Source organism: Rhodococcus sp. P4_F3_2, from assembly GCF_056401335.1.
Window position 1 is genome coordinate 1 of the sequence record NZ_JBFUJN010000058.1, and the last position, 48767, is coordinate 48767.

At 63.0% G+C, this 48767-nt stretch carries 40 protein-coding genes, 1 tRNA gene and 1 pseudogene; 15 read left to right on the forward strand and 27 right to left on the reverse strand.

The features are described 5' to 3' along the window. From AC1DWA_RS31395 to argS, 11 genes are all read right to left on the reverse strand, one after another. Positions 1-1249, reverse strand: a 1249-nt coding sequence (locus AC1DWA_RS31395) for a serine hydroxymethyltransferase (protein ID WP_477917481.1), incomplete at its 3' end; no start/stop codon positions are given. Positions 1250-1251: 2 nt separating this feature from the next. Further along, the gene (locus AC1DWA_RS31400; RefSeq protein ID WP_003941345.1) at positions 1252-1914 is read right to left on the reverse strand and encodes an L-threonylcarbamoyladenylate synthase; all 663 of its coding nucleotides are present in this window, start codon (positions 1912-1914) and stop codon (positions 1252-1254) included. Continuing rightward, complete coding sequence (prmC, locus tag AC1DWA_RS31405; protein ID WP_477917483.1) at positions 1911-2843, reverse strand: peptide chain release factor N(5)-glutamine methyltransferase; 933 nt, start codon at positions 2841-2843, stop codon at positions 1911-1913. The genes AC1DWA_RS31400 and prmC overlap by 4 nt, the downstream gene beginning before the upstream one ends. A gap of 77 nt (positions 2844-2920) precedes the next feature. Beyond that, positions 2921-4000: a peptide chain release factor 1 gene (gene prfA / locus AC1DWA_RS31410; RefSeq protein WP_003941341.1), complete on the reverse strand. Its 1080-nt coding sequence runs from the start codon at positions 3998-4000 to the stop codon at positions 2921-2923. Between the two features lie 27 nt (positions 4001-4027). After that, positions 4028-4294: a 50S ribosomal protein L31 gene (gene rpmE, locus AC1DWA_RS31415; protein ID WP_477917485.1), complete on the reverse strand. Its 267-nt coding sequence runs from the start codon at positions 4292-4294 to the stop codon at positions 4028-4030. A 225-nt stretch (positions 4295-4519) separates the two neighbouring features. Beyond that, positions 4520-6667 carry a transcription termination factor Rho gene (rho, locus tag AC1DWA_RS31420; protein WP_477846157.1) on the reverse strand — a complete coding sequence of 716 codons (2148 nt, stop codon included), beginning with the start codon at positions 6665-6667 and terminating at the stop codon, positions 4520-4522. 503 nt (positions 6668-7170) lie between these two features. Further along, the gene (thrB, locus tag AC1DWA_RS31425; RefSeq protein WP_477846156.1) at positions 7171-8115 is read right to left on the reverse strand and encodes a homoserine kinase; all 945 of its coding nucleotides are present in this window, start codon (positions 8113-8115) and stop codon (positions 7171-7173) included. 44 nt (positions 8116-8159) lie between these two features. Next, the gene (gene thrC / locus AC1DWA_RS31430; protein WP_477917487.1) at positions 8160-9242 is read right to left on the reverse strand and encodes a threonine synthase; all 1083 of its coding nucleotides are present in this window, start codon (positions 9240-9242) and stop codon (positions 8160-8162) included. After that, positions 9239-10552 carry a homoserine dehydrogenase gene (locus AC1DWA_RS31435; RefSeq protein WP_007726192.1) on the reverse strand — a complete coding sequence of 438 codons (1314 nt, stop codon included), beginning with the start codon at positions 10550-10552 and terminating at the stop codon, positions 9239-9241. Before AC1DWA_RS31435 ends, thrC begins: the two co-directional genes overlap by 4 nt. Continuing rightward, positions 10549-11970 (reverse strand): diaminopimelate decarboxylase, encoded by a 1422-nt coding sequence (gene lysA, locus AC1DWA_RS31440; protein WP_019749182.1) that lies wholly within the window; start codon positions 11968-11970, stop codon positions 10549-10551. The genes AC1DWA_RS31435 and lysA overlap by 4 nt, the downstream gene beginning before the upstream one ends. Further along, on the reverse strand, positions 11967-13619 hold the full coding sequence (gene argS, locus AC1DWA_RS31445) for an arginine--tRNA ligase (RefSeq protein WP_477917489.1): 1653 nt from the start codon (positions 13617-13619) through the stop codon (positions 11967-11969). The genes lysA and argS overlap by 4 nt, the downstream gene beginning before the upstream one ends. Before the next feature lie 216 nt (positions 13620-13835). On the opposite strand from argS, the gene AC1DWA_RS31450 reads away from it, so the two are divergent. After that, positions 13836-14663 carry a DUF3105 domain-containing protein gene (locus tag AC1DWA_RS31450; RefSeq protein ID WP_021334274.1) on the forward strand — a complete coding sequence of 276 codons (828 nt, stop codon included), beginning with the start codon at positions 13836-13838 and terminating at the stop codon, positions 14661-14663. A 4-nt stretch (positions 14664-14667) separates the two neighbouring features. Continuing rightward, positions 14668-15387 carry a DUF305 domain-containing protein gene (locus AC1DWA_RS31455; RefSeq protein WP_019749185.1) on the forward strand — a complete coding sequence of 240 codons (720 nt, stop codon included), beginning with the start codon at positions 14668-14670 and terminating at the stop codon, positions 15385-15387. Between the two features lie 38 nt (positions 15388-15425). Here the strand turns inward: AC1DWA_RS31455 and AC1DWA_RS31460 are convergent. Beyond that, positions 15426-17724 (reverse strand): annotated as a pseudogene (locus AC1DWA_RS31460) (phosphoketolase family protein). A 243-nt stretch (positions 17725-17967) separates the two neighbouring features. On the opposite strand from AC1DWA_RS31460, the gene AC1DWA_RS31465 reads away from it, so the two are divergent. From AC1DWA_RS31465 to AC1DWA_RS31480, 4 genes are all read left to right on the forward strand, one after another. After that, positions 17968-18043 (forward strand) — tRNA-Arg (locus AC1DWA_RS31465). A gap of 89 nt (positions 18044-18132) precedes the next feature. Next, positions 18133-19059 carry a LysR family transcriptional regulator gene (locus tag AC1DWA_RS31470; protein ID WP_019749187.1) on the forward strand — a complete coding sequence of 309 codons (927 nt, stop codon included), beginning with the start codon at positions 18133-18135 and terminating at the stop codon, positions 19057-19059. Between the two features lie 128 nt (positions 19060-19187). Further along, entirely contained in the window at positions 19188-20516 is a 1329-nt protein-coding gene (locus AC1DWA_RS31475) for an MFS transporter (protein ID WP_416315512.1), read from the forward strand. Positions 20517-20518: 2 nt separating this feature from the next. Then, positions 20519-22411, forward strand: coding sequence for an FAD-dependent monooxygenase (locus AC1DWA_RS31480; RefSeq protein ID WP_477846159.1), 1893 nt, complete (start codon positions 20519-20521; stop codon positions 22409-22411). A 73-nt stretch (positions 22412-22484) separates the two neighbouring features. Here AC1DWA_RS31480 and AC1DWA_RS31485 read toward each other — a convergent pair whose 3' ends face one another. Next, complete coding sequence (locus AC1DWA_RS31485; RefSeq protein WP_477846153.1) at positions 22485-24014, reverse strand: MFS transporter; 1530 nt, start codon at positions 24012-24014, stop codon at positions 22485-22487. An 85-nt stretch (positions 24015-24099) separates the two neighbouring features. On the opposite strand from AC1DWA_RS31485, the gene AC1DWA_RS31490 reads away from it, so the two are divergent. After that, complete coding sequence (locus AC1DWA_RS31490; RefSeq protein WP_019749191.1) at positions 24100-24477, forward strand: MarR family winged helix-turn-helix transcriptional regulator; 378 nt, start codon at positions 24100-24102, stop codon at positions 24475-24477. 233 nt (positions 24478-24710) lie between these two features. Next, positions 24711-25862 carry a N(5)-(carboxyethyl)ornithine synthase gene (locus AC1DWA_RS31495; protein WP_477917491.1) on the forward strand — a complete coding sequence of 384 codons (1152 nt, stop codon included), beginning with the start codon at positions 24711-24713 and terminating at the stop codon, positions 25860-25862. A 9-nt stretch (positions 25863-25871) separates the two neighbouring features. On the opposite strand, the gene AC1DWA_RS31500 is transcribed toward AC1DWA_RS31495, so the two are convergent. The 5 genes from AC1DWA_RS31500 to AC1DWA_RS31520 form a co-directional block, all read right to left on the reverse strand. Beyond that, positions 25872-26243, reverse strand: coding sequence for a nuclear transport factor 2 family protein (locus tag AC1DWA_RS31500; protein WP_477846152.1), 372 nt, complete (start codon positions 26241-26243; stop codon positions 25872-25874). Beyond that, positions 26240-27394, reverse strand: coding sequence for a 3'(2'),5'-bisphosphate nucleotidase CysQ (locus AC1DWA_RS31505; RefSeq protein WP_019749193.1), 1155 nt, complete (start codon positions 27392-27394; stop codon positions 26240-26242). Before AC1DWA_RS31505 ends, AC1DWA_RS31500 begins: the two co-directional genes overlap by 4 nt. Beyond that, complete coding sequence (cysC, locus tag AC1DWA_RS31510; protein ID WP_019749194.1) at positions 27391-29235, reverse strand: adenylyl-sulfate kinase; 1845 nt, start codon at positions 29233-29235, stop codon at positions 27391-27393. Before cysC ends, AC1DWA_RS31505 begins: the two co-directional genes overlap by 4 nt. Further along, positions 29235-30161: a sulfate adenylyltransferase subunit CysD gene (gene cysD, locus AC1DWA_RS31515; RefSeq protein ID WP_477846151.1), complete on the reverse strand. Its 927-nt coding sequence runs from the start codon at positions 30159-30161 to the stop codon at positions 29235-29237. Before cysD ends, cysC begins: the two co-directional genes overlap by 1 nt. 143 nt (positions 30162-30304) lie before the next feature. Continuing rightward, positions 30305-31240 (reverse strand): helix-turn-helix domain-containing protein, encoded by a 936-nt coding sequence (locus AC1DWA_RS31520; protein ID WP_133729325.1) that lies wholly within the window; start codon positions 31238-31240, stop codon positions 30305-30307. 116 nt (positions 31241-31356) lie between these two features. Between AC1DWA_RS31520 and AC1DWA_RS31525 the strand changes: the two genes are divergently transcribed. The 3 genes from AC1DWA_RS31525 to AC1DWA_RS31535 are packed head-to-tail and all read left to right on the forward strand — an operon-like array spanning position 31357 to position 34455. Then, on the forward strand, positions 31357-32523 hold the full coding sequence (locus tag AC1DWA_RS31525) for a hypothetical protein (protein WP_477846150.1): 1167 nt from the start codon (positions 31357-31359) through the stop codon (positions 32521-32523). Positions 32524-32525: 2 nt separating this feature from the next. After that, a complete protein-coding gene (locus tag AC1DWA_RS31530) occupies positions 32526-33308 on the forward strand; it encodes an SDR family oxidoreductase (RefSeq protein WP_007726165.1) in 783 nt (260 codons plus the stop codon). A gap of 7 nt (positions 33309-33315) precedes the next feature. Next, positions 33316-34455 carry a sulfotransferase family protein gene (locus tag AC1DWA_RS31535; protein WP_020908307.1) on the forward strand — a complete coding sequence of 380 codons (1140 nt, stop codon included), beginning with the start codon at positions 33316-33318 and terminating at the stop codon, positions 34453-34455. Between the two features lie 69 nt (positions 34456-34524). Here the strand turns inward: AC1DWA_RS31535 and AC1DWA_RS31540 are convergent, their stop codons facing one another. Both AC1DWA_RS31540 and AC1DWA_RS31545 read right to left on the reverse strand, forming a co-directional pair. After that, entirely contained in the window at positions 34525-35319 is a 795-nt protein-coding gene (locus AC1DWA_RS31540) for an alpha/beta fold hydrolase (protein WP_477917493.1), read from the reverse strand. Next, positions 35316-37106 (reverse strand): N-acyl-D-amino-acid deacylase family protein, encoded by a 1791-nt coding sequence (locus AC1DWA_RS31545; protein ID WP_477846148.1) that lies wholly within the window; start codon positions 37104-37106, stop codon positions 35316-35318. The genes AC1DWA_RS31540 and AC1DWA_RS31545 overlap by 4 nt, the downstream gene beginning before the upstream one ends. A 97-nt stretch (positions 37107-37203) precedes the next feature. Here AC1DWA_RS31545 and AC1DWA_RS31550 point away from each other — a divergent pair, with 97 nt between their 5' ends. Then, positions 37204-37851 carry a TetR/AcrR family transcriptional regulator gene (locus AC1DWA_RS31550; RefSeq protein ID WP_019749202.1) on the forward strand — a complete coding sequence of 216 codons (648 nt, stop codon included), beginning with the start codon at positions 37204-37206 and terminating at the stop codon, positions 37849-37851. Between the two features lie 394 nt (positions 37852-38245). Continuing rightward, complete coding sequence (locus AC1DWA_RS31555) at positions 38246-38371, forward strand: hypothetical protein (protein WP_255246884.1); 126 nt, start codon at positions 38246-38248, stop codon at positions 38369-38371. A 70-nt stretch (positions 38372-38441) separates the two neighbouring features. On the opposite strand, the gene dcm is transcribed toward AC1DWA_RS31555, so the two are convergent. Then, positions 38442-39737 (reverse strand): DNA cytosine methyltransferase, encoded by a 1296-nt coding sequence (dcm, locus tag AC1DWA_RS31560; RefSeq protein WP_019749203.1) that lies wholly within the window; start codon positions 39735-39737, stop codon positions 38442-38444. Between the two features lie 364 nt (positions 39738-40101). Between dcm and AC1DWA_RS31565 the strand changes: the two genes are divergently transcribed. Then, the gene (locus AC1DWA_RS31565) at positions 40102-41406 is read left to right on the forward strand and encodes a multidrug effflux MFS transporter (protein ID WP_477846147.1); all 1305 of its coding nucleotides are present in this window, start codon (positions 40102-40104) and stop codon (positions 41404-41406) included. Here the strand turns inward: AC1DWA_RS31565 and mraY are convergent. Beyond that, on the reverse strand, positions 41403-42479 hold the full coding sequence (mraY, locus tag AC1DWA_RS31570) for a phospho-N-acetylmuramoyl-pentapeptide-transferase (RefSeq protein ID WP_003941316.1): 1077 nt from the start codon (positions 42477-42479) through the stop codon (positions 41403-41405). The two genes, AC1DWA_RS31565 and mraY, sit on opposite strands and share 4 nt — an antisense overlap. 85 nt (positions 42480-42564) lie before the next feature. On the opposite strand from mraY, the gene AC1DWA_RS31575 reads away from it, so the two are divergent. Then, positions 42565-43098 carry a MarR family winged helix-turn-helix transcriptional regulator gene (locus AC1DWA_RS31575; RefSeq protein ID WP_020970065.1) on the forward strand — a complete coding sequence of 178 codons (534 nt, stop codon included), beginning with the start codon at positions 42565-42567 and terminating at the stop codon, positions 43096-43098. 93 nt (positions 43099-43191) lie between these two features. On the opposite strand, the gene AC1DWA_RS31580 is transcribed toward AC1DWA_RS31575, so the two are convergent. Genes AC1DWA_RS31580 through AC1DWA_RS31600 form a run of 5 tightly spaced genes read right to left on the reverse strand, consistent with a single transcriptional unit; the run spans position 43192 to position 48632 of the window. Next, complete coding sequence (locus AC1DWA_RS31580) at positions 43192-43968, reverse strand: enoyl-CoA hydratase (RefSeq protein ID WP_003941374.1); 777 nt, start codon at positions 43966-43968, stop codon at positions 43192-43194. Continuing rightward, complete coding sequence (gene mmsB, locus AC1DWA_RS31585; RefSeq protein ID WP_182262379.1) at positions 43968-44861, reverse strand: 3-hydroxyisobutyrate dehydrogenase; 894 nt, start codon at positions 44859-44861, stop codon at positions 43968-43970. The genes AC1DWA_RS31580 and mmsB overlap by 1 nt, the downstream gene beginning before the upstream one ends. A gap of 23 nt (positions 44862-44884) precedes the next feature. Next, positions 44885-45943 (reverse strand): enoyl-CoA hydratase/isomerase family protein, encoded by a 1059-nt coding sequence (locus tag AC1DWA_RS31590; RefSeq protein WP_019749206.1) that lies wholly within the window; start codon positions 45941-45943, stop codon positions 44885-44887. After that, positions 45940-47100, reverse strand: coding sequence for an isobutyryl-CoA dehydrogenase (locus AC1DWA_RS31595; protein WP_007726145.1), 1161 nt, complete (start codon positions 47098-47100; stop codon positions 45940-45942). Before AC1DWA_RS31595 ends, AC1DWA_RS31590 begins: the two co-directional genes overlap by 4 nt. Before the next feature lie 14 nt (positions 47101-47114). Further along, a complete protein-coding gene (locus AC1DWA_RS31600; RefSeq protein ID WP_477846146.1) occupies positions 47115-48632 on the reverse strand; it encodes a CoA-acylating methylmalonate-semialdehyde dehydrogenase in 1518 nt (505 codons plus the stop codon). Between the last annotated feature and the right edge of the window lie 135 nt (positions 48633-48767).

The window sequence follows — 48767 nt, forward strand, 5'->3', positions numbered from 1 at the left end:
ATGCCAACTCGGCCTCCCCTGACGTGGTGGCTGGATCCGCTACGACTGCACGCGCGATCAACTCCCCCAYGACGCTCATGTCGGACGTGTTGAATCCCTGGGTCGTCACGGCCGCGGATCCGACGCGGATTCCGGACGTGACGGCCGGCGACTGCGGATCGAACGGAATCGCGTTCTTGTTGAGCGTGATCGAAGCCAGTCCGCACCTACGCTCGGCGTCGACGCCGGTGACACCGCTTGCGCGCAGATCGAGAAGCGCCAGATGCGTGTCGGTTCCACCGGAAACGGTGCGCAGGCCGCGAGCTTCCAACGACTGCGCGAGCGCCGACGCATTGACAACCACTTCCTGTGCATACCAACGATATTCCGGCGTCGACGCTTCTTTGAAGGCAACCGCCTTCGCAGCGATCGCATGCATCATCGGGCCGCCTTGAATGAAGGGGAACACCGCGCGATCGACAGCAGAGGCATGCTCGCTGCGGCACAAGATCATTCCGCCGCGCGGGCCTCTGAGGACCTTGTGCGTCGTCGCGGAGACCACGTCGGCATACGGAACACACGACGGTATCGCCCGGCCTGCCACGAGTCCGATGAAGTGGGCGGCATCGACCCACAGGATCGCACCGACCTCGTCCGCGATCGACCGGAAGGCTGCGAAGTCGATGGTTCGGGAGTACGCGGTCGCGCCGGCGACGATGATTTTCGGCTTGTGCGCCAGAGCCAGGGTGCGAACCTCGTCGTAGTCGATCAATTCGGTGGCCGAATCGACGTGATAGGGAACGGTGGTGAACCACTGCCCCGAAAAGCTGACCCGAGACCCGTGAGTCAGATGCCCACCGTGCGGCAAACTCATCGCCAATACGGTGTCGCCTGGCTTGGCGAATGCGGCGTACACCGCGAGATTCGCGGTGGCACCCGAATGCGGCTGGACGTTGACGTGCTCGGCGCCGAACAGTGCCTTTGCCCGGTCGATCGCCAGATTCTCGGCTACGTCGACGTACTCGCACCCGCCGTAGTAACGCCGACCCGGATAGCCCTCGGCGTACTTGTTGCTCAGGGTCGAACCCAAGGCAGCCAGTACCGAGGGGCTGGTGAAGTTCTCGCTCGCGATGAGTTGAAGCCCGCCGCGCTGACGCTCGAGTTCGGCCAGCGCAACAGCCGCGATCTCGGGGTCCGCCGTGGCAAGCTCACCGAAATCCGGTCCCCAATACGTGGATTCCCCCGCGCGCTCGCCGCCGGCGCCGACCATCGTTACGAAACTCCCTCTACGAGGCTTTCCGGACTGGTGCCCAATACCTCGGCGATGGATTCTGCCGAGACGGCACCCACTCGCAAGATACGCGGTGAATTGCCGGTCAGGTCGACGATCGTGGAAGCAACGGCGTGTTCGGCCTTGCCCCCGTCGAGGTACACGCTGGCAGATCCGCCGAGCTGATCTCGGGCTTCCTCGACGGTAGTTGCCGGCGGACGCCCCGAAATGTTGGCGCTCGAGACGGCAAGCGGTCCGACATCGCGCAACAGTTCGAGGGCAACCGGGTGCAGCGGCATGCGGAGCATGACGGTTCCGCGGGTATCACCGAGGTCCCAGGCAAGTGAAGGCGCCTGCTCGACGACCAAGCTCAGTCCGCCGGGCCAGAACGCGCGGATCAGATCCCGGGCCTGGGGGCGCACGCTGTAGACGAGCCCGTCGATGGTGTTCCACGATCCGACCAGTACCGGGACGGGCATGTCTCGCCCGCGTCCCTTGGCACGCAACAGACTCGTGACAGCTTCGCTGTCGAACGCGTCCGCGGCGAGTCCGTAAAGGGTGTCGGTAGGGAGAACTACGAGTCGGCCGGCCTTGAGCGCGTTCTTCGCGGCGGCCAAGCCTGCGGTTCGGGAATCTGTCTGACTGCAGTCGTACACGGTGCTCACTCAGCCATCCTTTCACTCTGCACTTCGGGCGTTCGATTCCGCTGCGCTTCGACGTCGGTGGCGACACGTCTGGCGACGACGAAACGCGGACGACCGGCAAGATCGGGATGCTGTGCAACGTCGCCGAACACCCGGCGCGCCGAGAACAGSGCAGCGACGCCGTCGCCGTTGGTGTCGTCGTGCTCGATGCCTGCCGCGCCGCCGATTCGAAGCCACCTCGCGATGTTGCTGATCATGGGTTTGATGACGGACAGACCGTCGGCGCCACCGAACAACGCGGTGTGCGGGTCGTAATCCATGACCTCAGGCTGCAATWGCGCGCCTTCGGGGATGTACGGCGGATTGGACACGACCAGATCGACGCCGCCCTCGAGCCCTGGCAACAGGTTCCGATCGGTGACATCACCCTGATGCAGATGGATCGGTGTATCACCGGCGGCCTCGCGGTCGGCAGCATTACGACGCGCCCACGCCAACGCGGCGGGCTCTTTCTCCACGGCGTGAACGACGGCGTCTGGACGGGCCTCGGCGATGGACAGCGCGAGTACACCCGATCCCGTGCACAGGTCCAGAACTACCGGCGGCTTACTTCCGCAACCTTCGAGGAACGAGAGCGCCCAACCCATGAGCAATTCGGTTTCGGGCCGCGGAATGAAGACACCCGGACCGACAGCGACGTCGATGTTGCCCATCGATGCGACTCCGATGATGTGCTGCAACGGAATCCGCTTCACGCGTTGCGCAACCAACTCGTCGAACGCCGCGATGACCTCAGGATCGACCAACGGAATCAGCCCAAGACGCGTGCGTTCGACGCCGAGCAGGTGGGATGCCAACAACTCGGCGTCGGTGCGTGGGCTGGGCACACCTGCGGCGTCGAGCTGTTTTGCAGCTTCGATCAGCGCCAAACGAAGTGGAAGTCGACTCACGGGTACAGCCTGCCACGCTCAACCGACACGCGGTTCACCGAGTTCCCGGCGGGACGGAGGTCAGTCATGGTCTGCATCTACTCGGCCGCGAGACGTGCCTCTCGGTCCGCCTTGCCCAATGCGTCGAGAAGTGCATCGAGCTCACCGTCGAGCACTGCGTCGAGGTTGTGCGACTTGAATCCGATGCGGTGATCGGTGATGCGGTTCTCAGGGAAGTTGTAGGTGCGGATGCGCTCCGAACGGTCCACCGTCCGAACCTGACTCTGGCGACCTGCCGACGCTTCTGCGTCCGCGGCTTCCTCGGCGACTACCTGCAAACGGGCTGCAAGCACCTGCATGGCACGCGCCTTGTTCTGGAGCTGCGAGCGCTCGTTCTGGCAGGTGACGACGATGCCGGTCGGAAGGTGCGTGATTCGAACCGCGGAGTCGGTGGTGTTGACGCCCTGACCGCCCTTGCCGGACGAACGGTAGACGTCGATACGCAGGTCACTCTCGTCGATCTGGACTTGCTCGACCTCTTCGGGCTCCGGGTAGACCAGAACGCCGGCGGCCGAAGTGTGAACGCGTCCCTGGGATTCGGTGACGGGCACTCGCTGGACGCGGTGAACCCCGCCCTCGAACTTCAGCCGCGCCCACACTCCGTCCGGGGTGTCTGACTTGCTCTTGATCGACAGCGTTGCTTCCTTGTATCCGCCGAGATCGGAGACCGTCGCGTCGAGGATCTCGACGCGCCAGCCGTGCCGTTCCGCGTAGCGGACGTACATGCGGGCCAGGTCCGAGGCGAAGAGCGCGGATTCTTCGCCGCCCTCACCGGACTTCACTTCGAGGACGATGTCGTCGCCGTCATGCGGATCACGCGGCGCCAACTGATCGGTCAGCGTCTGCTCGAGCTGCGCGACCTCGGCTTCGAGATCGGGGATCTCGGCGGCGAAGCTGGAATCGTCGGCGGCGAGTTCGCGCGCAGCTTCCAGATCGTCCTGCGCAGCCGTGAGCTTGTTGTACGTCGACATGATCGGCGAGAGCTCGGAGAACCGCTTACCGACGCGCCTGGCAGCGGCAGGGTCGTTGTGCAGCGCCGGATCGGACATCTGCGCTTCGAGACCGGCGTGCTCCGCCAAGATGTCGTCGATGGCCGAGGGCTGGGTTGCGCCTGCCATGGTTCGCTCCGCTCTGAGTTTCGATTCCTACGGTGCGCGCTTGAAGGTATTTCGACGCCGGGACCCGGGAAACGCGCAAACCGAGTGCAGGCACAAAAAAGCCGACGCCCGATCTGCGCATGGCCGTCCACCGGTGTCGAGAATCTTCTGCTTGCCCGTGTAGAACGGGTGGCACTGCGAGCAAACCTCGACGTTGATGCGTCCGGACTCCTTGGTGCTGTGGGTCTCGAACGTGTTACCGCAACCGCAGACGACGGTGGTCGCTACGTAGGTTGGGTGGATTCCTGCCTTCATGGTGTCCCTTTCAATGGTCGCCGGGTCGACGTCGCCAATCGACATCGTGAACCGGAACCGGACTCGGCCGTTCAGTATGCCAGATGCGGTACCTCACCAGATAATCCGCGTCTCGCACGCCTCGGGGTGGCTGTACGAAGTTGTCAACGCACTGCCCCTCGGTTTTGTTCCGCCCACGCAAAAGGCCCACAACCAGCTGGTTGTGGGCCTTTGACGTCGAGTCGATCAGTCGTCGATCGCACCCGGTGCGGTCTTGGAGACCTGCATCAGGAACTCGAGGTTGTTCTTGCTCTTCTTCAGTCGATCGATCAGCAGATCGATGGCCTGATGCGAGTCCAGTCCGGACAGGACGCGGCGGAGCTTGTGCAGCACAGCAGCTTCGTCCGGGCTCAGGAGCAGCTCGTCCTTACGCGTGCTGGACGGGTTGACGTCCACGGCCGGGAACACGCGGCGTTCGGCGATCTTGCGATCGAGCTTGAGCTCGGCGTTGCCGGTGCCCTTGAACTCTTCGAAGATCACGGTGTCGCCGGTGGATCCGGTCTCGACCATCGCGGTGGCGATGATGGTGAGCGATCCGCCGTTCTCGATGTTGCGGGCAGCGCCGAGGAAACGCTTCGGCGGGTAGAGCGCCGTCGAGTCGACACCACCGGAGAGGATGCGTCCGGACGCCGGCGAGGAGTTGTTGTACGCACGACCCAGACGCGTGATGGAGTCGAGGAGTACGACGACGTCCTTACCCATCTCGACCAGGCGCTTCGCACGCTCGATTGCCAGCTCGGCAACTGCGGTGTGATCTCCCGGCGGGCGGTCGAAGGTGGAGGAAATGACCTCACCCTTCACGCTGCGCTGCATGTCGGTCACTTCCTCGGGACGCTCGTCCACGAGGATGACCATCAGGTAGCACTCAGGATTGTTGGTGGCGACGGCATTCGCGATCGCCTGCAACACGCTGGTCTTACCGGCCTTGGGCGGGCTCACGATGAGGGCGCGCTGGCCCTTACCGATGGGCATCACCAGGTCGATGACACGCGTGGTGAGAATGTGCTGCTCGGTCTCGAGGCGCAGACGCTGGTTCGGGTACAGCGGCGTGAGCTTGTTGAACTCGGGGCGCTTCTTCGCGGCCTCGACGTCGCCGCCGTTGACCGTGTCGATGCGGACCAGCGGGTTGAACTTCTGACGCTGGCTGCCCTGCTCACCGTCACGCGAGACGCGGACGGCACCGGTGATGGCGTCGCCACGGCGAAGGCCGTTCTTGCGGATCAGGTTCATGGAGACGTAGACGTCGTTGGGACCGGCGAGGTACCCGGACGTACGCACGAAGGCGTAATTGTCGAGGACGTCGAGGATGCCGGCGACCGGCTGAAGGACGTCGTCCTCGCGGATTTCGGTCTCGCGCGAATCGTTGGGTGCGCCACCCTCACCGCGGTCGCGACCACGGCCACGGCGCTCGCGGAAACGGCGTCCGCGGCGTCCGCGTCCACCCTCTTCGTCGTCGTCCGGTCCGTTGTTGCGGTTGTCCGTACGCGGACCGGCGTTGTTCTGGCCAGCGTTGTTCTGGTTGCCGCGATCCTGACGGTCCTGCCGATCCTGGTTGCCCCGGTTGCCCTGGTTCTCGCGCTGGCCCTGGTTCTCGCGCTGGCCCTGGTTGTCTCGCTGGCCCTGATTGTCCCGGTTGCGCTCGCGGCGGGGACGCTCGTTGCCCTGCTCGGCGGGAGCCTGATCAGCGTCGGACTTGCCCTCGGTGCGCGCAGGACGCTCGGCCGGAGCCTCAGCCTTGGCGGTCTCGGCGACCTTCGAGGTATCGGCGGCCTTCGAGGTGTCCGCATCGGACTTTGCCGAAGGAGTGTCCTGCTCGATGCTCAGTTCACCCTGGTCGGGTGAACCTGCACGACGAGCGGCGCCGCGACGCTGACGTCCACGACGGGGTGCGCTTTGATCGGAATCCTCGGCGGATTCGGTACGCGCAGGCGCTGCCTCGGCAGGAGCGGATTCTGCCGCGGGAGCCGTTTCGGCTGCGGGGGCTTCGGTGCGTGCGGCGCGGGTGCTCTTGGCACGAGTGCGCGCAACGGGTGCGTCGTCGAGAGTGAGTTCGCTCTGTGCGGGTGCAGCCTTTGCGCTGCCGCCCTGGCGCTCCTTGATGGCTGCGATCAGGTCGCCCTTGCGCATGCCGGAAGTGCCTTTGATGCCCAGTTCACCCGCAAGAGTGCGGAGTTCGGTGAGCACCATGCCGGAGAGTCCGGCACCACGGCGCGTTTCGGCACGCTTCGTGGAGGTCGCCACCGCACCGTTCGATGCTGAAGATGACGCCTGAGAATTGTCGCCTGATTCCGACCCGGCGGGTGCAGAAGTGGCGATGAGGTCCGTATCGGTCACGGAGGTCCTTTCCTTCCCTCACTCGCACTGCGCAAAGTCGAGGGTTCGTCCCGCAGTTCGATTGAATACCGAACTCGGTGGTGCCGTACGTGGTTGCTGTCCAGAACTGCCGGCTTGTCCGCCGTCACATGATTGTCGGAAACTCTCGCCTCAAACTTTTCATGCGCTCGCAAACCTGCCCAACGCGCCTTCGTCGACGATTCACTCCCCCGTGTGTTGAACCCCAGAGATATGGAACCTCTGAGTGTTCGATCCGCGGAGGATTCAAACCTTCGGAGAAGGTACAAGCGTGAGAATCATGCCTGCGAGAATCATGCCAAGGACTGTGGACCCCGATTGGGAAGGAGTTTTGCCCCCTGGTGATGCACCGGCGACTGACGCGCACGATGTACGGACATAGCCCAGGATAGCGTCCAAACCTGCGTCCGGCAAGAATTTGGACGACTGGGTGTGTCAGTTCACTACCGATCGGTAGTGGGCGATCACCAGGACCAAGGCAGTAATCAGACCGTCGTCGTGGATACTTCGACGCCGTCGGCGATGTCCAATTCGAGCACACGTAGTCCGTCTGCCCGCGCCGCTTCGGCGAGCTCGACGGGGAAAGGCTCTGTGCTGAGCGCCAACACGGTGGGGCCTGCTCCCGAAACGGTCGCGGCAATGCCCGCCTTGCGCAGGATTCCGATCCATCGCGTCGTGAGCGGCAGCGCGGGTGCACGCTGTGCCTGATGCAGGCGATCCTCGGTGGCTGCCATCAACAGATCGGGCCGAGTAGTGAGCGCAACGACGGCCAGCGCGCTGCGGCTCGCGTTGAACGAGGCATCCTGGTGCGGAACCAATTCGGGCAGGAGGCCGCGAGTGTGTGCGGTGGACGACCGCTCCTCGGGAACCAGTGCCACAGCACGGATGTCGGGATGGACATCGAGTTTCGCCGCGGAGTAGATCGGCTCGTCGCCTTCGACGGCCGGTGGGCAACTCCACGAGACGACTGCGCCACCGAGAACACTGGCAGACGCATTGTCCGGGTGACCTTCGAACTCGGACGAGAGTTGAACCAGCTGCTCTTCCGTCAAGCCGATCTCGGCATCGAGTGCGCGCGCAAGACCGTTGGCTGCTGCCAGTCCGCCGACAGCCGCAGAAGCCGAGGATCCCAACCCTCGCGAGTGCGGGATCGCGTTGCGGCACAACACGTCCAGGCCACTGGCCCACACCCCGGCCGCTTCGAGACCGCGCTCGATAGCGCGAACTACGAGATGCGAAGGACCCCAAGGTACGTCGGCAGCGCCTTCACCTTCGACGCGAATCTGAAGGCCCGAATCCGTTGTGGTGACCACGATTTCGTCGTACAACCCCAACGCCAGACCGAGGGTGTCGAACCCCGGCCCCAAGTTTGCACTCGAGGCCGGGACGCGAGCAGTCACCGAAAGGCCGATAGGCAGGGTTATAGTCATGTCAGACACCGGATTCCGCGGAGTGGTCGATGAATCCACGGACACTATGCAAGCTCGAGGGCAGCCGCGACGGCAACGGGATCGACACCGATCGGCTCGACGTTCGGCATACCCTTCAAAGCCGTGTCAGGATCCTTGAGACCGTTACCGGTCACCGTGCACACGACGGTCAGGCCCGGCTCGAGCCAGCCCTCTGCACGTGCGGCGAGCAGGCCGGCGACACTGGCTGCCGACRCCGGTTCGACGAAGACGCCCTCGGTGGCGGCGATCAGACGGTAAGCCTCGAGGATCTTCTCGTCGGTGGCGGCACGGAATGCACCGTTCGACTCTTCCTTCGCGGCGACAGCGCCGTTCCAGGAAGCGGGGGAACCGATTCGGATTGCGGTAGCGATGGTTTCGGGGTCCTTGACGGGTGCGCCGTTGACCAGCGGAGCCGCACCGGCTGCCTGGACGCCGAGCATGCGGGGCTTGACCGTGGTCAGACCGTCGGCGTAGTACTCGGAGTATCCGCGCCAGTACGCGGTGATGTTTCCTGCGTTTCCGACCGGGAGAGCGTGCACGTCGGGAGCCTTGCCGAGCACGTCCATGATCTCGAATGCCGCGGTCTTCTGACCTTCGATGCGCACCGGGTTGACGGAGTTGACCAGACCGATGGTGGGGAATTCCGCCGTGGTCTTGCGTGCCAGTTCGAGGCAGTCGTCGAAGTTGCCCTGGACCTGAATGATCTTGGCGCCGTGCATGACTGCCTGCGCAAGCTTGCCCATGGCGATCTTGCCCTGCGGGATGAGCACGGCGCAGGTCATGCCTGCCTTGGCTGCATACGCAGCGGCCGAGGCGGAGGTGTTGCCGGTGGACGCGCACAGAACTGCGCGCTGGCCCCGGGCCAAGGCGTCGGTGACGGCCATCGTCATGCCGCGGTCCTTGAAGGAACCGGTGGGGTTGAGACCCTCGACCTTGAGGTAGACGTCGCAGCCGGTGATCTCGGAGAGGTGGCCGGCCGGCAGGAGCGGGGTGCCGCCTTCGCGCAGGGTGACGGTCTTCCAGTTGTCACCGATCGCGAGACGGTCCCGGTATGCCTCGATGAGACCCGGCCATGCCTTGTGGACGGGGTTGACGATGCCGGTCATTGTTCAGTGCCTTCCAGTCGCAGCACGCTGGTCACAGCGGTGACGAATTCGAGTTCGTTGAGGGCCGCCACGGTCTCGGAGAGAGCCGCGTCGGTTGCTACATGAGTGACGACCACCAGACGCGCGCCGGCGCCGGCGCCCTCCTGGCGGACGACGGAGATGCTCACGCCGTGCTTGGCGAACTCGGCGGCGACTGCGGACAGCACACCTTCCTTGTCCGCGACCTCCATGTTCACGTAGTAGCGCGTGAGGATGTCGCCCATCGGGGCGACCTTGAGCTTGGCGTACTTGGACTCGCGGGGGCCGCGGCCGCCGTGAACCTTGTTGCGCGCCGCCATCACCAGGTCACCCATCACCGCGGAAGCGGTGGGGGCGCCGCCAGCGCCCTGGCCGTAGAACATGAGCCGGCCGGCGTTCTCTGCTTCCACGACAACGGCGTTGAACGCGCCGTTGACCGAGGCCAGCGGATGGCTGAGCGGAACCAGCGCCGGGTACACGCGAGCGGAAATCCGCTCCTTGCCCTTGGGCGTGACGATGCGCTCGCAGATCGAGAGCAACTTGATCGTGCAGTCGAGTGCCTTCGCCGACGCCAGGTCGGCAGAGGTGATCGTGGAGATTCCTTCGCGGTACACGTCCGCGGCAGTGACGCGGGTGTGGAACGCGATCGACGCGAGGATCGCAGCCTTCGCCGCGGCGTCGTAGCCTTCGACGTCCGCGGTCGGGTCGGCTTCCGCGTATCCGAGGCGTCCGGCTTCGGCGAGGGTCTCTTCGTAGTCGGCGCCGGTCTCGTCCATCGCGGAGAGGATGAAGTTGGTGGTGCCGTTCACGATTCCGGCGACCTTGTTGACACGGTCTCCGGCCAACGACTGTGTGAGCGGGCGGATCACGGGGATCGCACCGGCAACAGCGGCCTCGAAGTACAGGTCGACAGAGTTGGCCTCTGCAGCCTCCGCCAATTCACCGGTGTGGTCCGCGAGCAGCGCCTTGTTGGCGGTCACGACCGACTTACCGGAGTTGAGGGAAGAGAGAATCAGCTTGCGAGGGAGCTCGATTCCGCCGATCACCTCGACCACGATGTCGACGTCGTCACGACCGACCAGGGACTCGGCGTCCGTCGTCTGCAGTTCCTCGGGAATTCCGCGGTCCGAGCCGATACGGCGGACGGCAACTCCCCGCAGTTCCAACGGGGCGCCGACGCGAGCTTCGAGTTCCTCGGCCTGCTCACGAATGATCCGGACGACCTCGCTCCCGACGTTGCCGAGGCCGAGAACGGCCACACCGATAGCGCGATGCGCCGATTCGCTCGTCACTGCGATACCTCCAAGCTGAGCAGATCTTCCACTGTTTCCCTCCGCAGAATCACGCGTGAGACTCCGTCACGCACCGCCACCACGGCTGGGCGGGTGAGCAGGTTGTACCTGCTCGACATCGAATAGCAGTATGCACCGGTCGCTGCTACCGCTAGTAAATCACCGGGCCCGACGTCCTCGGGCATCCAGGTGTCCCGAATGACCACGTCACCGGACTCGCAGTGCTTACCGACGATACGTGCAACGACGGGATCAGCCTCGGAAGTTCGCGAAACCAACTTGGCTTCGTACTCCGCACCGTAGAGGGACGTGCGGATGTTGTCGCTCATCCCGCCGTCGACGCTGATGTAGCGGCGTGTCAGCGAGCTACCCACCGTGACGTCCTTGATGGTGCCGACCTCGTAGAGCGTCACCGTGCCAGGTCCGGCGATGGCGCGGCCGGGTTCGACGGCAAGCGTCGGCTCCGGCAATCCGGCCAGGGCGGACTCGTTGCGCACGATGTGGCCGAGCTTTGCTGCCAGTTCGTCGACGGGCGGCGGGTCGTCGGAGGGGATGTACGAGATCCCCATGCCGCCGCCGAGGTCGATGATCGAAATCTGCTTGGTCTTCTCGACTCCGAACTCGGTGACGACGTCGCGGAGCAAACCGATCACGCGGTGCGCTGCCACCTCGAAACCGTCGACGTCGAAGATCTGCGAACCGATGTGGCTGTGCAGGCCGACCAATCGCAAGTTGTCGGCAGCGAAGACGCGACGGACCGCGTCGATCGCCGCTCCCCCGGCCAGCGAGAAACCGAACTTCTGGTCCTCGTGTGCGGTGGAGATGAATTCGTGGGTATGCGCTTCGACGCCGACGGTCAGTCGGATCAACACGTCCTGAACGACACCGGCCTCACCGGCGACACGATCGAGTCGGTCGATCTCGATCGCCGAGTCGAGCACGACGTGTCCGACGCCCGCGGCGACACCAGCGGCCAGTTCGGCGACTGACTTGTTGTTGCCGTGCATGGCAATTCGCTCGGCCGGGAAGTCCGCGTGCAACGCGATCGCCAGTTCGCCGCCGGAGCAGACGTCGAGCGAGAGGCCTTCGTCGGCGACCCAGCGTGCGATCTCGCCACAGAGGAATGCCTTGGATGCGTAGTGCACCTTGGCATCCGGGCCGAAGGCGCGGGCCATGTCGCGGCAGCGCGAGCGGAAGTCGTCCTCGTCGATGACGAACAGCGGGGTGCCGTACTTCTCGGCAAGTTCACCGACCTTGACACCCGCGAGGGTCACTTCACCGTCGTCGCCGCGAGAAGCGTTGCGCGGCCACACCTGCGGTGAGAGTTCACCGAAGGCTTCGGGGCTGGCAGGACGGTCGGGCAAGCCGGGGGCCTGCAACTGCTCGGCATGCTTGGGGCCGGCGGGGTGCGCGTTCACATTTGCTCCGGTGCGGTGACGCCGAGCAGTTCGAGGCCGTTGGCCAGGACCTGTCGGGTGGCGGCGCAGAGAGCCAGACGCGCGCGGTGCAYGTCGGTGGCGTCTTCGTCGCCTTGCGGAAGGATGCGGCACGCGCCGTAGAAGCGGTGGTACGCACCCGCGAGTTCTTCGAGGTAGCGGGCAATACGGTGCGGCTCACGCAGATTCGCCGCGCTCGACACGACGCGTGGGTACTCGCCGATCGTGCGGATGAGGTCACCCTCCTGCTCGACGGTGAGCAGGGCGAGGTTGCTCGCGTCGGCGGACAGACCGAGGTCTGCGGCGTTGCGAGCGATCGCCGAGAGGCGTGCATGCGCGTACTGGACGTAGTAGACGGGGTTCTCGCTGCTGGTCTTGGTCCACAGGTCGAGATCGATGTCGATGCTCGAGTCGACCGACGAGCGGATCATGACGTAACGCGAGGCGTCGACGCCGATTGCCTCGACCAGGTCGTCGAGGGTGATGACGGTGCCTGCGCGCTTGCTCATCTTGACGGCAGTGCCGTCCTTGACGAGGTTGACCATCTGGCCGATCAGCACCTCGACGGTGTCCGGATCGTCGCCGAATGCGGCCGCGGCAGCCTTGAGACGGCCGATGTATCCGTGATGGTCGGCGCCGAGCATGTAGATGCAGAGGTCGAACCCGCGGGCGCGCTTGTTCTGGAAGTAGGCGATGTCACCGGCGATGTAGGCGGCGTTGCCGTCGCTCTTGATGACGACGCGGTCCTTGTCGTCGCCGTAGTCGGTGCTCTTGAGCCACCACGCACCGTCTTCGTGGAATAGGTTGCCCGAACCCTTGAGGGATTCGACGGCCTTCTCGACCGCACCGGATTCGAAGAGCGAGTTCTCGTGGAAGTAGACGTCGAAGTCCACGCCGAAGTCGTGGAGGGTCTGCTTGATGTGCGTGAACATCAATTCGACGCCGATGGCGCGGAAGGATTCCTGCTGCTCGTCGGCGGGCAGCCCCATGACGTCGGGACGCTGCTTCAGAACCGAGGCGGCGATGTCGGCGATGTATGCACCGGCGTAACCGTCTTCCGGAGCAGGTTCACCCTTCGCTGCAGCGATCAGCGAACGCGAGAAGCGGTCGATCTGGGCACCGTGATCGTTGAAGTAGTACTCACGTGTGACCAATCCACCCTGCGCGGACAGAATGCGTCCGAGCGCGTCTCCGACTGCAGCCCAACGGGTTCCACCGAGGTGAATCGGTCCGGTGGGGTTGGCCGAGACGAATTCGAGGTTGATCTTCTTGCCGGCGAGGGAGTCACCCGAGCCGTACGACGCACCGGCTTCGAGAACCGACACGACGATCGCGCCCTGGGCGTCCTTGTCCAACCGAATGTTGAGGAAGCCGGGTCCGGCGATCTCGGCGGATTCGATTCCGTCGGCAGCGGTGAGGGCTTCGGCGATCCAGCCCGCCAGCTCGCGGGGATTGGTGCCGACCTTCTTGGCTACCTGCATGGCAATGTTGGTGGCGTAATCGCCGTGCTCGGGGTTGCGTGGTCGCTCGACGGTAAGGGTTTCGGGCAGCACGGATACGTCGAGGCCACGATCGGCAAGGACGCTCGCTGCGGTTCCGCGGAGCAGTTCGGCAAGGTCAGCTGGAGTCACAGGTATTCATCCTATTGCCTGCACACCGGAAGTGGAGACTCGCCTCACGCCTCGCTCTCCGTGAACGTGCGCGGGGCCGCTGTGGCGTGTCGCACGCCACTCTCAAAGTTTGCCCTCAGACTCGGAAAGTACAGTGGTAATGCCCGAGCTACCACCGCGTACCTTCATGCGCGGGCGCGCCACACCTCAAGCCCACACACCGAAAGAGCCCAATCGATGCCAAGCGGTTCCGATAGTCGCGGTCCCAACAAGAACTCCGGGGCCAAATCAGCCAAGGCCATCAAGGCCGCCAACAAGAACAGTCGGCCGGCCAAGAAGGGCAAGGGCGGCGTCCCCGCTCCCCGCCAGATCCCCTGGCTGTCGATCGGCGCCGGTGTGGCTGTGCTCGCACTCATCGCCGTGCTCGGTATCAATCTGTGGCCCAAGGTCGAGGAGCGGCAGGCCCTCGAGCCGTACAAGTACAGCTCCGAGAACAAGGATCCGTCCGACAAGATCGACGGCGTCCTCAAGATCGAGTACCCGGCCGGCCAGCACGTCGATTCCACTCAGCGCGTGGCGTACGACCAGACCCCGCCGTTCGGTGGCCCGCACGACGCCACCTGGGCGAACTGCACCGGAACCGTGTACGCCGACCCGATTCGCACCGAGAACGCCGTCCACTCGCTCGAGCACGGCGCCATCTGGATCACGTACAACCCCGATCTCGTCGACCAGGACCAGATCGACAGCCTCGCCGGACGCGTCAACGGCAAGTCCTACATGCTGATGTCGCCGTTCCCCGGCCAGAGCAGCCCCATTTCTCTGCAGTCGTGGGGCCATCGCCTCGAGATCGACAAGGCCGACGACGATCGCATCGATCAGTTCATCACCGCGTTGAACCAGAACCCGAACGTCTACCCCGAGGTCGGAGCGAGCTGCACCAACCCGCTGTTCACCCCGTCGACGTCGCCGTTCGATCCGACGCCTCCGGGCGCCGACGCCATCCAGATGGACGGCACGGGCGCTACCCCGGCCACCGACGAGCAGATTCCCGCCGGTGGATAGTCCGGTGAATAGTTCAGAGACCACCGATCAGCCTTCGAAGCCGAGTCAGCGCACCGCACTGCTGATCATCGGTCTGATCGGCGCGATCGCCGTCGGTTTTGCCCTCGGCGCACTGACCAACCTCCTCGGACCCGATGCGAAGTCGTCACTGACCGTTCCGGCATCGGATTCGGTGGACGTGGGCTTCGCTCAGGACATGAGCGTGCACCACAGCCAGGCCGTCGACATGGCGTCCATCGCCCTGACGAAGTCCACGGACAACGATGTGCGCACGCTGGCGTTCGACATCTTGACCACGCAGCAGAACCAGCTCGGTCAAATGCAGGCGTGGCTGACCATGTGGGATCAGCCGCTGTCCAAGGTGGGGCCGTACATGGAGTGGATGTCGTCGGATTCGGGCTCCGGCCACGGATCGCACGGGACTTCGGCCACGATGGACATGGCTCATTCCGGCCCGGTCGACACCATGCCCGGCATGGCGTCCCCCGAGGACCTCGCGGCTCTCCGCGCGGCGGAAGGCCTGCAACTCGACACCTTGTTCCTGCAGTTGATGCTTCGTCACCACGAAGGTGGGCTTCCGATGATGGAGTACGCAGCTGCCGACGCCACCGAGGGTCCGGTGCGCAGCCTGGCGCAGACCATGGTCAACACGCAGCAGAGCGAGTCCAAGCTGATGACCGACATGTTGGCAGCTCGCGGCGCAGTGCCGCTGCCCATGAACTGAACTGAGAACTCAGACCCAACTGGGCCTGGTCCTGAATTTCAGGACCAGGTCCAGTTTTCTACCTCCGGCATGTCTTCGAGGTGCTCGACGATGTAACGCGAGTGCTTTTCGAGCTGTGTGCGGCAGAACTCCGCCAACTCGGACGCCCCGGCCGGCCGACGCTTGGAGCGTCGTAGCGCCTCGATCACCAGGTGGTAGCGGCTCATCTTGTTGAGGACAACCACCGTGAATCAGTTCGTGCACCGCACGCGAGTATCCGTGGAATGCGAACACGACCTCGGTCTGCACGGTGAACAGATCGAGGAAGACCCTCTCCCCGAATCCGTGTGGATGCTCGGTGGGGGTCAGCAGGGCCATCAGATCGACGACGTTGACGACGCGGGTGATCAGTTCTGGCGTGTGATCGCGCAGCAACTGTGCAGCAGCCAGGATCTCCTGCGTCGGCACATCTCCCGCGGCGGCCAGGACCACGTCCGGTTCCTGTCCGCGTGCTTCGGTTCCGGCCCATTCCCACACCGAAGCGCCCGCCGCGCAGTGCTCGTGCGCTTGCTCGAGCGTGAGGTATTGCAGGTGCGGTTGCTTGTCCACGACTATCAGGTTGACGTGGTCGGTACTACGCAGGCAGTGGTCCGAGATCGAGAGCAAGGTGTTGGAGTCCGGCGGTAGCCACACGCGGATCACACTGGGTGCCAATGGAATAACGGCGTCGATCATGCCGGGGCCCTGATGACTGAATCCGTTGTGGTCGTTGCGCCAGCATGTACTGGTCAGCAGCACGTTGAGCGAAGCGACGGACGCCCGCCACGGCAGGTCGACGGCATGTTGGAGCCACTTGGCGTGCTGGATGAGCATCGAGACACTCACCATCGCAAACGCTTCGTAGCTCGCGAACATCCCGTGTCGACCGGACAACAGATAGCCCTCGAGCCAACCCTCGCAGAGGTGCTCGCTGAGGACCTCCATGACACGACCGTCCGAGGACAGTCCGTCGTCGTAGTCGGTGATCGGCAGTTGCCAGCAGCGGTCGGTTGTCTCGAACACGGCGCCGAGGCGATTGCTCGACGTCTCGTCCGGACAGAAGAGTCGGAAGATCCCGCCGCTGTCCTCGGTTTCCGTGGCGGCGTAGATGTCGCGCAGAAGCTCGCCGAGAACTCGGGTCGTCTCGTGGAAGGTCGAACCCGGGGATTGGATGGGAAGCGCGTACTTTTCGAGCGGCGGCATCGGGAGATCGACGCGAAGTCGTCCACCGTTCGCGTAGGGAGTGCTCCCCATGCGCTTGTCCCCCGCCGGCGAGAGCGCCGCCAGGTCCGCGACGAGTGATCCGTTGGCGTCGAACAACTCGTCCGGACGGTACGACCGCATCCACTCTTCGAGTTGCCGCAGATGCGATTCGTTGGTTCGCACGCCGGACAACGGCACCTGGTGCGCACGATGTGTGCCCTCGACCAAGATTCCGTCGACGGTGTGTGGACCGGTCCATCCTTTCGGCGTCCGCAAGACGATTGCCGGCCACGAACCCGTCCACTCGTCGCCGCGGCGTGCGGCACCCTGCATCTCGCGGATCTTCTCGTGTGCCTGCGAGATCGCTTGATACAACTGAGGAAACACGACGTCGGGGTCGTCACCGGAGACGACGATCGGCGCCCACCCCTGGCCGCCGAGGTAGGCCTGAATGTCCTCGTCGCTGCTGCGCCCGTACACGGTCGGGCCCGCGATCTTGGCGCCGTTCACGTGCAGGATCGGCAACACCGCGCCGTCGCGTCGTGGATTGAGGAACGCCGGGAGCTTCCACGAGCCGGACAACGGCCCGGTCTCGGCTTCGCCGTCGCCGATCACACAGGCCACCACGAGGTTCGGATGATCGAAGGCAGCGCCGGCCGCATGTGCAAGGGCGTAGCCGAGCTCGCCGCCTTCGTGGATGCTTCCGGGTGTCTGCACACTCACATGGCTGGGCACTCCGCCGGGAGCCGAGAATCGCCGACACATCCGGTGGATACCCTCGGCGTCGTCCGAGACTTCCGGATAGATCTCCGAATACGTTCCCTCGAGATACGTCGACGCGACCAGCGCCGGGCCGCCGTGCCCCGGGCCGGTGACGTACAGCCAGTCCGCATCAGTGGTGACGATGTGCCGATTGAGGAGCGTGTAGATCATCGACAGGCCGGGGCTGGTCCCCCAGTGCCCGAGCAGTCGAGGCTTGATGTGCTCGGCTCGCAACGGTTCCCGCAGAAGCGTGTTGTCTTTCAGATAGATCTGCGCAACGGTCAGGTAGTTGGCCGCTGCCCACCACTTCAGGTCGAGCGCGAGCTGGTCTTCGGAATAGTGGTGATCGGTCATCAACGACTCCCGTACCTCACGAGGGTGCCCGAGCAGTCCGCCCGAGCCTGTGCTCAGAGCCGAGCCTAGGCGTAAAAAGCATCCGAGTCAGTCGGTACAGATGATTCGACGACCATGGTCCCCGGCCGCATCCTCGACTGCCTCCCGCGACGACGCCATGCCGAGACGGGTGCCGGTTTGGTCTTGTCCCCCCGTGATGCGCTACGCTAACGCAGCCCAATCGGCACACCGAGTATTCGGTGCGCCCCCGTAGCTCAGGGGATAGAGCGTTCGCCTCCGGAGCGAAAGGTCGCAGGTTCGAATCCTGCCGGGGGCACCACGAAGACGCAGGTCAGCGATTGATCTTCGACTTCTCCACGGTGCCGCACCAAAATATACAGGGCAATCTATCCGACTACTGTCGATCTCATGCCTCGCATCGATCCTGCTCCCACGTACACGATGCGTCAGCTTGCTGCGTTTGTCGCGGTAGCCGAGACCGGGACGATCAGCGCCGCGGCCGAGCGCTTGCACCTCTCCCCCTCTGCCCTGTCCGCGTCGCTCACCGAACTCGAACGCGCGCTCAAAGTTCAACTGTGCGTTCGCCGTCGCTCATTCGGCATTCAACTGACCCGCACCGGCGAATCCGTTCTGGTGCGCGCCCGGGCGCTACTTCAGCAAGCCGGGGAGCTCGAATCCGATGCGCTCGGAACCGGCGGAAACGTGTCGGGGCCCATCGCGATCGGTTGCTATCCCGCTCTGGGGCCGACGGTATTGCCGTCGATGATCGCCGGGTTCACCCGTGAGAATCCCGACGCGCAGGTGGAGTTCCGCGAGGACACTCAGAATCGGCTCCAGACACATCTCGAGAACGGCGAGTTGGACCTCGCGATCGCTTACGACCTGGACCTGTCTCCACAATTGCGCACAGTTCCGTTGGCCATCCGCGAACCCTTGATCGTCCTGGGTGCAGAACACCCACTCGCGCGGTCCGAGCGACCGATCCATCTTCCGGACCTCGCGGACCACCCGATGGTTCTCCTCGACGCGCCGCCGAGCACCAAACACGCGCTCGACGTCTGCCGCGCAGGCGGATTCATCCCGAAGGTTGCATACAGAACCGCGAACTTCGAGACGGCGCGGGCATTTGTCGGACGCGGACTCGGCTGGACGCTGTTACTCCAGCGCCCCAAGATGGACGTCACGTACGAGGGGCTCGAGGTAGTCGTCAAGACCATCGCTTCCCCTGTCGTGCCGTCGGTGCACGTAGTTCTYGCGTGGCACCAGAACACTCGCCTCAGCCGCGTCGCACGCGCTTTCATAGAATTCGTTTCACCCTCGGAACCTGCCCAATAGTCCCACTACCAGGCAGCGGAGCTGATTCCACGCATTTTCCGTGCAATAACCTCCAATTCTTTCGCTTTTCAATTGTTGTGGCGCACGTCATTGTTTCTTCAAGCCACATTCATCTCGAAAGGCACTTCATGACCTCCATCGCCTCACCGACCGCTACGCGCACCGCCGCGACGGTCAAGGCGCGCAAGGCCGCCCTCGGCAGCTTTGTCGGCACCGCCATCGAGTGGTACGACTTCTTCATCTACGGCACCGCCGCCGCGCTCGTGCTCGGCAAGCAGTTCTTCCCCGGCACGTCCGATCTGGCCGGCACCCTGGCCGCCTTCGCCACCCTCGCCGTCGGATTCGTCGCGCGTCCCATCGGCGGAATCGTGATGGGCCACTTCGGCGACCGCATCGGACGCAAATCCATGTTGGTCACCTCGTTGATGCTGATGGGCTGCGCCACCGTTGCCATCGGCCTGCTACCCAACTACGCCGCCATCGGCGTCTTCGCCCCCATACTCCTGGTGACCTTGCGATTCGTTCAGGGACTCGGTGTCGGCGGCGAGTGGGGCGGCGCAGTTCTGGTCGCCACCGAAAACGCACCGGAGGGCAAGAAGGGGCTGTACGGCAGCGCACCACAAATCGGTGTTCCCGCAGGCGTACTGGTGGCCAATCTCGTCTATCTCCCCCTCGCCGCCTTCATGGACGACGATGCATTCAACTCCTGGGGATGGCGAATCCCGTTCCTGCTCAGCGCAGTTCTTGTGGGCGTTGCGATGTGGATCCGTCTCGGCCTCGAGGAAAGTGACGAGTTCACCGCTTCGAAGTCCGAAGCACCGGCGGAGTCCATACCGATTCTCGAGGTTCTCACCAGACACTGGAAGACAGTGCTCCTCGCCGGTGGAACCTTCATCGCCACAAACGGAATTGCGTACGCGTACATGGTTTACGTGCTCAAATACGGCGAGTCCGAACTCGGCTTCAGCAAGACCACGATGCTCTTCCTCCTCATCGCATCCTGCCCGTTCTGGATGGCGGGAATGGCTTTCAGCGCTCACAAGTCGGACACTCTCGGACGCCGGACCGTCTACATACGCAGTTCGATCGCCCTGGTAGTGGCGGCAGCGGTGTTCTTTCCGCTGATCGACACGGCGATCGTCCCGGTGATGCTCGTATCGATGATCGCCCTCGGCTTCACGCTCGGCTGCTGCGCCGGCCCACAAGCGGCGCTGTTCGCCGAATTGTTCCCCGCACACATCCGCTACAGCGGAGCGTCACTCGGCTACCAGATCGGCGCAATCCTCGGCGGCGGTCTGGCCCCGATGATCGCCACCGCGCTCTACGCCGCCTTCGACACCTCGTTCGCCATCACCGTTTACTTCGTGATCATTGCCGTGATCAGCTTGGTTTCCATCCTGCTACTCCCGGAACCTCAACTGATCCCGAAAAACACTGCCGCACAGAAAGCCTCGTGACCATGTCGACCTACTTTCATCCGAAGAAGTACACCCCCGAGGACTTCGCTTCCCTGGCGCCTTCGGCCGACGCACTTCCCGTCGTGATCGTCGGAGCCGGCCCAGTCGGCATGGGCGTAGCCATGGGCTTGGCGCAGCGCGGCATTGCCGTCACGATTCTCGAAGCGGCCGATCAGGTCTCGTTCGGCAGTCGCGCGATCTGCGTGTCACGGCACAGCCTCGAAGTTGCCGAACGCCTTGGTTTCGGTGCCGAGCTGGACGACATCGTTCTGCCGTGGGTGGGTGGTCGGAGTTACTACCGCGATCAGGAAGTACTGCAGTTCCGGATGGCATCCGCCGAGCACGACGCGCGCGGACCCATGGTCAACGTCTCGCAATCCGAGTTCGAACAGATCATGACCGACAAATTGCTCGCCCACCCACTGGTGAACTTCCACTGGTCGTCGTCGATCGCCGGCATCTCCGGCGGTGACGACGAGGTAACTCTGACCGTCGACACCGCGTTCGGAACCCGCGAACTGCGTGCGGCGTGGGTCGTGGCTGCCGACGGTGGACGCAGCAAGATGCGCGAACTCAGCGGAATCCGCTTGCAGGGCAACAGCTACGAGGGCAACTACGTCATTGCCGACATTCATTGGGAATCGGAACTCCCGGCCGAGCGTCTGGTGTGGTTCGACGCACCCAGCAACCCGGGCTCCACGATCATCATGCACCGCCAACCACGGGACATCTGGCGCATCGACTACCAGCTCGACGCGTCGGACGATCCGGAGGCGGAGACGCAAGAAGATCGCATCCGTGACCGCATCACGCGTCACCTCGAATGGCTCGAGAGCGACATCCCCTGGACCCTGGAATGGTTCGGCTTCTACCGCGCCCATGCACTCGCCCTCGAAGATTTCACTCACGGCCGTGTGCTCTTTGCCGGCGACGCCGCGCATCTCGTTCCGATCTTCGGTGTTCGTGGCCTCAACTCTGGCATGGAAGATGCCGAGACCCTGGTGTGGCAACTGGCGGCCGTCATCAACGGAGCTGCCGATACCGCCATCCTCGACGCGTATTCGAAGGAACGTCGTAGCGCGTGGCAGCAGAACGTCGACAATGCAGGCAAGTCGACGCTCATCATGTCGCCCGGCAGTCACGGCTACCGAACCACCCGCGACGCCGTACTCGAACTCGCCACCAAGCGAAGCGAATTCGCGCACCTCATCAACCCGCGCCAGTCGAGTGCAACGCACGCCCGTCTCTCGCCGCTGACGTGGCCCACAGCTGCGGGCACCGAGGGCGTACTACCCGGGGATCCGCTGGAAGACAGAGTCGTCCAGGTCTCGGCGGACGGTTCGAAAACCTCCTTGAACAGTCTGCGCGGTACTGGATTCGGCCTGCTGGCTTTCGGACTGTCAGCTGAGCTGGAATCCGAACTCGACACGCAAGCCGAAATCCTTGCTCAGGCCCTTGCACCGGAAACCGTACGGGTGATCACCGCGGGAACTACCGACTCCACGATTCCCGATGCCGAAGGCAATCTCGCATCTGCCCTCGGTGCTTGTGTCGGCGAGATCTTCGTGATTCGGCCCGACGGATTGGCGCTCTGCCGCATCAGCGATCCCACGCAATTGAACGACGTGGCCAAGCACCTCACCGCCGGCACTGCGCCGACGCACTTCGATACGGCACAGTCGGCGACAACTGCGGTGATCGACGACGAGGGCCACCGCGAGCACATCTGGTTGACACTGTCGAATGCACTGGATCAGGCTGATCCGCCCGACCGCGAAGCCATGTTGGTGCGCCTTGCCTTGATTCTCGGTTCGCAAGCTACGTCGACGAGTTTCGACGCAGCCCTGAAAGACGCAGCCCTGAAAGACGCAGCCCCGAAATCTGCCACCCGATAGTTCAGACACAGCAACTCGGCCGCGCAGGATTGTCTCCTACGCGGCCGAGCGCATTCGCGGATGAAGCAAGTATTCAGTTGACCTCGGCCAATTCCTTTTCTTCCTCAGCGCGCCTTTCACGCACGGATCTTCCCCGCAGCGACCTTCCACGTACCAGCGGCGAGACGGTGATCGCCAAGCCCACCAGCGCGACTCCGGTAACCAGGATCAATCCGGGATGGAACTGTTCGAATCCGGCGGTACCGGCACCGGACGCGGTGTGCGATCCGGCGGTCACGAGGGCGGTAGTCAGAGCGAGTACGAGCGCCGCACCGACCTGAGCGGAGGTGTTCACCAGCCCGGACGCCAAACCCTGCTCCGAGTCGTCGACGCCCGAGGTGGCCTGGGCCATGATCGAGGTGTAGCCCAACGCGAATCCGAGTCCGAGCAGGATGACGCTCGGCAGAATCGCCACGACGTACGACGGTGAATCGCTGCCCGCGAAGAGGAACCAGAGGTACCCGACGCTGAGCGAGGTCAGTGCCGCGATGATGAGCTTGGCACTGCCGTACAGGTCGACCAACCGTCCGACGAACGGTGATCCGAAGGCGACGATGATGCCCGCGGGGAGCAGTGCCATCGCCATCTTCAGCGGCGACCAGCCGAGGGCCGACTGCAGGAAGATCGTCATCATGAACTGGAAGCTCAGGTAGGAACCGAAGAGCGCGATGATGGCCAGATTCGCACGAACGATGGTGCCGACGCGCAGAAGCCCAAGTCGCACAAGTGGATGAGCCACCTTCTTCTCGACGAAAAAGAACGTCGCCAGAAGCACGGCTGCGACGGCGAACGAACCCAGCGTCATCGGGTGTGCCCACCCACGGGTCGGAGCCGAGACCATCGTGTAGACCGTGAGAAGCATTCCCGTCACCAGGGTGACGGCGCCGACGAGGTCGTGTCCCCCGGTATCTGCGGGACGGTCCCGCGGAATGAGGAAGTACCCACCGATCAGCGCGATGACGGCAAACGGAACCGGCATCAGGAACGTGAATCGCCAACCGGCACTGGTCAACAGCCCACCCAGGATCAGGCCCGACGAGTAACCACTGGCGCCGAACACGGAGAACACGGACAGCGCACGGTTACGGGCCGGGCCCTCTTTGAACGTCGTGGTGAGAATGGACATTGCAGTCGGCGCAGTGAAGGCCGCCGCCAGTCCCTTCACGAATCGTGATGCGATCAGCAGTGTTCCGTTGTCGACAAGGCCACCGACCAGCGAAGCGATTGCGAACACGGTCAGCGCGATCAGGAAGACCTTCCTGCGCCCGAGAAGATCGGCGGTACGTCCACCGAGTAGCAACAAGCCGCCGAATCCGAGGACGTAGCCGTTGATGATCCACTGCAGCGAAGTAGTGGACAGGCCCAGTTCATTGCCGATGGACGGTAGAGCGACGCCCACCATCGACACATCGAGACCGTCGAGGAACAACACGAGGCAGAGCACCGCGAGGATGCCCCACAGCTTGAGGAACCAGCCCTCTCCTGTGGCCGGATCCGTGGATTCCGTAGAACCCGGGGATTCCGGCGAATCGAATGGTTTGAGTGTCGAGTCTGTGCAAGTCACGTCAGCGAGAATAGATGCACATGCACTTAATGCACAAGCATTTAATGCAATTGCACGTAATCGAGTCTTCAACTAGAATGCGGTCGTGACGTCGGAATCGGAATTGCGCAACACCTGGCGCTCGTTGTCGACCAGCTACAACGACATCGCATGCGAACTCGATCGCCAGATGCAGTCGGCGCACGGCCTGAGTATGAGCGACTTCGAGGCCCTCGACCGACTCATGGACACCTCGTGTGAGCGTCCACGGATGCAGGATCTGGCTTCGGAGATGTACCTGAGTCCCAGTGCGCTCTCCCGCAGCGTCGCCCGCCTCGAGAAGGCCGGACTGGTTCAGCGAGCACTGTGCGAGGCTGACCGGCGCGGAGTCTTCATCGACGTCACCGACAAAGGTCGTCAAGTACACACGGATGCCAGCAAAATTCAACTGGCCGTGCTGGATTCACGCCTGCGCGAGCAGTAGCCCTACGTCGGAGCAGCACCGCACCTCGCCCGGCCGCCGGGCGAGGACCGTTCAGGACTAGACTGAGCACATACCGGCGCGCCTTTCTGTTGCCGTCGGCGATCGACAGCAGCGCAGCCGGCACGCCTTCACGCGATCCTGGCCGAGGCAATCTGCCAGCGTTCCTGCGGCTTCTGCTAGTCCCTCAGGCGCCTGCCTGACATCTCTACCTGCTCCTATCGAGAGATACACAATTGAACAACGCACGCACCCTTGGAGTCATCGGACAGTCGAGCAAACCGGCAGAACGCCGGTTGCCGATCCATCCTGCGCATTTCGATCGCATCGATGCCGAACTACGTTCTCGGATCTACCTCGAAGAGGGTTACGGCCACCCCTTCGGCTACTCCGACGACTACCTCTCGCGTCTGGTGGCCGGAATCCGCACGCGCAAGCAGATTTTGGCGGAAACCGATGTGGTTCTGCTACCGAAGCCGTTGGTGCGTGACCTCGCCGAACTACGGTCGGGTCAGGTTCTCTGGGGCTGGCCGCACTGTGTCCAGGACACCGAGCTGACACAGATCGCGATCGACAAGAAACTGACTCTCATCGCCTTCGAAGCGATGAACTTCTGGCACAGCGACGGATCGTTCAATCTGCATGTGTTCCACAAGAACAACGAGTTGGCCGGCTATTGCTCGGTACTGCACGCCCTGCAGTTGATCGGTTCCACCGGAGACTACGGCCGCCGTCTCACTGCTGCCGTGATCGGTTTCGGTGCCACTGCACGCGGCGCTGTCACTGCACTCAAGGCGCACGGTATCCACGAAGTGGACGTACTGACTCAGCGCGGCGTCACCGCCGTCAGCTCCCCCATCCACTCGGCGCGAATGGTCTCGTTCGACAACAACAAMGGCGATGTCCGCGGCAGCCACGTCATGCTCGACAACCACAGCGTGCCGGTACCGGGCTTCCTGGCCGAGCACGACATCGTCGTCAACTGCGTACTGCAGAACACGGATGCCCCGCTGACGTTCCTGACCGAGGAAGATCTCATGGACTTCCAACCGGGAAGCCTCATCGTCGACGTCTCGTGCGACGAAGGCATGGGGTTCAGCTGGGCTCGTCCCACCTCGTTCGCGGATCCGACCTTCATCGTCGGCGACAACATCACTTACTACGGCGTCGATCACAGCCCGTCGTACCTGTGGAACTCCGCGTCGTGGGAGATCAGCGAATCACTTCTTCCCTACCTGCCCACTGTGATGGCAGGAGAGACGGCCTGGAAGGCAGACGAGACCGTCGACCGCGCCATCGAAATCCGTGACGGCGTCATCGTGAATCCCGCTATTACGCGTTTCCAGCACCGTTCGGCGGACTACCCGCACGCTGTCATCGCGGAATAGGCGCCCCGATCAGGCCTGGCCGGCTGCCGCGTTGATCGGTGCCATGTCGAAATAGTCGCGCCAGGCTTTGATCTTTCCGTCCTCGACTTCGAATACCCCCATGACCGGGAGCGCTACCTCGGAGCCGTTGATGGTGAAGACGTCGACGCGCTCGTTCATGACGGTGTTGCCGTCCGCGACCTGACGCTTGATCTGAAAGTCGATGTTGCCGAAGGCACCGACAAACTGCTCGATGAACGCCCGGACGGCCTCGCGACCGACCACGGGCTCCATCGGAATGTTGTGATAAACGACGTCATCGGTGAAGTAGTCGACGATCTTTGCAACATCGGCGGCCGCCCACAGCGCGCAGAAATCGGTGATCAGCTTGTCCGATGTCATTGTGTTCCAGCCTCTTTCGAATCGTTTTCGTAGGGTTCGATGATTGCCAGGATGCTTTCGATCTCGCCTGCCGGTATCCCGAAGTACTCGGTGACGAAAACTGTGACGGCCGGTGCCTGGCCAGGTGTTCCGAGGTCGAGCAGATACCGCGCGACGACGCTCTCGCCCCACTCACGCAGCGCGAGTTCACGTATCGCCACGATTCCGCGATATTGCTGCCCCTGTTCGAGCTCGTTGCTGATGAACGCGCCGGTGTCACCGGTTCGCTGACCGTTCTCGACCCGCCAGGCGTCAGCGGCGAATCGGACCTTCGTTGCGTCGTGAGTGAGCAATGCGTTCACGTATTCACGCGCCATGGCGACGCGCCCACTGACCGCAGACTCCGTGGAGTGCTTGGCAATTGCACCCAGGATCGACTCAGCCAACTCCGGTCGGCAGATCACGAGATCCGGAAGGTAGGGATGAGATTCGTTGTAGAGCAGCGGTGAACCGTCGATGCGGCTGCAATGCAGCCCGGCCGCCTGTGCGACGCCGACGGGTGCAGCCGAATCCCATTCCCACTGCCCACCGGCGTGCAGGTAGGCGTCGACCTCGCCTCGCACCACCGCCATTGCCTTGGCGCCGGCCGATCCCATGTGCACCACGTCGGCGCCGAGTTCGGCTGCCACCGCTTCGGTGAATGCGGGTGGTCGCGATCCGCTGACTACTACGCGGAGCGGCGAATTCGCGGGAACCGAATCGGCCTCGTCGCCACTGGAGTACACCGCTCCGAGCGCCGGCTGAGCAACCGCGGCTGCGGTAATTCCGCTACCGCGCTCCCAAAGCGCCACGTGCACTGCCCAATCCGCGTGATCCGGCAAGCCGTATTCCTTGGAGCCGTCCAGCGGATCGATGATCCAAACCCGGGATGCGTCCAGACGATTGCGATCATCGGCAGACTCCTCCGAGAGCACGGAATCCTCCGGCCGCTCGGCGGCCAACCGGTCGAGGATGTAGGAATCGGCGGCCTTGTCGCCCCGGCGACCTAGCTCACGACCGTCGTCGACACCCAGGCCCTCGGCTCGGATCCCCAGGAGGATCGCACCAGCGGCCTGCGCCAATTCCGCCGCGAGTGCCTCGTCGGCGATTCTGCTGTGTGTGGATTCGCTCACCGGTCCAACACTTCCATAATTCGCAGCGCAAGTTCGGTAGGCGTTCCGTCTTCGGGTCTGATCACCAGCTCGGCACTGGCTGGAGCCTCGTACGGATCGTCGACTCCGGTGAAACCCTTGATTTCCCCGGCCCTGGCCTTGGCGTACATCCCCTTGGGGTCTCGGGCTTCACATTGCTCGATCGGGGTGTCGACGTAAACCTCGACGAACTTCAGCCCGGCGGCCTCGTGCGCCGCCCGCACTCGATCACGATCTTCGCGGTACGGGCTGATCAGGCAGGCCACTGCCACTGCACCTGAATCAGCGAACAGCTGCGCCACCGAGCCGACTCGGCGGACGTTCTCGGCTCGGTCCTCGGCACTGAATCCCAGATCCGCGTTCAATCCGTGCCGGAGGTTGTCGCCGTCGAGGCGGTACGCGGGGATACCCGCGGCTACCAAGCGGCGTTCGAGTTCCACGGCGATCGTCGACTTGCCCGAGGCCGAGAGACCGGTGAGCCAGACGGTGGCGCCGGCAGTCGCACGTTCCTCGCGAGAAACCTCCGCACTGTGCCAGACGACGCGCGATTCCTTGAGTGTCGGACCGTTGATCATTCCGGCTGCGACGGTATTGCCCGTGGTCTCGTCCACGAGGATGAAGCTGCCTGTCACGCGGTTGCGGCGGTAGGGATCGAACATCAACGGCTGCTGCGTTTTGATCGAGATGCGACCGATCTCGTTGAGGGACAGAGATTCTGCCTTCTCGTCGCGGTGCAGAGAATTGACGTCCAGGCGATAGTCGAGCTTGACGATCTGCGCTTTCGTGGAGCGCGTGGTGTGCAGCAACGAGTAGCGGTTGTTCTCCGACAGGGTGGTCTGTTCAGTCAACCAACAGACCATCGCATCAATTTCCTGCCCGACCTGCGGCCGGTTGTTGAGCCGACACAATTGGTCCCCTCGGCTGACGTCGAGATCGTCGGCCAGCTCGATGCATACGGCCGAGGGCGCAAACGCCTCGTCGATCACGTCACCGCCCGGCCCGTGGACTGCCTTCACCGTCGAGGTGAATCCTGAAGGCAATGCCACGATTTCATCGCCGGGCTTGAAGACGCCACTGGCAACCGTTCCGGCGTATCCCCGGAAATCGTGGAGGTCGGCATCCGTTTGCTTCTGCGGACGGATCACGTACTGCACCGGGAAACGCGCGTCGATCAAGTTGCGATCCGAAGCGATGTGCACCTGCTCGAGATGGTGCAGCAGAGAAGGCCCGTCGTACCAGGACATGTTCTCGGTCCGGGCAACGATGTTGTCCCCCAACAGCGCCGACACCGGAATGAACGTCAGATCGTGGACGTCCAGTTTGATCGCGAATTGCCGGAATTCTTCCTTGATCTCCTCGAACCGTTCCTGAGACCAGCCCACGAGGTCCATTTTGTTCACACACAGCACGAGGTGGGGTATCCCCAGGAGAGTCGACAAGAAAGCGTGCCGTCGCGTCTGTTCGAGCACACCTTTGCGTGCGTCCACCAGGATCAGGGCAAGGTCGGCCGTCGAAGCGCCGGTCACCATGTTGCGGGTGTACTGCTCGTGCCCGGGTGTGTCCGCGATRATGAACTTCCGGTGAGGGGTCGCGAAATACCTGTGGGCCACGTCGATCGTGATGCCCTGTTCACGCTCGGCGCGCAATCCGTCGGTCAGTAGCGCGAGGTTGGCGTACTCGTCGCCGCGTTCTCGACTGCTCCGCTCCACGGCCTCGAGTTGGTCCTCGAAGATCGACTTGGAGTCGTAGAGCAACCGGCCGATGAGTGTCGATTTTCCGTCGTCGACACTGCCCGCTGTAGCGACTCTCAGCAGTTGCGGCATCAGAAGTACCCCTCTTTCTTACGATCTTCCATGCCAGCTTCGGAAATCCGGTCATCAGCTCTGGTTGCGCCACGCTCCGTGATACGGCTCGCCGCAACTTCTTCCACGACAGCGGCCGGTGTTTCGGCCGACGATTCGACGCATCCGGTACACGTTGCGTCGCCGACCGTACGGAAGCGCACCAACGCCTCGTAGGACTCCTCGCCGGCACGAAGTTCGAGGAAGCGGGTGCGTACCAACAACATTCCGTCGCGCGGAACCACTTCGCGACGATGGGCGTAGTAGATGCCGGGAAGGTCGATCCGTTCCTTCTCTATGTACTGCCAGATGTCGAGCTCTGTCCAGTTGGAAAGCGGGAAGATCCGAATGTGTTCACCCTTACGGTGTTTGCCGTTGTACAGGTTCCACAGTTCAGGTCGCTGCACCTTGGGATCCCACTGCCCGAACTCGTCCCGGAAGCTGAACACCCTCTCTTTGGCGCGCGCCTTCTCCTCGTCTCGGCGAGCACCACCGAACACGGCGTCGAACTTGTTGTCGCGAATTCCGCGCAGCAACGCGTGCGTCTGCAGGCGATTGCGACTGGAACCCACTCCGGTGTCCTCGATGACGCGTCCGGCGTCGATGTCGTCCTGCACACTGGAGACGACAAGACGCAGGTTGAAGCGATCGACCGTGCGGTCGCGGAACTCGATCACCTCGTCGAAGTTGTGACCGGTGTCGACGTGCATCACGGCGAACGGCAATGGAGCAGGCCAGAATGCCTTGGCCGCTACGTGCAGCATCACGACGGAATCCTTACCTCCGGAGAACAGGAGGACCGGCTTTTCGAAAGTCGCTGCGACTTCGCGGAAAATATGGACCGCCTCCGCTTCGAGTGCCCGCAAATGCGACAACTCGTAGGCGGGCGGGGTCTGGAGTGTTGCCATGTCTTTCGCTCCTGAGCATCACGTACTCCGTGCGGAACACCATTTCCGCATCGGTACATTTATGTACCGGACTGGTTCTAAATTGAACGCAATCACAGAATAGAACTCGTTCTACCCAAAGGTCAATGACCGGCAATCAGACGTCACAAACCGCGAACCGGACTCCGGCCACCAACTTCCGCCGTCACCGCATCCGCCGCCACAACCAGCGCCGCAGCCCTTCGCTCGATCTCGGCGCCCGTAATCGCCCCGCCCACATAAAGTGTCAGCACAAGGGCCTGATGCCCTTCGGCGTCGTAGGTCGGGGCCGCGATGAGACTGACGGGATGCTCGTCGTCAGAGCTGATGTCGCGCCCGAGGTACACCCTCTCGCCCAGGCTCGACACCATCTCCCCGAGCAGTTCACGCACCTCCGGCGGAAGATCGTGCGTCGCAACGCCCGCCATCAACGTGTGCAGTCGCTGCCCGACTGGATCCAGACTCTCGACCAGATACCCCGCAGCGCGACACTCGCGGACCACGTTCCACAGACGCTCGCGATCCAAGCGCACCGGCAGGCTCGGCTCTTTGCTCAGCCAACTGTCCATGTCGTGATCCGAACCCCAGAGGACGTACATCAGTCCGACCGGTGGTGCGAACGGGTACACCTGACCGACCTTGGCAGCGCGACGCGCTCCGATCGGTCCGGTCACTTCGAGAACGCTGATCTGATCACCGATCACACCGGACGCCGTGCACGTCGTTCCGAACTCCGTGCTCACTTTCTCCAGATGGGTGCGGGCAATGGGTCCGACAGCAAATCCTCGCTGAGCTGCACGTCCGGCCGCGATCAAGGCCGGACCGAGCCCATAGGTCTTCGACACCTCGTCCCGAGTCAGGTATCCACGATCAGCCAGCGCCGTGAGGATTCCCAGGCAGGTGGGCTTGCTGATCTCGAGCGCGCGGGCCAGTTCCGACAGCCCGAACCGCTGATCAGGGCGGCCGACGAGGTAGTCGAGCACCTGAACCACCCGTTCGGTGGGAGGCGATTGCCTCCCCCGCGGGCGTCCCTCTTCAGGCGTCTTCTCCGGTCCACCCATTGACCACTCCCTAGAACGCGTTCTATTGTCGAAATACCCAACATCTACCAAATAGGTACATATTTGTACCACGACGCTCTGGACCGGCGACATAGTCGGAACTGTGAGGAGCCAGCGTGCTGACGGACCCGTTTGCCGAGGCGATCGCCGAAGCCGAGAAATTGATCGAGACTGCGCCGCACATCAGATCCGAACAGGATCTACTGGAGGGATACCAATATCTGGCAGGCGGAATCATCGCGACGACGCATGCCGCCTGGGCCAGCGAAAAGACCCATCCGAGTTTCATCCAGGGCACCGGACCATTCACCAAGATGGGTCTCGACAACCCGGACACCCTCTACTTCGGCGCCCGTATCAACGACGACAAGGAATACAAGGTCACCGGAAAGCGCGGCACCACAGCCGATCTCAGCTTCCAGGTGTTGAGTGGGAACTACACCAACTCGAACGTTCCCGGCAGCGAAATCGCCTTCGACGACCGCGAGCTGGAGATAGACGACGACGGCAACTTCGTCGCTTGGTTCGGCCCCGGCCCCGCCGACGGACGAGCCAACTACTACACCCTGGCCCCCGGATCCTCGCAGCTGGTCGTTCGCGAGGTCTACAGCGACTGGAGTCAGCAGCGCGGCGTGATCCGCATCGAGCGCACCGATTCGATCGGGATCGCGCCGCCACCTCTCACCGCCGAAGAGACCGAGAAGCGTTACGCCCGGGCTGGGAAGGCACTGGTCACGCGGGTCAAGACGTGGCTCCAGTTCCCGGAGTGGTTCTACCTCAAGCTCACGGTCAACACCATGACCGAACCACGCCTGACACCGGGCGGGCTGGCAACGCAGTACTCGTCGGTGGGACATTACGAACTCACCGACGAGCAGGCGATGATCATCACCGTTCCCGCCTCCGACGCACCGTATCTCGGCTTCCAACTGGGGAGCCTCTGGTACATCTCACTGGACTACCTCAATCATCAGACCTCCCTCAACAACGGCCAGGCACAGGTCGATCCGGACGGGATGGTCCGAATGGTGGTCAGCGAGAAGAACCCCGGTGTCACCAACTGGATCGAAACCGTCGGACATCCGCGCGGCATTCTGCAGTTCCGTTGGCAGCGCGTGTCCCGCGAGCTGACGCCGCAGGACGGTCCCACCGTCGAAATCGTCGCCGTCGCAGATATTGCGAAGCACCTGCCGCATTTCGACACCAACACCATCACCGCCGAGGACTGGGCAGCGCGCATTGCCCAGCGCCAGGCCGCCATCGACAACCGAATGCTGGGGTAATCATGACCGCCTTGCTCGAAGACCGTGTAGTAGTCATCTCCGGAGTCGGCCCGGCACTCGGCCGCGCTCTGGCCCTTCGATGTGCGTCGGCCGGCGCGAGTCTTGTTCTCGCAGCACGTACGCAATCGCGACTCGACGACGTTGCGAAAGAAATAGTCGATGCCGGTGGGCGCGCCGTCACCGTTGCCACCGACATCACCGACCAGGCTTCCGCCGAGAATCTGGTGGCCGAGTCCATTGCCGCCTACGGCAAAGTCGACACTCTGATCAACAATGCATTCTCGATTCCGTCGATGAAACCGTTGGCTCGCACCGATTACCAGCACATCCGCGACAGCATCGAACTGACCGTTCTCGGGGCGTTGCGCCTGACTCAGCTGTTCACGCCGGCACTTGCCGAGTCGGACGGCTCCGTGGTGAACATCAATTCGATGGTGTTGCGGCATTCGCAAGAGCGTTACGGCAGCTACAAGATGGCGAAGTCGGCCCTGCTCGCCATGTCGCAGTCCCTGGCCACCGAACTCGGCCCGCAGGGAATTCGTGTCAATTCGATTGCACCCGGCTATATCTGGGGAGACACCCTCAAGGGATACTTCGCGCACCAGGCGGAGAAGTTCGGCATGACCGTCGAGCAGATCTACGAGCACACTGCGTCGAACACCGACCTCAAGCGCCTGCCGACCACGGATGAAGTATCCGATGCGGCGATCTTCCTGGCGTCCCCGATGGCCAGCGCGATCACCGGCCAATGCATCGACGTCAACTGCGGCGAATTCCATCACTAGGAGCACCATGACTGAACGCACTCACGTCGGCACCGTCGAGGATCTCCATGCCTCGGCGACGCGGATGACCGGCCTGACGGACTTCGGCGTCGACGATTACACCGAGGCTCTGTCGGTCCTCCTCGAGTCTTACGACCGCGACGAGGATCTGACGCCCTTCGGCAGCAAGATCTCTCGGGTATTCCTTCGCGGCGCCCTGGTGGCCCGTCTGCTCAGCGAATCGGCGTGGAAGGAGCATCCGGAACACGCCGACGTCAAGATCGAGCGGCCGATCTTCGTCACCGGATTGCCACGGACGGGCACCACTGCCTTGCACCGCCTCCTCACGGTCGACCCGGCTCACCAGGGCCTCGAGATGTGGCTGACCGAGTTCCCTCAGCCTCGCCCGCCTCGCGATACGTGGGAATCGAACCCGGTCTTCGCCAAGATCGAGGAGACATTCGGTCAACACCACGTCGAGCATCCCGAATTCATGGGCGTGCACTACATGTCGGCCAGCGAAGTCGAAGAATGTTGGCAACTCTTGCGTCAGACGTTCAAGTCCGTGTCGTACGAGTGCCTGGCAAATCTACCCACGTACTCCGCATGGCTGAAGGACCAGGAGTGGTCGAACGCCTATGCACGACACAAGAAGAACCTGCAGCTGATCGGTCTGCCCGATCAGGATCGACGGTGGGTCCTCAAGAACCCGAGCCACCTGTTTGCGCTCGACGAATTGATGGAGGCGTACCCCGACGCTCTCGTCATCCAGACTCACCGCTCCCCTACGACGATCATTCCGTCGGTATGCAGCCTGGCCGCCCAGGCGACAGAGGGTTGGTCGAACACGTTCACCGACAAGGTGATCGGCGAAAGTCAGCTCGAACTGTGGGCCAGGGGGCTCGAGCAGTTCGACAGTGCACGCGCACACCACAATCCCGCGCAGTTCATCGACGTCGACTATCAGGACTTCGTCACCGATCCACTGGGAACCGTCGAGAACATCTACACGCACTTCGACATCCCGTTGACATCTACCGCCCAGCAGTCGATGGAGGCCATGCACGAGGAAAGCCGCTCGGGTGCTCGCAAACCGTCGCACAAGTACACGCTCGAGGAGTTCGGCCTGACGAAGGAACAGGTGGAGGAGCGATTCGGAACTCGCTGACCACCGTTGGTCGACGACCTCGCTGACGACCTTGCTGACGACTGAAGCCCCCGCCGGCCGGCGGGGGCTTCAGTACGCAACTCGGTCAGCTGCTGAAAGAACTTCGAACCGATACGGACCGTCGATAAACGCGGGAGTGAGGGCAGAACCCTTGGGCCCGATGGCGGCGTCGCCGTCACTCCAGACGTGCAGGGTCGGCACGGTGACCCGGGCAGCTGCCGGGTTCGGCTTGGTCATCCACATCGCGCGGTACCAGTTCAGACCGCCGCGCAGTCTGCCGGGAGCGAGCATGGCGTTCAGATCGCGCCGCGCATTCTCCGGCGTCTGCCCACTCGAAACCAGGAACTTCTCGCCCAGCGATGACGAGGCCAGAATCTTCTCAGGAACGAAGGGTAATTGGAACGCCCCCATGTACCACGATTTCAGTCCCTGAGTGCTGGTCACCATCGCCTTGATGAAGGCCAGCGGGTGCGGAACCGACACCGTGGTAACGGTATCGAGCAAATCCGGCCGTTCGGCAGCCACCTGCCACGCGACCGCGGCACCCCAGTCGTGGCCGACCAGGTGCACCTTCCCCACACCGAGTGTGTCGATCAGCGCGACAGTGTCGGCGGCGAGTTCGGACCCGCGGTAGGCCCAGCGCGCTTTCGGCCGGGCACCGGGTGAGTACCCTCGCTGGTCCGGCGCCACGGTGCGGAAGCCGCGGGCGTGCAGTAACGGCGCGAGGTGATCCCATGAGCGGGAATCCTGCGGAAATCCGTGCAGGAGGACCACGACCGGACCGTCTGCCGGTCCTTCGTCGCGTACGTCGAAGGTCAGCCCGGACCGGGAGTACGAGGTGAGGCGATCCGCCAGCGTAGTCATAGCGCCACGCTAGTCTTCGCGGCCCGTGTAATCGGAGCCTTTTCACCTGCGCGCAGGAACTGGCCTGTCTTTTCGATGCCGAATCCCGGGGCGAATTCACCTTCGCGGTAGGCGAGTCGGCCGTTGATCACTGTCGCGACGGCCGCATCGTCGCTGCGGTTGACCATTCGACTGATCCCGCCGTACTCGGGAACGGTTGCCTCGAACAAGCCGTCGACCGACTCGTCGAGCCCGGCTGGATCGATGACAACGAAGTCCGCGCGGTCGCCCTGGCGTAGATGTCCGGCGTCGATGCCGTACCAGTCCGCCAGTTCACCGGTCAGGCGGTGGATTGCGCGCTCGATGGTGAGGAACGGCTTGCGGTCACTCTGAGCGTCCTTGACGCGCTTGAGGAGTCGYACCGGGTAGTTGTAGAACGCCATGTTGCGCAGATGTGCGCCGGCATCGCCGAAGCCCATCTGCACACCGGAACTCGCGGCGAGTTTCTTCGCGAACTTGGGCCGGTGATTGGCAATGGTGGTGCGCCAGCGAAGATCTCGCCCGTACTTCACCACCAGGTCGAGGTACGCGTCCACCGGGTGCACTCCGCGGATGTCACCGACCTGACCGAAGTTCTTGCCGATCAACGTCTCGTCCGGGCATCCCACGATAACCGCATCGTAGAAATTGCGATGCCAGATGCGGGGTGAGAACTTGTTGTCGTAGTCCTTACGGAATGCGCGACGGTACGACTCGTCCTGGAGCAGTTCGTTGCGCTCCACCTGGTCCTTGAGATGCAAAGCGGCGGCGCCGGCACCGAACTCCTCGAACACGACCAGGTCGATTCCATCCGCGTAGACGGTGAAGGGAACCGGAAGGTGCTGCCACTTGAAATCGGTCTTCGCGAAGCGATTGAGCAGTGGGGCCGCAGCGAGCATGAAGTACACGATCACCGGGTAGGCCTTCGAATCCGCACCGGAGAGCAGCGACGTCTTGAGCGGCTTCTTGCGTCCGATGGCGGAGCTTTCGGCGAAGAACGCCGCGACGTTCGGATGCAGGTTGATGGTCGGAGCGCTCTGCAAGATCTTTCCGCGATCGCGAAGGATGCGGTTGAGGAATCGGAACTCTTTCCACCGTGCATACGTCGACGGCAAAGAGCGAGAACGGTATTCGTCGCCGTCGATCTTGTCGAGGGCATTGGTCATCGACGACAGGCCAAGCATCCCCGCATCGATGGCGTCCTCGAGCATCGAGCCCATCCGGCCGAGTTCCGAGCGGGTCGGCTTGACCTTCTTGTCGGTGCCGCGCCCCAATCCGAGTACGTGCGTGCGGATGTCGGAGTGGCCGATGAATGCCGCGACATTGGGTCCGAGGGGAAGGGCTTCGAGTGCGGCGGTGTAGGCCGCGGGACCGGTCCAGGTCTTGTTCGCTTCGAGGATGCGCAGCACCGCGTCGTGGGGAACTGCTTCGACCCGGCTGAACAGGTCAGCGATTTCACGCGGGGTCGAATACACCGTCGACAGTGAGCAATTGCCGAGCACGACCGTAGTGACGCCGTGGCGAACCGATTCCGGAAGGCCTGGACTGACCAAGGCTTCGGCGTCGTAGTGCGTGTGGACGTCGACAAAGCCCGGGAGAACCCACTTGCCGGCCGCGTCGATCACCTCGGTGTCCGGCCCGATCTCCAGGCGCGTCGTGGACACCTCCGCGACCACGCCGTCTCGAATTCCGAGATTTCGACGCAGACCAGGAGCCCCCGTCCCGTCGAACCACAACCCGTCGTTGACCACGATGTCGAAAGCAGACACTGTCGGACTCCTCGCCTCACGTATGTGTTACATCACGTTATAGACAGCGTTGAGTAAAAGTCAATGAACCTTCCGAACCAATACATAAGATGTCGGAATGGCCGCAGTCCCCCGCTCCCCCGAAGACCGTCAGAGGCAAATCCTCGAGGTAGCAGTACACATGTTGCGGACCGAGCCTTTCGACCAACTGTCGATGGATCGTGTCGCAGCCGAGGCCGGTGTCTCGCCGCCACTGCTGTTTCACTACTTCAAGAACAAGAAGGGTTTCCAGAACGCCATCCTCGAGGCTGCCTCGGCCGATCTCGAAGATCGAATGCGACCGGATCCCGAACTACCGATCACGTCCCAGCTGCGTTCAGGTATCGAAACTTTCGTCGATGCCGTTATCGAGCACCCCACCATTTACCTCGCCGTGATGCGGATGGCCGGCAGTGGCGACGTCCGGATGCGCACGATCTATCGCGGGATGCGCCGAACGTTCACCACATGGATCGTCGCCGCGCTCACAAATTTGGGCATCGAATCGAATGCGACCGTCGAGGCGACCATCGCCGGGTGGCAGGCATTCATGGAGGAAATAGTCGTCAACTGGATCGACGAGCCGACCCTCGAACGAGGCGAGATGGTCGACCTCTGCGAACGAATTTTCTATCACTGCCTACCGGCGGCGGGCATCAGCGTGGAACAAATAGTGGCGGCCACCATGGCTGCGACGGCCAGTGAGTCCGGCGCAACAAAACTGTGATCTTCGCGCCGGGGTTTCACAGGTGGTCACGATTGGGTATCTTGCTTGCAGTGGCGCTGGACCACGACCCCAACACATGAAGGATCCAACATGGAGTCTGTCGAAAACGTATTGCCCGAGGGTGTCAAGCTCGAAGACGTCTTGAGTGTCCTCAAGGTCGCAGTTGCGGGCATCGGCCTCATCAGCGCACTTTCGGCATTCAGCTGATCGCAAAGCGTCATCGACAGGCCGGACTTCGGGGAGTCCGGCCTGTTTTTTGTTTCCGCTCCTGAACAATCCGTGAACTTTTCAGCAACTTCAGCGCAAAGTGGTCATTTCGACCAAAACAAGCGTCCAGTTTGCTAACTTGTGTCTGCGACACAAGGTCGTACAGAAACACCACGCAGACACAACCTTGTACATACAAACCTGTACATACGACACGGAGGACCGAAACATGGGTTCCATCAACACCCTCAGCGCCGTCATCGACATCATCAAGGTCGTCCAGCCGTTGATCGCCAAGCTCAACCTCAGCTGATTCGCTTGCACCACACCCCTGCCAGGGCGTAACTCGAAATGGGGCCGACATTKTCCGTAGGTGCTCTATCTCAGCCGAGTGCCTTCTTGATCTCTCCTGCCAGTACCGACGCCAGCTGCGGCGGCACCGCATTGCCGATCATCGTGCGCACCGCTCCCCACTTACCCTCGAAGACGTAGTCGTCGGGAAAGGTCTGGAGGCGAGCAGCTTCTCGAACGGTCAACGATCGCGTGTGTTTCGGATGCACGTTGCGTGAAGCCGAGATCATCCCGAAAGTGGTTCCGACCGTGGACGCCGGCTCGTCCCACCGGAGGCGCTTGTACGTCGTGTTGTACCCGGACGACGGTCGCATGGCCGGATCTTCGTTGTCGTGCGCCGACATTCCTTCTGGTACATCACGCAGCCACCGCAAGACGTGCTCGGGATGCTCGACGGCCCAGTGCAGCGGGTCCGTCTCGCAAGCCTGCCCGGATTCCAACGGGGCCAGGTCGACGGTGACATCGCGAAAAGTCCTCAGCGGTGCAACACCATTCACGCCGTGAGTCTTCGGCGGAAAACGCAGCGGCCCGATACTACTGTCGCGGCGGGTCGCCACGATGAACACTCGTTCCCGGAACTGCGGGACGCCGTAATCCTGCGCATTGACCGTGTTGACCGACGCGTCGTAACCGCATGCAGCCATCTCGCCGAGAATCCGGTCGACGACCATCCCACCGTCCGGGTCCTTCATGCTGAGCAGCAGTCGCACGTTTTCCATCACCAAGACCTTCGGCTTCACCAATTCGGCGAGCTGCAGCAGGTTCCGGAAGAGATGGTTGCGCGGATCGTCGCGGTCTCGCCGGCCGGCGAGGCTGAACCCCTGACACGGCGGTCCCCCAGCCAACACATCGATGTCCACTTGTGCCAGAAGATCTTTCACCCGGGCTTCGTCGATCGCCCGAATGTCCTCGCCGAGGCACCTCGCGCCGGGGAAGTTCCGATCGAAGGTCGCACGCGCCTCCGGCACGACTTCGATGTATCCCTCCACCGAAAACCCCGCCATCCGAAAGCCTTCGGCCATACCGCCACAACCCGAGAACGCTGTCAATACGGTGGGGCCGCCGCTTCCTGCCCCCGCGACGGCACGCCTGGCCACCGAGGCGGGGTCGTTGACCGGTGTCACTCGACGCGCACGCGTACTGCCGCTCGATCGCTTCCGGGGGGCCGCGTACGTACCCTCACGCTTGGCCGCTTCCAGCGCGGAGAGGGCCGTGAGAACTGCTCGTTCCGCCGGTGGCTTCGGATATGCCTTGTCGAGTTCCCACGCGGAGACGACGGCTGACGAGACTCCCGCTTGACGGGCGAACTGGAACTGACTGATCCCCACGTCCAAGCGCCGTGATCGCAGGTCCTGTCCCGAAATCAATTCAGTGCCTCACTCATATGGTCCGCTCGCTCCGGCAGCCCAGACTATCGCAGCCGACCCCGTGAACCGGGACCTCACAAGGAAGACCGGCAGGCGGTATGCCTGCCGGGAGTAACTCTGCCCTGAGTCACGGCGTCGAACCACAGTTCCGCTCAGCATGATTCGAGTGCGATCCCACCCGCCGTTCCAGTCTCTGGGAAAACTGCGAGCCCTTCGGGAACAAATCGGTCAGTCTCGATGCTGACTCCCTCGGCGGGCGCAGATCATACGAATTTCGCCCGAACGACCGAGCAGTTCGCCAGACCCAGACAACCCAGAAGGTTTCATGAGTGCCGAGAACACCGCCGTTGCCCCGCCCGTGAAGGCAGCCCCGCCCATAGAGGCAGCCCCGCTGGAAATGAGCAGTGTCGACCGTAAGCCCAGCGTCGGGAAGATTCTTGCCCTCGGTTCCATGACTGCGCTCGGGCCCTTCACCATCGACATGTACCTGCCCGCGCTGCCGGATATCGGCGCCGATCTCGGGGTCTCGTCGTCAACGGTTCAGCTGACGATCACCGGAACTCTCATCGGCCTCGCACTCGGACAGCTGTTGGTCGGGCCGCTCTCGGACACTCTCGGCCGCAAGAAGCCGCTGCTCGCCGGGATCGGTGTGCACATCCTGGCTTCGCTGCTGGCGGTCTTCGCACCGAGCATCGCGGTCCTCGGCATCCTGCGGGTTTTCCAGGGCATGGGCGCGGCGGCCGCGGCAGTGGTCACCATGGCGATCGTCCGCGACCTCTACAGCGGTAACACCGTTGCCGTCGTGATGAGTCGGCTGATGCTCGTGCTCGGCGTTGCGCCGATCCTGGCGCCCAGCATCGGTGGCGTCCTCCTCGTCGCCCTCGACTGGCGCGGGATCTTCGTCGTCCTGGCACTGATCGGCGTCGGCACAGCGATGATCGGTGCTTTCGGACTGTCCGAAACACTGCCGAAGGAAAAGCGTCGCCCGAGCGGATTGAAGTCGGTTCTCCGCACCTACGGTTCGCTGCTCGGCGACCGCACGTTCATGGTCCTGACGCTCGTCTCCAGCGTCGGTATGGCGTCGTTGTTCGCGTATGTCTCAGGCGCGTCGTTTGTCTATCAAGATCAGTACGGCCTCAATCAGCAGGAGTTCGCGCTGCTCTTCAGTGCGGGCGCGATTGCGTTGATCGGTGCTTCGCAGGTCAACGTCCGACTGCTCGATCGCTGGACTCCTCAGCAGATCACCAAGTGGGCCCTCGTGGCTGCCGTTGTCTCCGGGGCCGTCGTCATTGCTGTCGCGGTCCTGGAACTGGGCGGGCTCGCCGGATTCGTGATCGCACTGTGGGTCATGGCCGGTGCCATCGGGTTCGTTCTTCCCAACGCCCCGGCACTGGCGCTCGCTCGTCACGGCGAAGCGGCCGGTACTGCCGCGGCAATGCTCGGTGCATTCCAGTTCGGCGTCGGTGCGGCCATCGCGCCGGCCGTCGGCCTGCTGGGAAACACGAGCACAGCACTGGCCGTCACGATGACGGCGTGTGTGTCGCTCGGTCTGGTCGCTCTTCTGGCTACGACCCGAAAGAGTGATACGACCCGAAAGAGTGATACGACCCGAAAGAGTGAATCGGTCTAACCGGCAGCGGAGAACCACTCGCTGTAGAAGGTGGCAAGTCCCAGGACGCACGAGATCGCGACGAAGATCCAGAATCTTGCGATCACGACGGTTTCCGGCCAACCGAGTAACTCGAAGTGATGATGGATCGGGGCCATCTTGAATACGCGTCGGCCGGACGATCGGAAGACCAGAACCTGGATGATCACCGACAGGATCTCAGCCACGAACAGGGCGCCGATGATGACCATCAGCAGCTCGGTGTGCGTCGTGACGGACAGGCCGACCACCAGGCCGCCCAGCGCCAAGGAGCCGGTGTCACCCATGAAGATCTGAGCCGGGGCGGCGTTCCACCAGAGGAAGCCGAGGCACGCCCCGCCTGCCGCGGCAGCGACGATAGCGAGATCCAGGGGGTCACGAACGTCGTAGCAACCGGCGGCAGGCTCGAGGACACACGAGTTCCGGTACTGCCAACCGGCGATGACAACGTAGGTCCCCAGGATCATGCCCATCGAACCGGCCGCGAGACCGTCGAGACCGTCGGTGAAATTGACGGCGTTGGACCAGGCGAACACCAGAATGCAGAAGAAGACCACAAAGCCGATGGCACCCATGGAGAACACCGAGATATCTCGCACATGGGACAGGTACTGGCTTCCGGGGGTGACTCCGTTGTTGTTGGAGAACTGCAGGAACAGAATGCCGAAGATGATGGCGCTCGCCAGCTGACCGACGGTCTTTGCCGTCTTGTTCAGCCCGAGATTGCGCTTCTTGCGGATCTTGATGAAGTCGTCGAGAAAGCCGACGATTCCCAGTGACGTGGCGAGCGCGAGAACCAGCCAACCGGATGCAGACAACCGCGGTAGCCGCGAGCCGAAACCGATGATGTGTGCCGCCAGGTAGCCCGCCCACATGCCGGCGATGATCGCGATGCCGCCCATCGACGGGGTGCCACGCTTGCCCTGATGACTCTGCGGACCCTCGATCCGAATCTCGTGCCCGAGCCCCTGCCGCGAAAGCACACGAATGAGAAACGGAGTCAGGAAGAGCGCGACGAACAACGAGACGCCACCCGCTACGAGGATTGAAATCACCCGTGGGACTCTACAGACGTAAGCGGCTGCGACACACAATCAGACAAGGCACCCGACCGCTTGCCAGCATGGGATGATCGAACTTATGTCTCCCCCCGCGCCGCTCCCCCTCGACCCCATCGAAGAGGCGCATCGTCAGTGGACGAAGCACGGTTGGAGCGATGTCGCCGACGGTATGGCTGCAGTCACGTCGGTGATGCGTGCGCAGCAGATCATGATGGCGCGGGTCGAAGAGGTACTCAAGCCTCTCGGGCTGACCTTCGCCCGCTACGAACTGCTGACGCTTCTCACCTTCACCAGGTCGGGCGCCCTCCCGATGGCCAAGGCAAGCGCCCGACTCCAGGTTCACCCCACCAGCGTCACCAATGCCGTCGACCGTTTGGAGAAAGCGGAGCTGGTCAGACGGGTTCCGCATCCCAGCGATCGACGTGCGACGCTCATCGAGATCTCCGACGCGGGTCGCGCGCTGGCCCTCGAAGCCACTGAAATGCTCAACAGCAAAGTGTTCGCACACCCCGGACTCCAGCAGGACAAGCTCGAGCAATTGGTGACGATCCTCACTGAACTTCGCAAGACTGCGGGCGACTTCGACACCGGCGGCGCGCCCACCAAGTGGTGAACCGACGACCCGTACACACAAAGAAACTGCCCTCACACTCTCGACGAGTGTGAGGGCAGTTTCAGCTGTTCGAAAGTTCAGCGCTAACGAATTTCAGCGGTGCTTGAACTCGGCGGACCGCTTCTCCACGAACGCGGTCATGCCTTCCTTCTGATCCTCCGTCGCGAAGGTCGAATGGAACACCCGACGCTCGAAGCGGACGCCCTCGGCGAGTGTGGTCTCGAAGGAACGGTTGACCGCTTCCTTGGCCATCATCGCAATCGGCAGCGACATCTCGGCGATGGTGGTTGCGGTCTTCAATGCGTCGTCGAGCAGATCGGCGGCCGGAACGATCCGGGCAACCAGGCCTGCGCGCTCGGCCTCTTCTGCGTCCATGTTGCGGCCGGTCAGGCACAGCTCCATGGCCTTGGCCTTACCCACGGCGCGCGTAAGGCGCTGTGAGCCACCGATACCCGGAATGACACCGAGCTTGATCTCTGGCTGGCCGAACTTCGCGGTATCCGAAGCGATGATGAAATCGCAGAGCATCGCCAGTTCGCAGCCACCACCGAGCGCGTACCCGGAGACTGCGGCGATCAGCGGCTTACGAGCGGCTGCGACGCGGTCCCACGGGGTGAAGAAATCTTCGACGTATGCGTCCATGTACGTCTTGGACTGCATTTCCTTGATGTCGGCGCCGGCGGCGAAGGCGCGCTCGGAACCGGTGATCAGGATGGCTCCGATGCCGTTGTCCGCTTCGAGGTCGGCAACCGCGGCGACGACCTCGTTCATCAGCTCGGAGTTCAGGGCGTTGAGAGCCTTCGGGCGGTTGAGCGTGATGACGCCGACGCGACCCTTACGCTCGAGGATGATGGTGTTGAAGTCGGTCACTACTGTCCTTCGGTCGAACGGTCACGGATGTCGTTGATGATGGCAGAGAAGTCCTGACCGCCACCGCCCGCGGCGTGGAAGCGACTGTAGAGTTCCGCGGCCTTGAGCCCGATCTCCGCATCGACGCCGTTGTTGCGCAGCGCATTTGCAGCCAGACCGAGGTCCTTGTCCATCAGCGCGACAGCAAAGCCGGGCTGGTAGTCGTTGTTGGCCGGGCTGGTGGGCACCGGTCCCGGTACCGGGCAGTTGGTGGTCAGTGCCCAGCACTGCCCCGAGGCGTTGGACGCCACGTCGAAGAGCGCCTGGTTGCTCAGGCCGAGCTTCTCGCCCAGCACGAATGCCTCGCTGATCGCGATCATCGAAATGCCGAGGATCATGTTGTTGCAGATCTTGGCAGCCTGGCCGACACCGGCGTCGCCGCAGTGAACGACCTTGCGGCCCATCACGTCCAGCAACGGTGACGCGGCCTGGAAGTCAGCTTCGGAACCGCCGACCATGAATGCCAGCGTGCCTGCGGTAGCCCCGACGACTCCACCGGAGACCGGTGCGTCGACGCTGCGGTGACCGGCCGCTTCGGCCTTGTCGTGTGCCTCGCGGGCGTCTGCGACGTCGATGGTGGAACAGTCGATGAACAGCGTGCCCGGTGTTGCCACCGGCAGCAGCTCTTCGTACAGACCCAGAACATGCTTACCGCTCGGCAGCATCGTGATCACGACGTCGGCACCGCGAACGGCGTCGACCGCCGAATCCGCTACCGCTGCACCGTCTTTGACTGCCTGCTCCAGCGCCGCGGGTGCCAGATCGAAACCGACGACCTTGTGTCCGGCCTTGACGAGATTGGCCGCCATCGGGCCACCCATGTGACCGAGTCCGATAAATCCAATGGTGCTCATTAGTGATGCTCCTTCGGCGGTGATCAGTTGCCTTGCGGTTGAGGGGTGAGTCCGAGCTCGTTGTCGCCCAGAGGGGCGAAGTAGGCATCGACGGATTCAGCCGTGACATCTTCGAGGGTTGCCGGCAACCACTTCGGGTTTCGGTCCTTCTCGACTACCTGGGCGCGGATACCCTCGACCAGGTCGTGTGAGGCGAGCGCTGCCGTCGAGACCCGGAACTCCTCGTTGAGGACTTCTTCCAAGCTTGCTGCTTCCTTGGCATGTCGCAGGGATCGCAGGGTCACCGACAGTGCAATCGGGGACTTGCCGAGAATCTGCTCCGCTGCCTTCTCCGCCTCGGGGATTCCACTCGCTCGAAGACGCTCGACGATGGTGGAGACGTCGTCGGCAGAGTACGCGGCGTCGATCCAGCTCTGCTGGGCCAACAGTTCCGACACCGGAGCCGGCTCCGCGTACTGCGCCACGGCGTCGGCAACCGAAGACGACGCGAGTGCGGCGATGAACGTCTCGATGTTCTCCGACGGGATGAAGTGATCCGCGAAGCCTGCTGCGATGGCATCGCCGGCGCTCAGTCGCGCCGTGGTGAGCGCGATGTGCGTTCCGAGTTCACCGGGAGCACGCGAGAGCAGGTAAGTTCCGCCCACGTCAGGGATGAAACCGATTCCGGTCTCGGGCATTCCGATCATCGAGCGCTCGGTCACGATGCGAATGTCGCCGTGTGCGGACACTCCGACGCCGCCGCCCATGACGATCCCGTCCATGATTGCGACGTACGGCTTCGGGTAGTTCGCGATCTCGGAATTGAGGATGTACTCCTCACGCCAGAAATCGAGCGAACCGGTCTTGCCGTCCTTGGCGTCGTGGTAGATCGAGACGATGTCGCCGCCGGCGCACAGACCACGCTCGCCGGCGCCCGTGAGTACGACCGCCTTGACGTCGTCGTCGGACTTCCATTCCGCGAGTGCCTTGGCCATCGCCTTGACCATCGAGTGGTTGAGGGCGTTGATCGCCTTGGGCCGGTTGAGGGTGATGAGCCCCAGTCCGTCACGCTTTTCGATCAATACCTCGAGCTCGTCGCTCATGCTGCTCCTTGCTTTCCCTGACCTGATGCGACCACGCTTCGCGCGATGACCACCCTCATGATCTCGTTGCTGCCTTCGAGGATCTGATGAACCCGAAGATCGCGGACGATCTTCTCGATCCCGTACTCAGCAAGATAGCCGTACCCGCCGTGAAGCTGGAGAGCCTTGTTGGCTACGTCGAACCCGGTGTCGGTGGCAAAGCGCTTGGCCATCGCACACAACTCCACGACGTCGGACGCTCCGTCTTCGAGTGCGGCAGCGGCGCGCCACAGCAACGTCCTGGCCGCTTCGAGTTCGGTACGCATGTCGGCGAGCTGGAACTGCAGGGCCTGCGACTCGATCAGTGCCGAACCGAAAGCTTTGCGGTCCACCAGATATGCGACTGCCTTCTCCAGCGCTGCCTGGGCCCCACCGACCGAGCAGGCGGCGATGTTCAGCCGGCCGCCGTTGAGACCCTTCATAGCGATGCGGAAGCCGCTGCCCTCTTCACCGAGCATGTTGGCGGCAGGAACTCGCACGTCTTCGAAGATCACCTGACGGGTGGGCTGCGCGTTCCAGCCCATCTTGACCTCGTTGGCACCGAACGACAGTCCGGGCGAATCCTTGGGCACGATGAACGCCGAGATCCCCTTGGCACCGGCAGATCCGGTGCGTGCCATCACGACGTACACGTCGGAAGTGCCTGCGCCGGAAATGAACTGTTTGACGCCGTTGAGGATGTAGTCGTCGCCGTCACGAACGGCCTTGGTGCTCAAGCCCGCAGCATCGGAGCCAGCGCCGGGTTCGGTGAGGCAGTAGCTGCCCAGTTGATCCATCGAGCAGAGTCCGGGGACCCACTTGTGGCGCTGTTCGTCGTTGCCGAACTGGTCGATCATCCACGTGACCATGTTGTGGATGGAGATGTACGCGGCGATCGACGGATCGCCCTTGGCCAGCTCTTCGAAGATCCGGGCAGCGTCGACGCGGCTCAGCTCACTGCCGCCCACGTCCTCACGAATGTAGATACCGCCCATCCCCAGGGACGCCGCCTTACGGAGGACGTCCACCGGGAAATGCTTGGTCTGATCCCACTCCACTGCGTTGGGCGCCAGATGCTCGGCCGCGAAGTCGCGGGCAGTGTCGCGAATCGCCCGCTCGTCATCGGTCAGAGTAAACATGGAAAGTGTTCCGATCAGTTCATCGTGGGGATGACGAAGTGGTTGGTCTCTTCCTTCTTGCCGGAAGGCCAGCGCTGCGTCACGGTCTTGGTCTTGGTGTAGAAGCGGAAGGAGTCGGGACCGTGCTGGTTCAGGTCACCGAATCCGGAGCGCTTCCAGCCACCGAAGGTGTGGTAGGCGATCGGGACCGGGATCGGCACGTTGACGCCGACCATGCCGACGTTGACGCGGGCGGTGAAGTCACGTGCGGTGTCGCCGTCGCGGGTGAAGATGGAGACGCCGTTGCCGTACTCGTGTTCGGTCGGAAGACGCAGCGCCTCTTCGTAATCGGCAGCGCGGACCACCTGAAGGACGGGTCCGAAGATCTCTTCCTTGTAGATGCGCATGTCCGAGGTGACGTTGTCGAACAGGGTTGCGCCGGCGAAGAATCCGCCTTCGTGGCCTTCGAGAGTGAAGCCGCGGCCGTCGACGACTGCCGTTGCGCCCTCGTCGATGCCGATCTGCACGTAGTTGTTGACGCGGTCGAGGGCATCCTGGCAAACGAGCGGGCCGAAATCGACACCTTCGTCGTCACTGCGACCGATCTTGAGCTTCGCGACGCGCTCCTTCAGCTTCGCGACAAGAGCGTCCGCGGTCTCCTCGCCGACGGGAACGGCAACCGAGATGGCCATGCAACGCTCACCGGCACTGCCGTAGCCTGCACCGATCAGGGCGTCGGCAACCTCGTCGAGGTCGGCGTCCGGCATGACGATCGCGTGGTTCTTGGCGCCACCGAAGCACTGTGCGCGCTTGCCGTGAGCTGCGGCCGTCTCGTAGATGTACTGAGCGATCGGCGTGGAGCCGACGAAGCCGACAGCCTTGATGCGATCGTCGGTGAGCAGGACGTCGACAACTTCCTTGTCACCGTTGACGACGTTGAACACGCCCGCGGGCAGGCCGGCTTCGAGGAACAGTTCAGCCAGACGCAGCGGGACGGAGGGGTCACGCTCGGAGGGCTTGAGGATGAAGGCGTTACCGGCGGCGAGGGCGGGGCCGGCCTTCCACAGCGGGATCATCGCCGGGAAGTTGAAGGGCGTGATGCCTGCGACGACGCCGAGCGGCTGACGCATGGAGTACACGTCGATGCCGGTGCCGGCACTCTCGGTGAATTCGCCCTTGAGCAGGTGCGGAGCGCCGACGGCGAATTCGATGACCTCGAGGCCACGCTGAATGTCACCCTTGGCGTCGGCGACGGTCTTGCCGTGCTCGGACGAGAGGAGGCGGGCCAGAGAATCCATCTCGGCCTGAGCAAGCTGGAGGAACTTCATCAGCACACGGGCGCGCTTCTGCGGGTTGAATGCTGCCCACACCTGCTGCGCCTCTTCGGCATTGGCGATGATGGCTTCGGTCTCGGCCTTGCTCGCGAGGGGGACGCGGGCCTGCACCTTGCCGCTGTTGGGATCGAACACGTCCGCAAATCGATCAGATGTCCCGGGAACACGCTTGCCACCGACGAAGTGCGTCAACTCGTGAACCGTCGCATTTTCAACCATTGTGCTAACCCGTTCCTTGCTCGTATGGACCGCCCAGGAGGCAGCAGTGAATATGTCTACCATCCTATAGTTGGATGTCCATGTATGTCTAGAGCCCAAGGGCCGTGCGCCTTTATTAACCGCGGGGGGTTAATA

Bases quoted from the DNA above. Each gene is read 5' to 3' on its own strand.
- prfA (WP_003941341.1), bottom strand. From the start codon at position 4,000: ATGGCAGGCGCAACCCAGCCCTCGGCCATCGACGACATCTTGGCGGAG.
- rpmE (WP_477917485.1), bottom strand. From the start codon at position 4,294: ATGAAGGCAGGAATCCACCCAACCTACGTAGCGACCACCGTCGTCTGC.
- thrB (WP_477846156.1), bottom strand. From the start codon at position 8,115: ATGACTATAACCCTGCCTATCGGCCTTTCGGTGACTGCTCGCGTCCCG.
- AC1DWA_RS31450 (WP_021334274.1), top strand. From the start codon at position 13,836: ATGCCAAGCGGTTCCGATAGTCGCGGTCCCAACAAGAACTCCGGGGCC.
- AC1DWA_RS31475 (WP_416315512.1), top strand. From the start codon at position 19,188: ATGACCTCCATCGCCTCACCGACCGCTACGCGCACCGCCGCGACGGTC.
- AC1DWA_RS31480 (WP_477846159.1), top strand. From the start codon at position 20,519: ATGTCGACCTACTTTCATCCGAAGAAGTACACCCCCGAGGACTTCGCT.
- AC1DWA_RS31500 (WP_477846152.1), bottom strand. From the start codon at position 26,243: ATGACATCGGACAAGCTGATCACCGATTTCTGCGCGCTGTGGGCGGCC.
- cysD (WP_477846151.1), bottom strand. From the start codon at position 30,161: ATGGCAACACTCCAGACCCCGCCCGCCTACGAGTTGTCGCATTTGCGG.
- AC1DWA_RS31520 (WP_133729325.1), bottom strand. From the start codon at position 31,240: ATGGGTGGACCGGAGAAGACGCCTGAAGAGGGACGCCCGCGGGGGAGG.
- AC1DWA_RS31530 (WP_007726165.1), top strand. From the start codon at position 32,526: ATGACCGCCTTGCTCGAAGACCGTGTAGTAGTCATCTCCGGAGTCGGC.
- AC1DWA_RS31535 (WP_020908307.1), top strand. From the start codon at position 33,316: ATGACTGAACGCACTCACGTCGGCACCGTCGAGGATCTCCATGCCTCG.
- AC1DWA_RS31540 (WP_477917493.1), bottom strand. From the start codon at position 35,319: ATGACTACGCTGGCGGATCGCCTCACCTCGTACTCCCGGTCCGGGCTG.
- AC1DWA_RS31550 (WP_019749202.1), top strand. From the start codon at position 37,204: ATGGCCGCAGTCCCCCGCTCCCCCGAAGACCGTCAGAGGCAAATCCTC.
- AC1DWA_RS31565 (WP_477846147.1), top strand. From the start codon at position 40,102: ATGAGTGCCGAGAACACCGCCGTTGCCCCGCCCGTGAAGGCAGCCCCG.
- AC1DWA_RS31575 (WP_020970065.1), top strand. From the start codon at position 42,565: ATGTCTCCCCCCGCGCCGCTCCCCCTCGACCCCATCGAAGAGGCGCAT.
- mmsB (WP_182262379.1), bottom strand. From the start codon at position 44,861: ATGAGCACCATTGGATTTATCGGACTCGGTCACATGGGTGGCCCGATG.
- AC1DWA_RS31590 (WP_019749206.1), bottom strand. From the start codon at position 45,943: ATGAGCGACGAGCTCGAGGTATTGATCGAAAAGCGTGACGGACTGGGG.
- AC1DWA_RS31595 (WP_007726145.1), bottom strand. From the start codon at position 47,100: ATGTTTACTCTGACCGATGACGAGCGGGCGATTCGCGACACTGCCCGC.
- AC1DWA_RS31600 (WP_477846146.1), bottom strand. From the start codon at position 48,632: ATGGTTGAAAATGCGACGGTTCACGAGTTGACGCACTTCGTCGGTGGC.